Source organism: Frankia sp. Hr75.2, from assembly GCF_949319125.1.
In the GTDB taxonomy this organism is placed as follows: domain Bacteria; phylum Actinomycetota; class Actinomycetes; order Frankiales; family Frankiaceae; genus Parafrankia; species Parafrankia soli.
Map to the genome: position 1 here is coordinate 57011 of NZ_CASGGV010000066.1, position 57671 is coordinate 114681.

47 protein-coding genes and 1 pseudogene (2 of these 48 running past the window's edge) are annotated in these 57671 nt (G+C 73.2%); 21 read left to right on the forward strand and 27 right to left on the reverse strand.

All coding sequences use genetic code 11. From position 1 onward, the window contains the following. Both AC559T_RS06925 and AC559T_RS06930 read left to right on the forward strand, forming a co-directional pair. Nucleotides 1-388, forward strand: the end of a protein-coding gene (locus tag AC559T_RS06925; RefSeq protein WP_498868156.1) for an aminotransferase class V-fold PLP-dependent enzyme. It extends 1214 nt beyond the left edge of the window; the window shows 388 of its 1602 coding nt (coding positions 1215-1602); its start codon lies off the left edge, out of view; it ends in the stop codon at nt 386-388. A gap of 124 nt (nt 389-512) precedes the next feature. Beyond that, nucleotides 513-1280, forward strand: a complete 768-nt coding sequence (locus tag AC559T_RS06930; RefSeq protein WP_498868179.1) for a helix-turn-helix domain-containing protein — start codon at nt 513-515, stop codon at nt 1278-1280. Nucleotides 1281-1373: 93 nt separating this feature from the next. On the opposite strand, the pseudogene AC559T_RS06935 reads toward AC559T_RS06930, so the two are convergent. From AC559T_RS06935 to AC559T_RS06950, 4 genes and pseudogenes are all read right to left on the reverse strand, one after another. Next, a pseudogene (locus AC559T_RS06935) lies at nt 1374-1691 on the reverse strand (ATP-dependent Clp protease proteolytic subunit); the annotation flags it as partial. Between the two features lie 14 nt (nt 1692-1705). Then, on the reverse strand, nt 1706-2428 hold the full coding sequence (locus AC559T_RS06940) for an ATP-dependent Clp protease proteolytic subunit (protein ID WP_368952132.1): 723 nt from the start codon (nt 2426-2428) through the stop codon (nt 1706-1708). A 245-nt stretch (nt 2429-2673) separates the two neighbouring features. Beyond that, nucleotides 2674-3132, reverse strand: a complete 459-nt coding sequence (locus AC559T_RS06945; protein ID WP_020462400.1) for a MerR family transcriptional regulator — start codon at nt 3130-3132, stop codon at nt 2674-2676. Between the two features lie 189 nt (nt 3133-3321). Then, on the reverse strand, nt 3322-3786 hold the full coding sequence (locus AC559T_RS06950; RefSeq protein WP_373693988.1) for a MerR family transcriptional regulator: 465 nt from the start codon (nt 3784-3786) through the stop codon (nt 3322-3324). 579 nt (nt 3787-4365) lie between these two features. On the opposite strand from AC559T_RS06950, the gene AC559T_RS06955 reads away from it, so the two are divergent. Together AC559T_RS06955 and AC559T_RS06960 are read left to right on the forward strand one after the other, a co-directional pair. Beyond that, nucleotides 4366-5232, forward strand: coding sequence for an NUDIX hydrolase (locus AC559T_RS06955; RefSeq protein WP_498868157.1), 867 nt, complete (start codon nt 4366-4368; stop codon nt 5230-5232). Nucleotides 5233-5476: 244 nt separating this feature from the next. Then, entirely contained in the window at nt 5477-7282 is a 1806-nt protein-coding gene (locus tag AC559T_RS06960) for a serine/threonine-protein kinase (protein WP_498868158.1), read from the forward strand. Here AC559T_RS06960 and AC559T_RS06965 read toward each other — a convergent pair. Then, nucleotides 7269-7871 carry an XRE family transcriptional regulator gene (locus AC559T_RS06965; protein WP_368672077.1) on the reverse strand — a complete coding sequence of 201 codons (603 nt, stop codon included), beginning with the start codon at nt 7869-7871 and terminating at the stop codon, nt 7269-7271. The two genes, AC559T_RS06960 and AC559T_RS06965, sit on opposite strands and share 14 nt — an antisense overlap. A gap of 438 nt (nt 7872-8309) precedes the next feature. Between AC559T_RS06965 and AC559T_RS06970 the strand changes: the two genes are divergently transcribed. Beyond that, the gene (locus tag AC559T_RS06970) at nt 8310-9305 is read left to right on the forward strand and encodes a DEDDh family exonuclease (protein ID WP_498868159.1); all 996 of its coding nucleotides are present in this window, start codon (nt 8310-8312) and stop codon (nt 9303-9305) included. 64 nt (nt 9306-9369) lie between these two features. On the opposite strand, the gene AC559T_RS06975 is transcribed toward AC559T_RS06970, so the two are convergent. From AC559T_RS06975 to AC559T_RS06990, 4 genes are all read right to left on the reverse strand, one after another. Beyond that, a complete protein-coding gene (locus AC559T_RS06975; RefSeq protein ID WP_112106580.1) occupies nt 9370-9633 on the reverse strand; it encodes a GlsB/YeaQ/YmgE family stress response membrane protein in 264 nt (87 codons plus the stop codon). Nucleotides 9634-9960: 327 nt separating this feature from the next. Beyond that, complete coding sequence (locus AC559T_RS06980; protein ID WP_498868160.1) at nt 9961-10563, reverse strand: DUF309 domain-containing protein; 603 nt, start codon at nt 10561-10563, stop codon at nt 9961-9963. Beyond that, on the reverse strand, nt 10560-12254 hold the full coding sequence (locus AC559T_RS06985) for a protein kinase domain-containing protein (protein ID WP_498868161.1): 1695 nt from the start codon (nt 12252-12254) through the stop codon (nt 10560-10562). The genes AC559T_RS06980 and AC559T_RS06985 overlap by 4 nt, the downstream gene beginning before the upstream one ends. Nucleotides 12255-12639: 385 nt before the next feature. Continuing rightward, nucleotides 12640-13176: a hypothetical protein gene (locus AC559T_RS06990; RefSeq protein WP_498868162.1), complete on the reverse strand. Its 537-nt coding sequence runs from the start codon at nt 13174-13176 to the stop codon at nt 12640-12642. A 452-nt stretch (nt 13177-13628) separates the two neighbouring features. On the opposite strand from AC559T_RS06990, the gene AC559T_RS06995 reads away from it, so the two are divergent. Together AC559T_RS06995 and AC559T_RS07000 are read left to right on the forward strand one after the other, a co-directional pair. Further along, nucleotides 13629-15284 (forward strand): ABC-F family ATP-binding cassette domain-containing protein, encoded by a 1656-nt coding sequence (locus AC559T_RS06995; RefSeq protein ID WP_071063596.1) that lies wholly within the window; start codon nt 13629-13631, stop codon nt 15282-15284. Nucleotides 15285-15399: 115 nt separating this feature from the next. Beyond that, on the forward strand, nt 15400-15885 hold the full coding sequence (locus AC559T_RS07000) for a DUF456 domain-containing protein (RefSeq protein ID WP_112106561.1): 486 nt from the start codon (nt 15400-15402) through the stop codon (nt 15883-15885). A 189-nt stretch (nt 15886-16074) separates the two neighbouring features. Here AC559T_RS07000 and AC559T_RS07005 read toward each other — a convergent pair whose 3' ends face one another. Further along, nucleotides 16075-16398, reverse strand: a complete 324-nt coding sequence (locus AC559T_RS07005) for a hypothetical protein (RefSeq protein WP_498868163.1) — start codon at nt 16396-16398, stop codon at nt 16075-16077. 401 nt (nt 16399-16799) lie between these two features. Between AC559T_RS07005 and AC559T_RS07010 the strand changes: the two genes are divergently transcribed. Continuing rightward, the gene (locus AC559T_RS07010; RefSeq protein WP_498868164.1) at nt 16800-17828 is read left to right on the forward strand and encodes a sulfite exporter TauE/SafE family protein; all 1029 of its coding nucleotides are present in this window, start codon (nt 16800-16802) and stop codon (nt 17826-17828) included. A 13-nt stretch (nt 17829-17841) separates the two neighbouring features. On the opposite strand, the gene AC559T_RS07015 is transcribed toward AC559T_RS07010, so the two are convergent. The 4 genes from AC559T_RS07015 to AC559T_RS07030 form a co-directional block, all read right to left on the reverse strand. Then, entirely contained in the window at nt 17842-18819 is a 978-nt protein-coding gene (locus AC559T_RS07015) for an LLM class flavin-dependent oxidoreductase (protein ID WP_112106563.1), read from the reverse strand. 63 nt (nt 18820-18882) lie between these two features. After that, the gene (locus AC559T_RS07020; protein WP_071063592.1) at nt 18883-19305 is read right to left on the reverse strand and encodes a DUF2752 domain-containing protein; all 423 of its coding nucleotides are present in this window, start codon (nt 19303-19305) and stop codon (nt 18883-18885) included. Between the two features lie 47 nt (nt 19306-19352). Further along, complete coding sequence (locus AC559T_RS07025) at nt 19353-19883, reverse strand: TM2 domain-containing protein (RefSeq protein WP_071063590.1); 531 nt, start codon at nt 19881-19883, stop codon at nt 19353-19355. Nucleotides 19884-20115: 232 nt separating this feature from the next. After that, nucleotides 20116-20376 carry a hypothetical protein gene (locus AC559T_RS07030; protein ID WP_071063588.1) on the reverse strand — a complete coding sequence of 87 codons (261 nt, stop codon included), beginning with the start codon at nt 20374-20376 and terminating at the stop codon, nt 20116-20118. 119 nt (nt 20377-20495) lie between these two features. Here AC559T_RS07030 and AC559T_RS07035 point away from each other — a divergent pair, with 119 nt between their 5' ends. After that, a complete protein-coding gene (locus tag AC559T_RS07035) occupies nt 20496-21884 on the forward strand; it encodes a M20/M25/M40 family metallo-hydrolase (RefSeq protein ID WP_498868165.1) in 1389 nt (462 codons plus the stop codon). A 193-nt stretch (nt 21885-22077) separates the two neighbouring features. Here the strand turns inward: AC559T_RS07035 and AC559T_RS07040 are convergent, their stop codons facing one another. From AC559T_RS07040 to AC559T_RS07060, 5 genes are all read right to left on the reverse strand, one after another. After that, nucleotides 22078-23592 carry an NAD(P)/FAD-dependent oxidoreductase gene (locus AC559T_RS07040; protein WP_020462384.1) on the reverse strand — a complete coding sequence of 505 codons (1515 nt, stop codon included), beginning with the start codon at nt 23590-23592 and terminating at the stop codon, nt 22078-22080. Between the two features lie 227 nt (nt 23593-23819). Next, entirely contained in the window at nt 23820-24023 is a 204-nt protein-coding gene (locus AC559T_RS07045) for a DUF5703 family protein (protein ID WP_018499906.1), read from the reverse strand. Nucleotides 24024-24298: 275 nt separating this feature from the next. Continuing rightward, nucleotides 24299-26440, reverse strand: coding sequence for a mannosyltransferase family protein (locus AC559T_RS07050; RefSeq protein WP_498868166.1), 2142 nt, complete (start codon nt 26438-26440; stop codon nt 24299-24301). Beyond that, a complete protein-coding gene (locus tag AC559T_RS07055) occupies nt 26437-28197 on the reverse strand; it encodes a glycosyltransferase family 39 protein (protein ID WP_498868167.1) in 1761 nt (586 codons plus the stop codon). The genes AC559T_RS07050 and AC559T_RS07055 overlap by 4 nt, the downstream gene beginning before the upstream one ends. A 405-nt stretch (nt 28198-28602) precedes the next feature. Next, nucleotides 28603-30087 carry an NAD(P)/FAD-dependent oxidoreductase gene (locus AC559T_RS07060; protein ID WP_112106567.1) on the reverse strand — a complete coding sequence of 495 codons (1485 nt, stop codon included), beginning with the start codon at nt 30085-30087 and terminating at the stop codon, nt 28603-28605. Between the two features lie 300 nt (nt 30088-30387). Here AC559T_RS07060 and AC559T_RS07065 point away from each other — a divergent pair, with 300 nt between their 5' ends. Then, a complete protein-coding gene (locus AC559T_RS07065) occupies nt 30388-32061 on the forward strand; it encodes a glycosyltransferase (protein WP_498868168.1) in 1674 nt (557 codons plus the stop codon). Here AC559T_RS07065 and AC559T_RS07070 read toward each other — a convergent pair. Further along, a complete protein-coding gene (locus AC559T_RS07070) occupies nt 32019-33917 on the reverse strand; it encodes a glycosyltransferase family 39 protein (protein WP_498868180.1) in 1899 nt (632 codons plus the stop codon). The genes AC559T_RS07065 and AC559T_RS07070 overlap by 43 nt on opposite strands. An 81-nt stretch (nt 33918-33998) precedes the next feature. Further along, on the reverse strand, nt 33999-36320 hold the full coding sequence (locus tag AC559T_RS07075; RefSeq protein WP_498868169.1) for an AAA family ATPase: 2322 nt from the start codon (nt 36318-36320) through the stop codon (nt 33999-34001). Between the two features lie 270 nt (nt 36321-36590). Between AC559T_RS07075 and AC559T_RS07080 the strand changes: the two genes are divergently transcribed. The 4 genes from AC559T_RS07080 to AC559T_RS07095 all read left to right on the forward strand — a co-directional run bounded on the left by AC559T_RS07080 (nt 36591) and on the right by AC559T_RS07095 (nt 41039). Then, nucleotides 36591-37415, forward strand: a complete 825-nt coding sequence (locus AC559T_RS07080; protein WP_131626907.1) for a histidine phosphatase family protein — start codon at nt 36591-36593, stop codon at nt 37413-37415. Next, nucleotides 37412-38191, forward strand: coding sequence for an SCO1664 family protein (locus AC559T_RS07085; protein ID WP_498868170.1), 780 nt, complete (start codon nt 37412-37414; stop codon nt 38189-38191). The genes AC559T_RS07080 and AC559T_RS07085 overlap by 4 nt, the downstream gene beginning before the upstream one ends. Nucleotides 38192-38315: 124 nt before the next feature. Next, nucleotides 38316-39578 (forward strand): cysteine--1-D-myo-inosityl 2-amino-2-deoxy-alpha-D-glucopyranoside ligase, encoded by a 1263-nt coding sequence (gene mshC / locus AC559T_RS07090; protein ID WP_498868171.1) that lies wholly within the window; start codon nt 38316-38318, stop codon nt 39576-39578. A gap of 3 nt (nt 39579-39581) precedes the next feature. Beyond that, a complete protein-coding gene (locus tag AC559T_RS07095; RefSeq protein WP_498868172.1) occupies nt 39582-41039 on the forward strand; it encodes a DivIVA domain-containing protein in 1458 nt (485 codons plus the stop codon). Between the two features lie 19 nt (nt 41040-41058). Here the strand turns inward: AC559T_RS07095 and AC559T_RS07100 are convergent, their stop codons facing one another. Beyond that, entirely contained in the window at nt 41059-41901 is an 843-nt protein-coding gene (locus tag AC559T_RS07100) for a PAC2 family protein (protein WP_020462373.1), read from the reverse strand. A gap of 502 nt (nt 41902-42403) precedes the next feature. Here AC559T_RS07100 and AC559T_RS07105 point away from each other — a divergent pair. Further along, on the forward strand, nt 42404-43105 hold the full coding sequence (locus AC559T_RS07105; RefSeq protein ID WP_498868173.1) for an HAD family hydrolase: 702 nt from the start codon (nt 42404-42406) through the stop codon (nt 43103-43105). 60 nt (nt 43106-43165) lie between these two features. On the opposite strand, the gene AC559T_RS07110 is transcribed toward AC559T_RS07105, so the two are convergent. The 3 genes from AC559T_RS07110 to AC559T_RS07120 all read right to left on the reverse strand — a co-directional run bounded on the left by AC559T_RS07110 (nt 43166) and on the right by AC559T_RS07120 (nt 48406). Beyond that, nucleotides 43166-45694, reverse strand: coding sequence for an ABC transporter permease (locus tag AC559T_RS07110; RefSeq protein WP_498868174.1), 2529 nt, complete (start codon nt 45692-45694; stop codon nt 43166-43168). A 3-nt stretch (nt 45695-45697) separates the two neighbouring features. After that, a complete protein-coding gene (locus tag AC559T_RS07115) occupies nt 45698-47065 on the reverse strand; it encodes an ABC transporter ATP-binding protein (protein ID WP_498868175.1) in 1368 nt (455 codons plus the stop codon). 336 nt (nt 47066-47401) lie between these two features. Then, nucleotides 47402-48406 carry a RecB family exonuclease gene (locus tag AC559T_RS07120; protein WP_071063566.1) on the reverse strand — a complete coding sequence of 335 codons (1005 nt, stop codon included), beginning with the start codon at nt 48404-48406 and terminating at the stop codon, nt 47402-47404. A gap of 551 nt (nt 48407-48957) precedes the next feature. Between AC559T_RS07120 and AC559T_RS07125 the strand changes: the two genes are divergently transcribed. Beyond that, complete coding sequence (locus tag AC559T_RS07125) at nt 48958-50151, forward strand: site-2 protease family protein (protein WP_498868176.1); 1194 nt, start codon at nt 48958-48960, stop codon at nt 50149-50151. A 259-nt stretch (nt 50152-50410) separates the two neighbouring features. Further along, nucleotides 50411-51487: a tRNA (adenine-N1)-methyltransferase gene (locus AC559T_RS07130; protein ID WP_498868177.1), complete on the forward strand. Its 1077-nt coding sequence runs from the start codon at nt 50411-50413 to the stop codon at nt 51485-51487. Nucleotides 51488-51529: 42 nt separating this feature from the next. On the opposite strand, the gene AC559T_RS07135 is transcribed toward AC559T_RS07130, so the two are convergent. Both AC559T_RS07135 and AC559T_RS07140 read right to left on the reverse strand, forming a co-directional pair. Beyond that, entirely contained in the window at nt 51530-51691 is a 162-nt protein-coding gene (locus tag AC559T_RS07135) for a hypothetical protein (protein WP_498868178.1), read from the reverse strand. Next, complete coding sequence (locus tag AC559T_RS07140; protein ID WP_020462366.1) at nt 51688-52011, reverse strand: ferredoxin; 324 nt, start codon at nt 52009-52011, stop codon at nt 51688-51690. The genes AC559T_RS07135 and AC559T_RS07140 overlap by 4 nt, the downstream gene beginning before the upstream one ends. 119 nt (nt 52012-52130) lie before the next feature. Between AC559T_RS07140 and arc the strand changes: the two genes are divergently transcribed. The 4 genes from arc to prcB all read left to right on the forward strand — a co-directional run. Next, nucleotides 52131-53936: a proteasome ATPase gene (gene arc, locus AC559T_RS07145; protein ID WP_071063560.1), complete on the forward strand. Its 1806-nt coding sequence runs from the start codon at nt 52131-52133 to the stop codon at nt 53934-53936. A 490-nt stretch (nt 53937-54426) separates the two neighbouring features. After that, the gene (gene dop / locus AC559T_RS07150) at nt 54427-55944 is read left to right on the forward strand and encodes a depupylase/deamidase Dop (protein WP_368672109.1); all 1518 of its coding nucleotides are present in this window, start codon (nt 54427-54429) and stop codon (nt 55942-55944) included. 219 nt (nt 55945-56163) lie between these two features. Then, nucleotides 56164-56382 (forward strand): ubiquitin-like protein Pup, encoded by a 219-nt coding sequence (locus AC559T_RS07155; protein WP_018499886.1) that lies wholly within the window; start codon nt 56164-56166, stop codon nt 56380-56382. 526 nt (nt 56383-56908) lie between these two features. Continuing rightward, nucleotides 56909-57671 carry the 5' portion of a proteasome subunit beta gene (gene prcB, locus AC559T_RS07160; RefSeq protein WP_200835423.1) on the forward strand. The gene runs 62 nt beyond the window's last position, so only the first 763 of its 825 coding nucleotides appear in the window; the start codon lies at nt 56909-56911; the stop codon falls past the right edge of the window.

Here is a 57671-nt window from a genome sequence, read left to right on the forward strand (position 1 = left end):
CGCCGGGCGCGATCCCGGGTACGTCGTCGCCGTCCTCTCCGCCGAGCACGGCGTCGGGGTACGCGCCGGACGCTTCTGCGCGCATCCGCTGCTGGGGCGGCTCGGAGCCGAGGGCGGCGCGATCCGCGCGAGTGTCGGCATCAGCTCGACGAGTGCCGACGTCGACAGGCTGCTGGCCGGGCTGGCGGAGCTCGTCGGCCGCGGGCCGCGCCAGCAGTACCGCGACCTGGGTGACGGAGGCTGGGCTCCGGCAGCGGACGGTCGCGCGCTGCCGCCCTGGGTCGCCGAGCACATGGCGGCCGGTCACGTCCGCGGTCGTGTGCCCGCGCCGGGCCACGCGTACGACAGCGCCGGCCTGCCCCTGTACTCCAGCCCCTGCGGGACCTGAGCCGGCACGGGCGCGGATGTTCTCGTCACATGGTGCGGACTCGCGGATGTCCGTCGTCCGGGCCCGGCTGCCCGCGTACGCTTCGCACAGGGCACTGTCGCGCAGGGAGGTGGCGGGCTTGACGATGATCGCCGGAACGGCGGCCGCGGGTGGCGGTGTCGCTCCGACACGGGCTGCCGGCTACCGGCCCGAGAGCGCCGGCCCGCCTGTGGAGCCGGTCGCGCCGCCGCTGCGCAGGCTGATCGGTGGGGTGCTGCGTCGGCTCCGCCAGGCGCAGGGCCGCACGTTGCGGGACGTCGCCGAGGCCGCGCAGGTCTCCATGCCCTACCTCTCGGAGGTGGAACGCGGTCGCAAGGAGGCCTCCTCGGAGGTACTGGCCGCGATCTGCCGGGCGCTCAACATCAGACTGGTCGACCTCCTCGCCGAGGTGATGGCCGAGCTGGTCCGCTACGAGCCGCTGCCGCTGACGACCGCCACCCCCACCGCCTCTCCCGGGGCCCGGGGAGCGACGGCCGCGGCCGACCTGGATGTCGTCGCGGGAACGCCGGCCACGGCGCACGCGGCCACGGCGCACGTGATGACGGTCCATCCGTCCGCGACGCTCGGTTCCGTGGCGCTCGGCGGGCCGGATGCCGGAGTCGGTGCGGTGCGCGCCTCGGTGAGCGTCCATCTCGTTGTCGCCCGGCGTGGCCGGGCGGTCCGCCGGGTTCCGGGCCACCGCCGTCGAGGGGCCACGATCCGGCTCGCCGCCCGACCGGGTCCGGGGCGTCCGCCGGCCCACCCGGGTGCTCTCGCGCGCCGCCGTTCGTGCTGGGCCGTCCAGTCGGTCGGTGCGCTTCCCACGACGCACGGGGCGGTGGGGACGACGGCGCACGCTCAGCGCGTCCGCTGACCTGAGCCCGCCGCGGCTCTCCGCGCCGACGATCGCCCCGCCGCGTGGCTCCGCCCCGGCGTCCACCCGACTGCCCCGCGGTGCCGGGCTGGCTCAGGCCGGCACGCGGCGGACCTTTCGGCTGGCGACGACCTCGTCCACGATCCCGTACTGCCGCGCCTGCTCGGCGGTGAGGATCGTGTCGCGTTCGACGTCCCGTCGGATCTCGTGTTCGGCCCGCCCGGTGTGCTCGGCGAGTATCCGCTCCATCAACGCGCGCAGCCGCAGCACCTCCCGGGCCTGGATCTCCAGGTCGCTCGACTGGCCCTCGCCCTGCGCCGAGGGCTGGTGGATCAGGATCCGGCTGTTCGGCAGCGCGACGCGCTTCCCCGGAGCGCCCGCGGCGAGCAGGATCGCCGCCGCGGACGCGGCCATCGGGGCCGGGGTCATCGGAGGGCCACCCGGCTGTCACCGCCGCCGGCTGCCCGGCTGTTCGCGTCCGGGGTGACCTGGTCGACCCGAGCGATCACCCGGTCGACCAGGCCGTAGTCCCGGGCCTCCTCGGCGGTGAACCAGCGGTCACGGTCGGAATCCGCCTCGATCCGCTCGACGGGCTGTCCGGTGTGCTCGGCGATGCGTTCCTGGATCAGCCGCTTGGTGAACAGGAGCTGCTCCGCCTGGATCGCGATGTCGGTCGCGGTCCCGCCGATCCCACCGGACGGCTGGTGCATCATCACCCGGGAATGGGGCAGTGCGAACCGCTTTCCGGGCGCCCCGGAGGAGAGCAGGAACTGACCCATCGACCCGGCGAATCCCAGCGCGACGGTCGCCACGTCGTTCGCGATGTACTGCATCGTGTCGTAGATGGCCATTCCCGCGCTGACCGACCCACCCGGCGAATTGATGTACAGGTGAATGTCCGCGGACGGATCGTCACTGGCGAGAAGGAGCAGCTTCGCGCAGATCGCGTTGGCGACGGTGTCCTCGACCACCGAGCCGAGGAAGACGATCCGGTTCTGGAGGAGCCGGTGGAACACCTGGTCCTCGAACGGGCCGGCCGCCGTCCCCGGGGCCTCGCCGTACTGGCCGGTGCCGATGCCGGTGCCGATGTCGGTACCGGCGCGTGGGCGGTGTGGCCGGCTGTGTCGCGGCTGATACAGGGCATTCATGGTGCGCGTGACCTCCCGCCGGCCCGACGGGGTGTGGGGATCGAACGAAGTGGCCGGCCAGGCCAGCGTCGCCGAGAAACGGGCCGTCGGACGGCCGGTCTGCCCGTGGCAGATCTGCCCACGGCAGAGCGCCGGAGCGGGCGCCGGGGATCCGACGCGCCCGTCCCCGGCGGCCGCCCGCTACCGGGCAAAGGTGCTCCGGGAGCACTCGATCGCAGGACGCCCGATCGCCGGGACGGCCCTGCCTAGAAGGCGTCCGGATCGATGTCGAAGCGCAGCCGGGCCCGGGCGGTGTCGTCGTGCAGCGTGACCATGAAGTCCTCGGCGACACGGACCTGCTCCTGCAGCGAGGCCAGCTTCTCCTCGGCGAGGCTGACCCAGGTCGCCAGCCGCTCCTGGAGCTCCTCGCGCCGCTCGCGGGCGAGGCCCTCCCGGTCGATCTCCTCGCGCAGGCCGAGCAGCGCCCGCATCTCCTCGAGGGTGAAACCCAGCGGCTTCATCTTCTTGATGAGAAGGAAACGATCCAGAGCGTCGTCGTCGTAGAGCGGATAGCCACCGGGGCTCTCCCCGACGGCCACGAGCAGGCCAGCTTCCTCGTAGAAGCGGACCGTCCGCAGGGAGAGCGCGACCAGGGTGGCGACCTCTCCGATCTCGTAGACGCCGCGGCGGGCTGAGGAAGAGGTGATGTTGCCTGTCGTGGACAATTCGACCCTTACGTCGGTATCACGGGCGAGGTGACGGTGGCGCGAGCGGAACCGTGTCGGCTGGGCGGATCTCGGCGCGACACTCCCGTAGGCGGGTTCGTGACCAGCATATTGCGGACGGGCGGCGGCCCGCGTACGCGGCGGCGTTCGCGGTGGTCCGCGTACGGCGTGGCTCAGCGCCGGGGCGGTTCACCGCTCCGGGTGATCGGTCCGCTCCTCCGAGCGTGACCGTTCGACGTCGCCGTGCAGGCCGACGACGAAGTCCTCGGCGACGCCGGCCTGCTCACGCAGCGTCGCCAGTTTCTCTTCGGCCAGGGCGACCCAGGTCCGCAGCCGCTCGCGCAGCTCGGCCCGCCGCTCGGGGGTCAGTTCCGGGTCGGCCAGCTCGTCGCGGACGGCGAGCAGCGACCGCATCTCGTCCAGGGTGAAACCGAGCGGCTTCATCTTCCGGATGACGAGGAGCCGGCTGACGGCGTCATCGTTATAAAGACGGAATCCGCCGGGCGTCCGGCCGGCCGGTACCAGAAGCCCGGCCTCCTCGTAGTAGCGCACCGTTCGCAGCGACAATCCCACCCGCTCGGCCACCTCTCCGATCTGGAGGGTGTTGCGTCGGATCAGGCTGGGGAGGGATTCGTCCCTGCGCATCGTCGACAAAGCTACCCTTACGTCAGGGTCGGGAACCGTGGGCCGCGGCGCGAACCGGTGGCCGAACGGGGTGACTCCCGAACACGTCTGCATAGACTGTGCCATTGGTACGGAGCACTGTACGACGTCGCAGACCGGGGCGGAAATCGGCCCGACAGGCGATGTCCGCGCCCGGCGCCGGTGTCGGGGGAGGGTCTACCCGCGCTGCAGGGTCATCGCTCCTATGCGGATCGTGACGGTCCGGTGTCCGTGCGGGCGGGCCGGGTGGCTCCTGAGTAAAGGCGCGCCGGCGCCCCACCGGTCGATTGCCAGGTGATCGCCGGCTCATTGTCGGGTTAAGTCGCTTTACCGTCGGGTCATACCGGTGATTGTCGTCCTGCCGACATCGGACGCACGCTGACGATGTGGCGGGCATGACGCACTGGGATGTACACGTGGGTGTCGGCACCCGAACGCGCGCGCGATCGGTCAGACTCGACATGTCGGTGCCGGGGGTCTCCACGGCGCCGTCACCGCGCGGACGGCCCGACCGGCGGCGGCCGGCGCGGCGCGCCCGCCGTCGGCGACGAGTGGAGGTAGGCGGCGGCCGTGAGCATCACCAACGAGGCGGTCGGGCGGGTTCTCGCGGCGTACCTGACCGCCCATCCCGGTGACCGCGAGCGGTTGGGACCGCTCGTCCGTGCGTCGGCGGCCCCGGCCCGGGGTTCGGCCCGGCTGACCTCGCGCCGGACGCTGCCCGGCCACGTGACCTGCTCGACGGTCGCGGTGAACGACGAAGGCCGCATTCTGCAGATCCATCACCGGGCGTCGGGCCTCTGGCTCCAGCCGGGAGGCCACATAGAGGACCGCGACGGCTCGCTGTTCGGCGCGGCGCTGCGGGAGCTGGCCGAGGAGACCGGGATCGGCCGCCGCCGCGTCAGCGCGATCAGCGAGCAGCCGGTGGACGTCGACATCCACTGGGTGTCCGCGAGTGCCGCCCGCGGCGAGCCGGAGCACCTGCACTACGACTTCCGCTTCCTGGTCGAGATCCGCGGCTCCGGGCTCGCGCCGGTCGAGACGGGCCTCGATCCCGATGATCCGGAGACGACGCGGCCGCTGTCCGTCCCTCCGCCCGCTGTCCCTCCGCCCGCCGTGCCCGTGGCCACAGACGGCCCCGCCGGGCGGACGGCCTCGTCCCCCGGGGTGGGCGCGTCCGGGCCCGTGCCGCCGGGGGTGGCGGGGACGAAGGTGCCGGGGCCGTCGGCGGCCCCGCCGGGTGCCCACGGAGCGGCTGGGGCAGCATGCACGCCGATGCCGGGCACGGCGCAGGGAACGGCGGCCGGAGTGCCGGTGGGGGTGATTCTGCAGGTTGAGGAGGTCGCCGGCGCCCGCTGGGCCGAGGTGCCGGCGCTCGGCGGCCGGCTGGCGCGCCGCGTGGCGGCCGCGCTGGTCGACCCGGGCGCCAGATGCCGATGATCGTTGCCGTGCGGGCCGTTCGTCCCGAACGGGTGTAAGCACCGGCACGGTCCGGCCCCGCGCTTCGCCGTTCCTCCGATCCCGGGGCACGATCTTCTCAGACCGGCGGTCGGGCCCTGCCCAGGCGGGACGAAGCCCAGGGGTGAACACTTGGACGCGCGACGTCGCGTGCATGACCCCGGACGGCGTCGCACGGTGCCGGTCGAGGCGCACGGTGCCGGTCGAAACGGGGGGAGTCGGGCGGATGGAGATTCCGCGGAGGTTGGGGCCGTTCCTGCTCACCCACCGCATCGGGGCCGGTGGCATGGGCACGGTCTACTACGGAACGCTCGACGGGCCCGCCGGCCGGCCCGCGGCGGTGAAGGTCATCCGCGCGGAGTACGCCGATGACCCTGAGTTCCGCGCGCGTTTCCGACGGGAGATCGAGGTCGTCTCCCGGGTCGCCGGCGCGTGCACCGCGCGCGTCCTGGCCGCCGACCCGGACGGCGACCCGCCCTACCTCGCCACCGAGTACCTCGCCGGCCCGAACCTGGCAGAGTACGTCCGCCAGCACGGCCCGCTCGTCGGGGAGACGCTGCGGACCCTGGCCGTCGGGCTGGCCGAGGCGCTCGTCGCGATCCACGACGCCGGTGTCGTCCATCGCGATCTGAAGCCGTCGAACGTGCTGCTCACCCGGGAAGGGCCGCGGGTGGTCGACTTCGGGATCGCCCAGGCCGCCGACACCGTGTCGCTCACCGGCGCCGGCTCCTCCGTCGGCAGCCCCGCCTACATGAGCCCGGAGCAGATCAGGGGCGGGGGCAGCGATCCGGCGATGGACGTGTTCGCCTGGGGCTGCACGGTCGCGTACGCGGCCACCGGGCGTTCGCCGTTCGGCGGCGGCCCGGCCGACGCGGTGCTGTTCCGGGTACGGCACGATCCGGCCAACCTGGACGGGGTCCCGGGCCGGCTGTACGCGCTGCTCGCCCGGTCGCTGGCGAAGAACGCCAAGGCGCGGCCGGACATCCACACGCTGTTCCGGGAGATCCTCGCCCTGTCGGACGTCGGCGCCGCGGTCAGCAGCGAGGCGCAGGACACCGACCTGACGGCGTTGGTCAACCAGGTGATCGCCGAGGGCTGGCTGTCCGTCGAGCATCTGGACCCCCGGATCCTCGACCTGGATGTGCGGGACGTGAACCCGTTGCCGATCGTCAGGGCGGCGGCCGGCGGCTACGCCGCCTACGCCCGCTCGGATGCCGGCGGGCCCCGCAATCTGTCCGGTGCCCGTGACCCAGTTGGGTCAGGCAACTCTCCTGGGCCCAACAACTCAGTTCGGCCCGGCAGCCCACCTCGGCCCGCCAGCCCAGTTCGGCCCGGCAGCCCACCTCGGCCCGGCCATCCGGCTGGAGTCGGCGGTCCGGCGGTGCCGGTTGCTCCGGGGACGTCGGCCGCGCATGTCGTGCCGTTGCCGCGAGCGGAGTCCCCGACCCTGCACCGGTCCGGACCCGTGCGCCCCGGGCCCGGTCCGGCCGGGCCCCGGCGAGGTCCGGGGCAGCCGAGCGCGCCCAATCAGCAGAGTGGGCCCAACGAGCGGAGCACGCCCAATCAGCCGAGTACGGCCGGGCGACAGGCGCCGTCCGGGCAGCAGTGGGCGGCCGGGCAGCGCGGCGCGGCCGGAAGGCGGATTCCTTCCAACTATCCCGTTTCCCCTGCCGCACCCGCTCCGGCTGCGCCGCCGGGCCCACCGGAGCCAACCGCGGCACGGGGGCCGGTCGGGGCGGGCTCGGGGGAGACCCCGCGGCGGGTTCCGGCGCACCCCGCGACTGCTGTGACGCGGTCGCGTCGGTACCAGGCGCCCGACCCGCCGGCGGCGCATGGGCCCGTCCATCCGCCGTCCTCGGCCGGCGTGCCGGCCGTCTCCCGCCGGGAACGCCGTCGGCGGGAGCGGGAGCGGGAACGGAGGGCGTCGATCCGACGGGCCGCGGCCTGGGTCTGCGACCCGCGCTGGATCGTCGTCCTCGCCGTCCTGGCGGCGCTGGTGCTGGTCGGTATCGCGATGGTCAACATTCGTTGATCCCGATGCCCTCGCCCGGCGGACGGGCGCTGGTCACCGGGCCCCGGCTCGCCGGCCGCCGCGCCGGGTATCGCTCACCCGGGTTCCAGGAGCCCGGCGAGGCCCAGCTGGCCGGGCGTCGCTCCGCCGGCTCGGGCCGGCCGGCGTTCGCGGGCGCCGGCCGCTGGTCGGCGGGATGCGTCGGCCCGCTCCGCCGCGCGCCGCGGACCATGGCGGTGCGCACCGCGGCGCCGCGCATCTGGACCGTGCCGAGCACCATCTCGTCCACGGGGACGGTGAGACCCTGCTCGACCAGGGCCGATGCCGTCGCGCTGTCGCCCGCGCGCAGCACGTCCCGCACCCGCTCGAGGATTCCGCGCAGGGTCGCGATCTGCTGGGCGCAGCTGGGTGCCCCGAGCTCGGGAAGCCACTCCGGCCACGGATGAGCTGTAATCTCGTCGTCGGGCACGCCCAGTTCGCGTGCGAGCGCGAGCTGTGAGATCCGGTCGGGGGTTACGCCTCGATTCTCCCAGCGCCAGATCTTCTGCCGCTGAGCGGCCATGCTCGCGACGCCGAGCTCGCGGGCACGGACGGCGACGATGCGTGCCACAGCTTCGTAGGACCAGCCGTGTAGGGCGCGAAGCCGCCGCAGGGGGTGACTGGGCTGGGCCGTCGATTCCGTGAGGGAAAGGGGATGTTCGGTCGGTATGACGAACAATCGTCTCACCTTTTCTTCTGTGCCCCCGCCCTCCCATCGCGCTACGCGGTGCGCTGCCGCCGCTGAACTGCCGCACCTGGTCGTCCCCGACAAACGACAGGTGCGCGGCGGGCCGCGGTCGACGGCACCGGCCGGGCCCAGACAGGAATCGCCCCGGTGGCCGTCGACGAGCGACTTAAAACAACGGACACACAATACCATCCGCGATCACGGCCGGATTCGTTGTTTCCCTCGCGTTGCCCTCCACCCGCACCAGGTTCGCTCCGTCCCCGCACTGCTCCGGGCAGCGCGGCGCCGGACCGTCGGGGGTCTGCGCCATCATCTGCGGCTGTGAGCGCTGAGGTTCTTGCCCCGCCCGGCTTCGCCGCACGTTTTCGTCGGCCGTACGCGGTGGTGGACGTCGAGACCACGGGTCTGTCTCCGACGAGGGACAGGGTGCTGTCGATAGCGGTCGTCCTGACCGCCGCCGACGGCACCGTCGAACACCGCTGGTCAACCCTCCTGGATCCCGGATGTGATCCCGGCCCCGTCCATATTCACGGTCTGACCAGGCAGCGCCTGGCCGGGAGCCCGACGTTCGCCGCCGTCGCCGACGAGGTCGCCGGCCTGCTCGCCGGGCGGGTGCTCGTCGCGCACAACGCGGCCTTCGACTGGCGGATGCTAGCCGGCGAGGCCATGCGGATCGGGACGACGCTCCCGGTCGAGTGGCGGCTGTGCACGCTGACGTTGGCCAGTCGGCTCGGCCTGGAGCTGCCGAGCCTGCGCCTGGCCTCGCTCGCCGCCTACTGGGGCGTCGTCCAGCGGCGGGCCCATGACGCGCAGGACGACGCCGAGGTGCTGGCGGCCTTGTTGCCCCGGATCCTGCAACGTGCCGCCGACCAGTACCTGGAGCTGCCGCTCACGCGCTGCGGCGTCGACCGCGACGGCGTCACGGTGCGTCCGCCGCGCTTCGCCGCCGCGGGCCGCACGCCGCCGTGCCGTTATCGAAACCCCGGGCGGCTCGATCCCGGTGCGGCGCTGGTCCAGGGAATGTGCGTCGCTTTCAGCGGCCCCACGCGGACGGAACGCGGCGAGCTCGTCGGCCGGGCGGTCGCTGCAGGCCTGCATGTGACGGAAACCGTGAGTCGGCGCACAAGTCTTCTGGTGACCAATGACGCTCGCAGCGTGACACGGAAGGCCCGCACCGCCGCGTTGTTGAACACACCCGTACGAGGAGAGGAAGATTTTCTGGAATTGCTCGCGGCCGTTCGCCCAGGAATTCTCGTCCCGGCTGCCCCACCCGTTCGTCGTGACCGCCGGCCGCGGCGCCCGACCCCGGACGCGTGACGGCCGGGCGAGTCCGTGGACTCGCCCGGCCGTCACCGCGGGGCTGCTCGGTCGGCGGTGAAGGTCAGTGCCGAACGGAGGTGTGGCCCCGGCTGTGCACCGCACGCCAGACCAGCAGGGCGACGATGGCGCCGATGATCGAACCGATGATCCCGGACGGCTGCAGCGCACCCTCGCTCAGGTCATGCCCGAACAGCACGTAGCCGAGGAGACCACCGATGAAAGACCCGACAATGCCGAGCAGAACGGTTCCCGGGATTCCCATCGGGTCGCGCCCGGGGACGACCAGCCTCGCCACGGCGCCCGCGATGAGACCGAGAACGATCATGCTGATGATGAACCAGAGCACGTTGACCGCCTTCGTTGTGAGGTGAAACCCGTTACCGGGGTGCCGTCGCGCACATTTCTGGCGTGAAGTGCATCCGTCGAGAAGTGCGTCCGGGTGATTTGCCGACCGGAGGTGCTTTTTCGCCCCGCGCCGTCAAAAGTCTGGTACCCGGCGCCCTGGGCGACAAACACGCGCTAACACGCGAATGTGATCCTCGCCCGACATGGCCGCCCTGCCGGGGGTGGGAAAGCCTGGCGGGACGCCGGCTGCGTCCGCCGGCGGACGTCGTCCGCCGGGCCGGGCGTCCGCCAGACGCTCGGCGGGGATTCAGTCGTGTCCCTGGGTGACGAGGCGCGGGGGCGGTGGAACTCCGCCGGCCTGCGCTCCCGGCTTCTCGAGCCGGCGGAGCAGGTCCTCGGCCCACCGCACGACACCCGGCAGGTTCACGCCGTGGGCCCGCCAGCCGTCCGGCGTGGGCTGCCGGTCACCGGTGGGGGAGTCCAGGGCTTCCCGTCGCGCGTGGCCGGGGCATGGGCCGTCACCGGCCAGGCCCCCGTCCGCGGTGGGTTCGCACAGGTGGGGAACCAGCTCGGTCAGCCCGCGTCGCAGCAGGGCCGTCGCCCCGCGGGTGTTGCCGCGGGCCGCGTGGACCAGCCCGACCACGACCTGTGTCAGGCCTCGCCACAGGCCTCGCTCGGCCGCCGGAGCGGCCTTCCACGCTTGTTCGAGGACCTCGTGTGCCTGGAAGTACAGACCGGCGTCCAGCAGGTCCTGTGCGGCTCTCAGCGCCGCGCGCGGTGACGCGGGGAGGTCGTCCGGCAACGGTGGGACCCCGGCGGCTCCGTGGGGGAGAGGCCGGCCGAGCGCGTCGCGGGGCCGCGCCGTCGGCCGGAGGCGCCGCGCCGCGCCGCGGGGCGGGCCGGCTGTCATCCCGGCATCGCGATCAGGACGGCGATCAGCACCGCCAGTACCAGCGCCAGCACGGCGAGGGCCCAGACCCGGGCCGGCGGAAGACCGGCTCGCCAGCGCGGATCCGATCCGCTGGCACTGTCGGCGCGGACGTCGCCGCCGGTGCCGTCACCGGCGTCGCCTGTGGTGCGGACCGCGCCGGCGGTGTCGACGGCACCGCCGGTACTGCCTGGGCCGGGAGTGCTGACCGGGTCTGTGGGGCCGGCGGGGCCGGCGGTGCTGACTGGGCTGGTGACGGGACTGAGGTCGGCGGCGGCGGTGTCCTGATCTTTGGTGAGGACGTCGGTGGACGCCTCGCCGGCGACCGTGCCGGCCATCGGGGGACCGGCCGCTGCCGGGTCGGTACCGCCGTCCTTACTGGCCTCCGGATCCGCCGCGGTGCCGCCGGCGCGGTTTGTGTTCGCCGCCGGCGCTCCCGCCGTGAGATGGCCCGCCCGAGGCTGGACCGTCGTGGGCTGGTCCAGGGTCCGCTGGTCGTCGGCGTGATCACCGGGCCCGTCACCGGCCACCGTCGGTGACGGGCTGTCCAGGATGACCTCGAGGCCGTGATCGTCGCCGGTTGGGTCGGGGCGCCGGTTCGTCCCGGAGGTCCGGGACGGCGTGCTCGGGCCGGTGGCCGCCGCTTGGACCTCGTCGTCGAGGAACGTCGGGATGCCGGCCCGGGTGAGCCAGCCGGGGCCGCGGGCGCGGGCCATCGCCCCGGCCAGGCTGAGCGCGAACGAGCGGGCGGTCTGCGGCCGGCGGTCCGGATCCTTGGCGAGTGCCTGCTCGACGACCCGGGCGACGGGCTCGGGGATCCCGGCCAGCGGGCGTGGCGTGACGGTGAGGTGGTGGCGGGCCCACGCGTCGCTGGTCGCGGGCCGGACGAGGAAGAGCGGTCGGCGGGCCAGTAGCTCGTACAGGACGACCCCGAGCCCGTAGACGTCGGTCGCGGGGCTCAGTGAGCTCAGCGTGAACTGTTCGGGAGCCATGTAGCGCGGGGTGCCGATCGCCGAGCCCGGCGGACCGCCCGGACCATTGACACCGCCCAGCCCGCCGACGCTGCCCAGCCCCCCCGTACCACCCGGAGCACCTGTACCGCCCAGAGCACCCACACCCCACAGGGCACCGGGACCCGGTGCCCTCGGTGTCACCCGCAGCGTGTGGGCGATGCCGAAGTCCGTCAGCTTCGGCACTCCCAGCGCGGTGAACAGGATGTTCTCGGGCTTGATGTCGCGATGGAGGATGTCCCGGGCGTGCACGTGCTCCAGGGCCGCCGCGGTGACGAGCGCCATGGCGCAGGCGGCCTCCAGCGAGAGGCCGGTGGTCGCCCGCACCCGCAGGCTGCCCCCGTCGAGGAGTTCCATGACGATCAGGGCCAGGTCCGCGTGGGCAATGTAGCGGTACACGCGGACGAGGTGCGGATGGTCCAGGCCGGCCAGAAGGAGCGCCTCGGACTCGGCGTCGAGCGCGACGGCTGAGGCGGGCCGCAGGACGCCGGTCACGCCGAAGGTGGCGTCCTCGTCGACAGCGAGCGGCATGACCTTCACCGCGACGCGGCGGTGTGCGTCGTCCTGGGCGGCCAGCACGACGCCGGAGGAGCCGCGGCCGAGCTCCGCCGCGAGAGCATAGCCGGGCAGGGCCGCCGCGACGACGTCCCGGTCGACGATCATCTCGCCGCCCCGCTCGGCGCCGCCGTGTTCCGCGTGGCCCCGCTTCGCGTCGCCCGGTCCCGTGCCGTCCCGTTCCGCGTGACCCGTGCGAACTGGTTCCGCGTGGTCCCTTTCTGCGTCGTCTCTTTCCGCGCGGCCCGGTTCGGCGTGCTGTCCCCGCACGGGCCGTTCCAGGCCGCTGCCCGCCTTCTGGTCACCGGTGTGGGCCTCCCCCGAGGAATACGGGCCCGCGCGCCGCTCGGCTGGCGCCGCCTGCCCCGGCGTGTGCGCGGGCGCGCGGCGGGGCAGTGGCCGTCGCAGTGGCCGGGATCGGGCGATACTAGGCCTGATCAGCCTATTCTGCGTGTGTTCGGGCAGTGGCGGCACCCGCGGTGCGGCGGCTGTCCTAAATGCCCGACACCGCGCGTGGGTCGTGGTTCGACATGTGATCCAGGTCACCTGGCAGGGTCGGGCCGCCGACGACCGTGTCCCGGTTGGACGGGTCTGGCGGCGGCTCCTCCGGCCCCCGGACACCGGGCGGAGGCGACCTGCCGAGGGGGGACACGTGAGGCGGTGCGCCCAGCCGACCGGGCGCGGACGGCCGGGCCGACTCCGGCCGGTCGGGGCCGTCGCACCGCAGGCCCGCGAAGCCGGCGCCCGCCGGGATCAGGTACAGCATGGTCGCGGGCGTCAGCCTGGGGATCGGCCCGCTGTGGTTGAACACGATGTCCCGGCCGATCGCGCCGGAGGCCACGCCGAGGGACAGCACCATCGCGCCGGCCAGCAGCCTCCATGCCCGCTCGGCGCCGCGCTCGCGCATCCCGGCCCACACGCAGGCAGCCCCGCCGACCATCAGGCAGCCGGTTTCGACGACACGGACGAGCAGGAGCTCGGGGCGTCCGTGCAGGATCGACATCGCGAACACGGTCGCGGCGATGATCACAAAGGCGGTGATCGTGGCGCTTCGGAACGCCTGGTCGCCCCCCTGTCCGGCGCTGTACGCCCAGCCCGAACGGATCCGGGCCTCGCCCTCTGAACGGGCCCGAGTCCGGCCCTCCGAACGGGTGGGAGTCTCACCCTGAGGTGCGCCGTCCATAGCTGGACCGTCCGAACGCTCGCGCGGGGATCCGGAGGAACCCGGGGGTGGGCGAACCTCCGATCGCGCTGAACCGGCGTCCAGCCCGACCGGGGGTGATCCGGCGCCGGTCCGACCCATTGCGGGGCCATGGTATGTCCAGCTAACCTAAAGGGCATGTTCAACTACTTTAGATAAGTGATTTGTCGCGGAGTCCAGTGGATGTCACCGGTTGCCGATAGGTCGGCGGCTCCTGGTCACGACGGTGTGGGCGGTGAACGGCCGCGCGGGACGCATTCCCGGCCAGGGACACTGGACACATGTCCGCCACTCTCGTCGCCACCGATCTGACCGTGCTGCGGGGCGGCACCGTCGTCCTCGAAGGGGTGTCCCTGACCGTCGCCCCCGGTGATCGCCTCGGTGTGGTCGGGCCGAACGGCGTCGGCAAGTCGACGCTGCTGCGGGCCCTGGCCGGCCTGGTACGGCTCGACGGTGGACGGGTCGAGCTCTCGCCGCCCACCGCCCTGGTCGGGCTGCTGCCCCAGGAGCCCGACCGGCGCCACGACGAGACGCTGCGCGAGTACCTCGCCCGGCGCACCGGCGTCGCGGCGGCCCAGCAGGCGCTGGACGCCGCGACCGAGGACCTGACGGTCGGCGTCGCCGGCGCGGACGACGGATACAGCCTGGCGCTGGAGCGGTGGCTGGCGATCGGCGCCGCCGACCTGGACGTCCGCGCCGAGCAGGTCATCGCCGATCTCGGGCTGCCCGCCGCGGCACTGGACCGCCCGACGGCGACGCTGTCCGGCGGCCAGGCCGCGCGCGGCTCGCTCGCGAGCATCCTGCTGTCCCGCTTCGACATCACCCTGCTCGACGAGCCGACCAACGACCTGGACTTCGACGGTCTGGAGCGGCTCGAGCGGTACGTCGAGCAGATGTCGGGCGCGCTGGTGGTGGTCAGCCACGACCGGGAGTTCCTCGACCGGTCCATCGACGCCGTCGCAGAGATCGACCAGCATCAGCACGGCGTCACCCGTTACGCCGGCGGCTGGGACGCCTACCTGGAGGCGCGGGGCCTGGCCCGGCGCCAGGCCCGGGAGCGCTTCGAGCGGTACGCCGACCGGCGGGCCGGGCTGGTGGAGCAGGTCCAGCGCCAGCGTGAGCAGTCGGTGCGGGGGGCCGTCCGGGCGAAGCGGCGCTCGCCGGACTCAGACCGCTCGGCGCGCGGCGCGCGGATCGAGGCCGCCACCAAGAGCGCCGGACGGGTCCGCACGCTGCAGACCCAGCTCGACCGGATGGAGCGCGGCGACGAGGCGGTGGCCGAGCCGCGCAAGGAATGGCAGCTGCGCATGTCGATCGCCGCCGCCCCCCGGTCGGGCGATGTGGTGGCCACGCTGGACGGCGCCGTCGTCGAGCGGCCCGGCTTCCAGCTCGGCCCGGTCGACCTCACGGTCGCCTGGGCGGACCGGATCGTGATCACCGGCCGCAACGGCGGCGGGAAGAGCACGCTGCTGGCCGCGCTGCTCGGCCGCCAGCCGCTGACCGCCGGCCGGCACTCGCTCGGCTCCGGCGTGCTCCTCGGCGAGGTCGACCAGGCGCGCACCCACTTCCGCGGCGAGTCGACGGCGGCCGACGTCGCCGAGGCGGCGACCGGTTCCTCCCCGGCCGACGTCCGGACGCTGTTCGCGAAGTTCGGGCTGGGCCCGGACCAGATGACCAGGCCCGCGTCGTCCCTGTCGCCCGGCGAGCGGACCAGGGCGGCGCTCGCGCTCCTGCAGGGCGCCGGAGTGAACTGCCTGGTCCTCGACGAACCGACGAACCACCTCGACCTGCCCGCGATCGAGCAGCTTGAGCAGGCCGTCGAGGGGTTCGAGGGGACGCTGCTGCTGGTCACCCACGATCGGCGGCTGCTGGAGGCCGTGCGGGTGACCCGGCGCCTGAGCGTGGATGCCGGGCAGGTCACCGAGGCCCCCGCGTGACACCGGCGGGGCGGGTATTTTCGGGCGGAGCACGCCAGCCGCACAAGCCGGGCATCATGCCGCCGGGCATAAGGATGTCGGGCATAAGGATGTCGGGTACCGGGAGGTCGTCGCCATGAGCGGTGTCGAGCTGCTCGCCGTGGCGCTGGTGATGGCGGTCGGTGTCGTCGGTGTGGTCGTGCCGGTGATGCCCGGCCTGCTCCTCGTCTGGGGCGCCGGCGTGTGGTGGACGATCGCGGACGGCGGCGGCGCGGGCCGCTGGGCGGTGCTCGCGGTCATGAGCGCACTGTTCGTCGCCGGCGCGCTGGCCAAGTACGTGCTGCCGGGCCGGGCCGCGTCGGCCGCCGGCGCGCCGTTCTCGACGATGCTCATCGGCGCGGTCTGCGCCGTCATCGGCTTCTTCGTGGTGCCGGTTCTCGGCCTGCTCGTCGGCGGGCTCGCGGGCATCTACCTCGCGGAGCTCACCCGCCTGCGCGACGCCCGGCGAGCCACCGCCTCGACCTGGGCCGCTGTCGTCGCCTTCGGTGTCGGGCTGCTCGTCGAGCTCGGTGCGGCCGTCGCGATGGCCGCGACCTGGGGCGTCGGCGAGCTCGTCAGCTGAACCCGTAGTCATCCGGGCCGGGTGCGCGGCGTGGGGAAGCCCGGCGCCGGAGAAAAGGGAGGCGCGCCGGGGAACTGTGGTTCGCGATGGCCGAAAGTGGCGTGTCGCGATTCATTCTATTCCCCGGCGCTGTCGTCCGATGGTCGTGTGAAGCGACCGGATAAGTGGTTCAGTCGGCGGTTCGTCTGATCACCAGTCCCAGTCCCAGTCCCAGTCATCCTTCTTCCGGTGGTCCTTATCCCATCCGTCCTTCTCCCACTTGTCGTCCTTTCGCCACTCGTCCTTATCCCACCCGTCCTTATCCCACCCGTCCTTCTCCCACTTGTCGTCCTTCCAGCAGTCCTTCTTCCCCCAGTCCTTGCCGTCCCAGCGCTGCTCGTGGTGGCATCCCTTGTCGTCCCAGTCGGTGAAGGCCTGCGCGGCGCCGGCACCCGGGCCGAGGCCCAGGGTCACGGCGGCGGCGCCGGTGGCGACCAACGCGAGGATCCTACGTGGCGCGGACTTTCCCATCATTCCCCCATCGCGGTATCGGTGTGCGGCTGCCCCGCACCCAAAAAAGGGTCTCGCCACCCGGCGATCCTCCTAAACAAAGAATCTAGGTGCCATGAAATTATGGAGATTTGACCACGGCTGATTCCGGGTCGTGTCGGTGGCGGTGGAATTAGTCGCCGTGTTGCCGCGAATGGGTTTTCGTGGCGGTGGTCGGCATTCCGGCGGGCGTTGTCGGGCAGCCGGGTGTGTCGGGTCGGGTGCGGCTCTGGTAGCGCGCTATCGATCACCACCGGTGCCCGCCGCCGGGGGGCCGATCTCGCCCCGCGCGACGGTTACCGGGCTGTGGCCGCCCGGGTCGGGGCCGGAGTCACTCGACCCACCAAGCCGACGATGCCTATCGTGCCTGTCGGGAAGGTGGTCTGATGGACGTTGATCCGCTGGTGACGCTGGCCGGGTTGCTCGTGGGGTTCGTGGTGGGGCTGACCGGCATGGGCGGCGGCGCGCTGATGACGCCGATCCTGGTGCTGCTGTTCGGCGTGCAGCCGCTGGCCGCAGTCTCGAGCGATCTCGTCGCCTCGGCGGTGATGAAGCCCGTGGGCGCGACGGTGCACCTGCGCCGGGGCACCGTCCACCGCGGGCTGGTCGGATGGCTCGTGCTCGGCTCGGTGCCCGCCGGGTTCTGCGGTGTGCTGGTGCTGCGCGCGCTGGGCGACGGGGCCGCTGTGCAGGACAGGATCAAGGTCACGATGGGGGCCATCCTGATCGTCGCCGCGCTGGCGATGCTGGCGAAGGCGGAGATCGACCGCCGCCGGGGGCCCGGCAGCGCGGATGCCGCCGTGATCATCGTCCGGCCGCTGCCGACCCTGGCCATCGGCGTGGTCGGCGGCCTGGTCGTCGGCATGACCTCGGTCGGCTCGGGCTCGCTGATCATCGTGCTGCTGCTCTGGCTGTACCCGTCCATCCGGGGCTCCCAGCTCGTCGGCACCGATCTCGCCCAGGCGGTCCCGCTGGTGGCCGCGGCGTCGCTCGGGCACCTGATCTTCGGTGACTTCCAGCTCGGGCTGACCGGCTCACTGCTCCTGGGCTCCCTGCCCGGGGTCTACCTCGGCGCCCGGATCTCGGCGGGGACGTCCACCAGCCGGGTCATCCGCCCGGCGGTCGTCGTGGTGGTGTCCCTCAGTGGCCTCAAGCTGGTTGGGCTGCCCACGGAGGCGCTGGGCGCCGTCCTGGCGCTGGTGGCGGTCGGCGTCGCGGGGTGGGCCGTGCGCCGCCGCGCAGCGGTGCCCGACGTCGCGGCAGACATCGAGGCGGGCGCCGAGGTGGGCATCGCGGCAGGCGCCGTGCCCGGCGTCGCGGCGGGTGAGGCGCCCGGCGCAGATGAGCCCGTCCCGACCGGGCTCGCGGGCGGGGCCGACGGCCCGTATCCGGCTCTGTCCCGGGGTCAGCCCTGACGGGCGACGCCGGTCAGCCGCGGGCGGTCGTCGCGACCTGGCGCACGGCGGGCAGGACGTCGCGGGCGAACGCCTCGATCGTCTCGGGCGTCGCGAAGTCGGTGAACTGCAGGTAGAAACGCTCGACGCCAAGGGCCGCCAGCTCACCGAAGTGCTCGGCGAGCGTGTCCGGGGTCCCGACTACCAGCCCGCCCCAGTTCCCGAAACGCTTCCGGGCCACCGCCGTGACGTCGTCCAGCTCCGCGCCGCTCGCCGCGAAACCGACCGGGTGCTGGGTCGACAGCCGCGCGCCGCCGGCGAGGGGACGCAGCTCGGCGAGGTCGCGCAGCCCGTAGGTCGGGCAGTTCCACCAGTCGGCGTGCCGGGCGACCATGGGCATTGTCAGCTTCCGGCCGGCACCGCCCAGCAGCAGCGGGATCCGTCCGTTGACCGGCACCGGGTGCTGCAACGCCCCGCGCAGGGTGAAGAAGCGGCCCTCGTGCGTCACCTCCTCGCCGCCGAACAGGGCGCCGAGCACCTCCAGGTACTCGGCGAGCCGGGCGGCGCGGGTCGGGTTGTCCTCGACCGGCAGGCCGAACCGCTCGAGCTCGGCCGGCGTGGAACCCCAGCCCAGGCCCAGCTCGAAGCGTCCGCCGGAGAGATGGTCCAGGCTGACGGCCTCCTTCGCGAGCACCGCCGGATGGCGGAACGACGCGCACAGCACCAGATGGCCGACGCGCAGCCGGCTGGTGGCCGCCAGCGCGGCCGTCGCGGTCGTCATCGCGTCGAAGCTGTCGCCGGCGGGCAGCCCCGGCGGGGCCAGGTGATCCATGAACGCGACGCCGTCGAACCCGGCCGCCTCCGCCGCCCGCACCCGGTCCAGCAGCCGGGGGAAGTCCATCCGCAGCTGGGGGAGGAACAGCCAGGCCTCGGGCAGCCCCCGGGCCGGGGCCGTTGGGGCCGGGACTGTCGACGTCGATGCCGCCGGGGCGGTCGGGTCACCGGAGACCATGGGTAACAACCTGGCAGAACGTGGCGCGACTCACCACCGGAGCCCCACACCGGGGATCCGGGCTCAGACCGAGGTCGGGCTGAGCGGCCATCCGGGCAGGTTGCGCACCGCCATCCAGGCCAGCGCCGCGCCGGCGAGCCCGTACGCCAGCGGACGCGGCAGCGGCGCGGGGTGACCACGGTCGAACGCGCGGGCCTGCCGGACGACGAGGGCGACCAGCAGCGGCGAGCACACCAGGAGGAACAGGTTGTCGCGGGCGGCCGCGGCCGGCATGCCGTGCAGCAGGTCGTAGGTGAGGCGCAGCCCACCGCAGGCCGGGCAGTCCAGTCCGGTGACCGCCCGGACCGGGCACCGCGGCATCACGGACGACGGGTCGTGCGGGTCGGTGCCGGCCAGGTAGCCGAGCCCGGCGAGCAGGCAGCAGCCGGCACCCGCCAGCACCAGCCGCCGCCGGACGCGGGAGGCCCACGGTCCGGTCGTGGCCATGCCGTTCCCTCTCGCCTCCGGTCGGCGGGCGCCGGCCCGCGCGGCGGTCAGTCCCGCAGCGGACGGCCGTACTGGTCGCGGACGTTGCCCGTGAGTATCATCACGCCGTCCACCAGCGCCCAGACGCCCAGGCCGCCGCAGGTGAGGAGCTGGGCCACCGCGATGCCCGTGCTGCCGAGGTAGAAGCGTCCGACACCGAAACAGCCGGCGAAGATCTGTAGCAGGCCGGCGACGATCTTCTGCTTGTCCGAGTAGGGCTCACCGGTGATCGGGTGCCGGCCGAAGGGCGCGGACTGGTCGAAACCACCCGGCCCGTAGCCGCCGGGGTACCCGGGCGGCGGCCCGTACCCGGGCGCGTAGCCCGGCGGGGGCGGGTATCCCGGCGGCGGGCCGTAGCCGGGTTCCGGCTGGCCAGAGGGGAACCCGCCGGTCGGGGGCCCGTAGCCGGGGTCGGGCTGGCCGGGCGGGTATCCGCCGGGTGGCGGTCCGTAGCCGGCGTTCTTCGAGAGGTCCGGACCGGGTTGGCCCTGGCCGGGATAGCCCTCGCCGTAGCTGGGCGGCTGTCCTGGCGTGGTCATCGGCGTTCTCCATCCGGATACCGGCGCTCGGGTTGGCGCGCCCGGGCGATGTTGTGGCTTCCGGAAGATACAGCTCGGCGGAATCGCCGGACCGGCCAGCCTTGCGTCGGATGGCGGACATCCCGCCCGCCGCATCGTGCCGCTCGGCGCGCCGACACCGGTCCAACGCCTGTCCGGTACCGGCCGAACGCCGGTGCGATGCTGGCCGTTGCGCCCGTCCCACCGCTGCTGGCTAGCCGCTCGTGCGGGCGCCTCCACGCCGGCCGGCCGAGCCCGCCCGCGCCGGCGGGCCGCCGTGGTCCGCCCGCCCACCGGGCACCCGGCGCTCCGCCTTCGGCCCGACGGGCAGCACCGTCACACGGCTCAGGCTCGACGTCAGCCGCCACACCCGCCCGTACCCGTGCCGCGCGCGGAGGTGGTGGTCGAGGTCGCCGGTGGTTGGGAAGACGGCGGTGCACCCCAGGTCGTCGCGTGGGCACTGGTACAGCGTCATGGCTGGTCCTCCTACCGGGTGATCGGTCGTTGTTGGACCTGAAACCGGCCGGCAACGCGCAGCTTCGACGCTACGTCCCCGCCCCGGCGACCGCATGCCGCGCGGGGCAGACTGGAGACATGGCAAACGCGCCCCATGATCCCACTGACGCCCTCGCCGCCGCGGCCGTGGGGGACCCACTCGCGGCGAGGACGGGGCGGCCGGCCGCCCCGTCCGCCGCCGAGTCCGAGGTCGTGGATCTGTGTCGGGACCTGCTGCGCTTCGAGTCGGTGAACCGCGGGAACGGCGACGGCCACGAGCGGCCCATCGCCGAGTACGTGGCCACCAGACTGGCCGAGGTCGGGCTGGAGCCGGTGCTGCTCGAGTCCGCGCCCGGCCGCACGAGCGTCGTGACCAGGGTGGAGGGCGCCGATCCGTCCCGCTCCCCGCTGCTCATCCACGGCCACCTGGACGTCGTGCCCGCCGACCCGTCCGAGTGGCGCGTGCATCCCTTCTCGGGCGAGGAGGCCGACGGCTGCCTGTGGGGGCGCGGCGCCATCGACATGAAGGACATGGACGCGATGACGCTCGCCGTCGTGCGCGACATGGTCCGGTCGGGCCGGCGTCCGCCCCGTGATCTCGTCGTCGCCTTCGTCGCGGACGAGGAGGCCGGCGGCACCCTCGGCGCGCGGTGGCTGGTGGACAACCATCCCGACCACTTCGCCGACTGCACCGAGGCGATCAGCGAGGTCGGCGGGTTCTCCTACACCGTCTCGGACGACCTGCGACTGTATCTGATCGAGACGGCGCAGAAGGGCATCGCCTGGATGAAGCTGACCGTCGCCGGCCGGGCCGGCCACGGGTCGATGATCAGCGAGGACAATGCGGTGACCAAGCTGTGCGAGGCGGTCGCCCGGCTCGGTCGGCACCAGTTCCCGATCGTGGTGACCCCGACCGTGCGCGTCTTTCTCGACTCGATCGGCGAGGCGCTGGGCATCGAGCTCCCCGCGGACGACCTGGAGACCACGATCGCGAAGCTCGGCCCGATCGCGCGCATGATCGGGGCGACGATCCGCAACACGGCGAACCCCACGCAGCTCGCCGCCGGACACAAGGTCAACGTGATCCCCGGCGAGGCCGTGGCCTACGTCGACGGGCGCTACCTGCCCGGGCAGGAGGAGGAGTTCCTGCGCCAGGTCGACGAGCTGCTCGGGCCGGAGGTCCGGCGTGAGTGGGTGGTGAACGACCAGGCGCTGGAGACCGGGTTCGACGGCCCACTGGTGGACGCGATGGCCTCGGCGCTGCGCGCGGAGGACCCGGCCGCCCGGGCCGTCCCGTACATGCTCTCGGGCGGTACCGACGCGAAGTCGTTCTCCCGGCTCGGCATCCGCTGCTTCGGGTTCTCCCCGCTGCTGCTCCCGCCGGACCTCGACTTCGCCGGCATGTTCCACGGCGTGGACGAGCGGGTGCCCGTCGACGCCCTGCGGTTCGGGGTCCGCGTCCTGGACCGTTTCCTCGCCGCCTCCTGATGGGAGCTGACCCGCGCCGGCGTGCGAACCGCTCTGCCAGGCGAACCGGCCCGGCTGGCGAACCGGCCTGACGCGCGAACCGGCCCGGACCTGATGGTCCGGGCCGGTTCGTGGGCCGCGCGCACGGGCCGGGAGGTCAGGCGGTGCGGACGGGGGATGCGGACGGGCCGTGCGGTCGGGGTGGACCCCGGGATCAGGCGGTGCCGGTGGAGGCGCTGCCCGACGCGGCGCCGTCCGGACCGAGATGGGCCGACTCGGCGCCCGGCGCCGGGTTGCCGGCCGGCGCCTTGCGGGCCTTCGGAACGGCGCCAGGCTGCCCCGCCGGCCGGGTCGCCGCCGAGGGGCCTCGGGAGGCCCAGTCGTCGGGCAGCGTCGGCATGAAGCCCTCGCCCAGCCGTTGCAGTGCTGACCGGGCGAAGATCTGCTGCGTGGTCACCGTCCGCTCGGAGCGGCCCCGGCCGATGAAGCTGACCGTCCAGTGCAGCAGGGTCGTCACCCGGTGCTTGAACCCGATGATGTAGACGAGGTGCACGGCGAGCCACATCAGCCAGGCGACGAACCCGCTGAGCTGGACGCCCTTGATGCTGGCCACGGCGCTGAAGCGCGAGATCGTGGCCATGCTGCCCTTGTCCTTGTACTCGAAGTTCCGCATCGGCGGGCCACCGCGCAGCCGGGTGCTGATCGTCTTCGCGGCGTACTTGCCGCCCTGGATCGCGACCTGGGCCACACCGGGCAGCCGGTCGAGGGTGGCCATGTCACCGACGACGAACACCTCGGGGTGCCCGGGCAGCGTCAGGTCGGGCTGCACCTGGATGCGGCCCGCCCGGTCGAGGACCGCGCCGGACTGCTCGGCGAGCTGCTTGCCGAGCGGGCTGGCCGCGACCCCGGCGGCCCAGATCTTGCAGACCGACTCGATCCGGCGGCGCGTGCCGTCGGAGTCCTCGACGTCGATGCCGCGGGAGTCGACGTTGACGACCCTGGCCCCGAGCTGGATCTCGACGCCGAGCTTCTCCAGCTTGGAAGTGGCCTTGGCGGCCAGCTTCTCGCCGAACGTGCCGAGCACCGACGGGGCGGCGTCGAGGAGGATGATCCGCGCCTTCGTCGTGTCGATGCGCCGGAAATCCTGCCGAAGCGTGCGGTGCGACAACTCGGCGATCTGCCCGGCCATCTCCACACCGGTCGGCCCGGCGCCGACGACCACGAACGTCATGTAACGCGCGGCGTCGGCCGGATCGGGTGTCGTCTCGGCCACCTCGAACGCGCCGAAGATGCGCCCGCGCAGCTCCAGCGCGTCATCGATGCTCTTCATACCGGGTGCGTGCTCGGCGAAGTGGTCGTTGCCGAAATAGGACTGACCGGCGCCGGCCGCGACGATGAGACTGTCATAGTGCTGTACGTCCGTGCGCCCGAGCAGGTTGGACGTCACGGACTTCGTCGCGAGGTCAATGGACACGACCTCGCCGAGTTCCACCTTCACGTTCTCCTGGCGGCGCAGTACCTCACGCGTGGTCGGGGCGATCTCCCCCTCGGACAGGATGCCCGTCGCGACCTGGTACAGCAGCGGTTGGAACAGGTGATGTGTGGTCTTCGCGACGACAGTCACCTCGACGGGCTCGCGCCGCAGGGCCTGCGCGGCGAACAACCCGCCGAAACCCGAGCCGATGATCACGACCCGGTGCTTTTGGTGTTCGTCGCTCGTAGCGGTCACAATCGCTCCCCACGTGCCGATGGGTGTCTGACGGAAGTGGTGCACGGTCCGTCCGCCTCTCCATCTTCCGCCGTGAAGCCGGGGGGAGATCGTGTTGATACTCACGTCACGACGCGCGGCCTTCCGGACGGCCGGCGGCACACTCGTCCTGAAGTGTTGTGTCTATCCGGGCCGGGCTGGTGGCCGACGGCGTCAGGCAGGCCTTTCCGGACAGCCAACGGCGAGCATCAGGTCGGGAGATATCCCGGCAGACCGCCCGGACGGCGCCGCCGGCGTAGCACCACTCGGCGGGTCCCATCGGGGTAGATGCGGGAGCGTTCGAGCTCCCAGTCCCCGAACTCGGCGTGCAGGGTGAGGATCGCGACCGCGGTCCGGCGGTCGGTGCCCGGCGGCATCGTCAGCCGCTGGTACTCGAGCTCCCTGTCGGCCAAGGCACATGCACCTCCTGGTCGCCGGCCCGGTGTGCCGGCCGCCCTGCCGCCCCCGCGCGGCTTCGTCCGGCGGCCGTCATCCGGTCGCCAGCCGGCTCGCGCGGGCGCGGACCTGTTCCGCGAACCCGCGCCCACCTTGACGAACGACGGGTGTCCCGTGGGAAAACCTTGGCGTAACGGCTCATCGAGCACAAGCCATCATCAGCCGCGGGCCCGGCTTGGACGAGGCGGAACCGGTCAGCGAACGCGGGAACGGTCAGCGAACGCGGGAACGGTCAGGGAACATAGGACAGCGTGAACGCCAGTGTCGCGTACACGGTCATCGCCGCGGTCGAGACGGTGATCACCAGCATCCACACCTCGCGCCGTGCCGTCACCAGCGCGGCGACGAGCAGGAACGGAAAAGCCCCGTACAGGTATCGCTCCGACGAGTCGAGGTTGCTGCCCGTCAGCACCGCGGCGAGCACCAGGGCCGACCACACGGAGTAGGACACCGGCAGGGCACGGGCCATGACGACCAGCGCGACGAGCGCCAGCAGCAGCCAGGGAACGTGCAGCGCGGTGCCGAGCTCGCCGTGCAGGGCGCCCTTCGCCGCGTCGATGACGGTCAGCAGCGGATTGGCCGTGCTGCCGTGGCGGGCCGCGTCCCGCTGCATGGTCAACGGAGCGAGGCCGTCGCCGTGGATGGCCGCCGACCACAGCAGGTAGATCCCCGCCCCGGCCACGGGCGCGGCGACCGCGCACAGCCGCGCGAGCGCCTCCCGTGCGGCGGCGCGCGGTGCCGACGGACCGCCTCGGTCCGGCTGCGGGGCACCGAGGCGGTCCGGCGGTGGGGCGCCGAGGCGGTTCGGCGGTGGGGCGCCGAGACGCCGGGCCAGGGGTAGCGGCAGCCCCCGCGCGGCCTCGATCGCGACGGGGACGGCGAGAAGCAGGCCCAGCGGCCGGCACAGGCCGCCGAGCAGGCCGGCGACCACCGCCAGCTCCCAGCGCCGCGTCCGCGCGCCCAGGAACGCCGTGACGGCCAGCAGCCCCGCCAGGGCCTCCGCGTAGCCCATCACCAGGACGAACGCCGGGGGGGCCAGCGCGGAGATCCAGATCACCCGTCGCACCGTGTCGTCGTCGAACCCCTCGACCCGCGCGATGCCGACCAGAGCGAGGGCGAACACGACAGCGATCAGGTTCACCAGGACGAGCAGCACCTGGCCGCCGTGGCCGCCCAGGCCGGGCAGGGCGGTGAAGAGCCGGACCAGCAGGGGGAGCAGCGGGAAGAAGCGGCGGCTCTCGGCGCCGGCCGCGTCGTAGCCGTTGTCGGCGATGTTGAGGTACCAGCCGGCGTCCCAGCCGAGCAGGTCGGTGGTGTCCAGCGTGGCCCCGTTGTCACCGGCGACGGTGTCCGCGACGAACCTGGTCAGCGCCAGCGCCGCGCCCACCACGGCCCGTGCCGCGATCCAGGCGATGAGCACGTCCCGCAGGTACCAGCGCTGCGCCCAGGCCATGGCCGCCTGGGCTCGGGTCGGCGTGCCCGTGGATGTCGCCGGCCGGCCGGCGGTGGCGCCGTCCGGGCCGCGCGCGGACCTGCGCCGGCTGCCGCGGGCGTAGAGGCGTTCCTGGAGCGGGCCGGTCCGCCCGACCGGATCGAGGGCCGGCCCCGTAGCAGTCTCGAGCGGTTCCGGGGCTGCTGTTGCCGGTGCCGGTGCCGGTGTCGGTGTCGGTGTCGGCGGTATCGGAGCCGACGGCTCGGACGGCTCCGACGGCCGCGGGGACCACCGGTCAGGCGTCCACCGGTCAGGGGCCCATGAGTCCGGTACCCATGCCGTCGCCTGTGGGTCCGGTCCTAGCGGGTCCAGTGCCTGCGGGTGTGGTGCCGGCGGAGCTGCCGCCCACGGACTCGCTGTCCACGGACTCGCCGCTGGCTCGTCCGCGATCGGCGGTCCCGCGGACGCCGGCTCCGGCGACTGGCCCGGCTCCGGCGAGGCGGGGGTCGGCGTCGACGGGGTGGGCAGGTGCAGCGCCGGGTAGCTGGGACGTCCCGGCTCGAACCAGGAACTCCCGGAGGTCGGCGCGTCCGCCCGGTGCGCCGCCGGCGCCGCCGGCGGGACGGAGTACGCGGGCGGTACGGGGTGCGTGGGTGGCGCGGTGGGCTCGGCGGGCCGTGTGGGTTCCGCCGCGCCCGACGAGGCCTCGTACGCCGGCCCGGCGAGGTAGACTGGGCCGATGCGGGGGCCGTCACCGCTCCCGGCGGCCCCGGCCGGCCCCGGTGGGGGCACCGCCGGCCCTGGCGGGAGCACGGCGGGCAACGCCGCCGGGCCCCCCTCCGGGCGCGGCGGGCCAGCGGCGTCCGCCTCGCCCGGAGCGGGCTCGCGCCGGCCCGGATCCGGCCGACGTCCGCCCGGGTGCCAGCCGCGCGGGGTGGTCACGACGCCCGGAACCGCAGCAGGGCGTAGTTCTCGTAGACCCGTGCCGGCAGACCCTGCTCCATCACCTCGTCGGCCACCGGCCGCTGCGTCTGCAGTGTCGCCCGGACCTGGGTGCACAGCTCCTCGTAGGTCCGGTAGGCGCCGGAGCCGGCCATGAACACGGTGTTCGTCCCGGCCTCCGCGATCGCCCGCTGGGCGATCGCCACGCCGTTGGCGGACTCGTTGCGCTCCTCGTAGTCGACCCAGTCGACCCGGTCCGGGGCGGCGTAGGTCGGCACCACGTACACCTTGAGCCAGGACGGCACGGTGCGCGCGAGGCCCGGCCCCAGCTGGTCCGGGCACACCAGCAGGATGTCGCCCGGCCTGGACAGCCGGGTGAGGACGTCCGCGGCCTCGCCGGCCTGGGACCGTTCCCGCCGGACGTCGCTCGTCCCGGCGATGACACCGACGAGCGCCGCGACCGCGACCACGCCGTGGAACACCCGGCGGTCGGCCAGCATCGTCGCGCCCAGTCCCACCACGAGCAGGAACGGGACGAACGCCGTCGCGGTGTACCGGTCGGCCCACGCGTTGCCCACCAGCTTGCCGGCCGCCACGGCGATGATCAGCGTCCCGGTGGCCAGGAGGAACAGCGTGCGGCCCGGCTCGAGGCCCTTCAGGTCGAGCAGGACGAACCGCCCGCCCAGCGGACGGCCGGCGATCCCGGCGGCGACCAGGCCGGTGATCAGGAACAGCAACAGCCGGCCGAGGGTGGTCGGCCCACCGGCCCACTGCCCGTACGCGTGGCTGACGGCGGCGAAGCTCGCCGGCTCGCCCCAGGGCGTCCCGGTGTGGGCGAGCTGGGAGCGGAAGTTCGGCAGCCACGGAGCGAACACCAGGCCGCCGGCGATGATCCCGATGATTCCGGCGAGCGGGCCGCGGGGGTGCCAGGTGGGCACGGCCCGCCGCGCGCCGCCGGCGGCGTCGGCGAGCAGCTCGGGCGCGGCCGGGGGCTGCTCGGCCGCGCCCGCCGGCGCCGGCGCCGGCGGACGGCGCCCGCCACGCGAGTGTGCCCCGGACCGCCCGGCGCGGCCGCGGCGGGCGGCCCGCGCCGCCGCCACCCGGGGCCGGACGACGACGAGCCCGACCAGCCACGCACCCATGGTCACCAGCAGGTAGAGACACCAGTAGTGGGTCAGGGCCAGGCATCCCGACGCCACGGCCAGCAGCACCATGTTCTTCACCGACGGCACCCGCAGCACCCGCTCCAGGGCCAGCCCGCCGAGCGCCGTGAGCAGCACGATCAGGCTGTACATCCGGGTCTCGGTGCCGAAGTACAGTGCGAACGGCGAGGTGAGGTACAGCACCACCGCGACCTTCGCGCCGCGGTCACCGACGAGCCGGCGTCCGAGATAGAACACCGGCACCGCGGAGCCCAGGTTGATGACGGCGGACATCCCGCGCACCGACGCGGTGCCCTCGCCGAAGACGCTGATCCACAGGTGCAGCAGGATGTAGTAAAGGGGCGGCGAGCCGTCCTGGAGGAGCCCGTCCCACATGGTGGGCGCCGCACCGGACAGCGGCAGGCGGGCGATCGCCACGCTCTGTGCCTCGTCGAGCCACAGCGGCTGGCGTGCGATGAAACGCACCACCACCGCCGCGGCGATGATCAGCACCAGCGCGCCCCGGAAGATCCGGTGCTCGCGGTCGGGTCGAGCTCCGACCCTGTCGACCGGCTCGGGGGTGTGTTCCGCCGGCCGCACCGCGACGTCGGTCACGGTCAGTCCCTTCGGTACCGGGGGCACGACTGCGACGGCGAGGTCCGCGGGTGCGGACGCCCGGCGCGTGTTCGCGCCCGTTGCTGCAGGTGAACGCGGACACGTCCACGGGTGAAGCCTGGTCTTGACCGGTCCCGCGGCGGCCGCGCCGGCCGGGCCGGGACCACGCGCTCCAGGACGCTCGGGGGACGGAGCGCTGTCGGGACGGCATGTTCCTGGAACAGTGCACTGTCTGGGACGACCCGCTCCGGATCCGTGGAGTCGGGGACCGCGCGGCCACTGCCCCCGCCGCCCGCCCGTCCCGCGCCGGGTGGGCGTGGGACGGGGCGGACGGGGCGGAGGGTCGTGACGCGGAGCGGGAGAGGGCGGTGGACGGCGGGTGTCAGGGCCGGGAGGCCGGCCCCGCTACGACCGGCCCGGGGAGGAGACCTCCTCGTGGTAGTCCTCCTCGACGTTGACCTCCCACACGTCGTGGCTCTTCCCGTCGATGATGTTCTCGACGGTGAGCATCGCGGTGAGCATCGAGTGGTCCTGGTTGTTGTAGCGGTGCATTCCGTTACGGCCGACGGGGTGGACGTTGGGAGCGTAGTCCTCGAGCCAGCCGCGGATGATGTCGACGTTCTTCTTGTAGTCCATGTCGTAGTACGGGTACGCCTTGGGCATCCGCACGACATAGCCGCGCTCGACCTGGTCCGCCTGGACGAGGCCCAGCTTGGCCAGCTCCTTGGTGCCGAGCGCGATCAGCTCCTCGTCCGAGGAGTTCCACATCTCGTCGCCCTCGAAGACGAAGTACTCCAGGCCGAGACAGGTCCGGCCGTCCTTCACCAGGAACGGCGACCAGGACGCGAAGTTCTGGATGCGGCCGACCTTGACGTCCGGCGCGTGGATGTAGATCCAGTTGTCCGGGAATCCGGCCGATTTGGGAACGACCAGCGCGACGGTGAGGAAGTCGCGGTACTTCAGGGCGTTCGCGGCGGCCAGGACGCGCGCCGGGACCGGCGGGTCCATCACGCGCACCAGCGACGAGAACGACATCGAGGAGATGAAGTGGTCGCCGGTGTACTGGTACTCGGTGCCGAGGTCATCCCGGGACGACTCCGGCGCGCCGGCGCCCGGCCCGTAGCCGCCGGTGACCACTGTCGTGACACCGGTCGCGCGGCCGTTCTCGTGATGGATCTTGCGGACCTTCTCCTCGAAGACGATCCGGCCGCCCTGCTTGACGATCTTGTCCGCGGCCGTCTCCCACATCATTCCCGGCCCGAACTTCGGGTACTGGAACTCCTCGATGAGAGAGGTGATGTCCTTCTGGTTCCGCTTGGGCAGCACCGCGTTGGTGATGGCGTTCATCAGCGAGAGGCTCTTGATCCGCTGGGCCGCCCAGTCGGACGGCATATCGCTGACCTTCACACCCCAGAGCTTCTCGGTGTAGGTCTTGAAGAAGGTGCGGTAGAGTCGCCAGCCGAACCGGGCGACCAGCCAGTTCTCGTAGTTCGACTGGTCCTTCGGCGGGCGCAGCTTCGCCAGCGCGTACGAGCCGATGCAGCGTGCCGCCTCGGCGACCCCGAGCCCGCCGAGGGCGTTACCGGCCTTCAGCGGGTAGTCGAAGAACTTGCCGTTGTAGTAGATGCGGCTCGACCGCGGCCGGAGCAGGAAGTCCTCGTCCGGCAGGATCTCGTGCCACAGCTTCTCGACCTCGGGGACCTTGGTGAAGAAACGGTGGCCCCCGATGTCGAAACGCCATCCGTCCCGCTGGGCCGTACGGCTGATTCCGCCGACCACCGAGTCACCCTCGATAATCGTCACGGGGATCTCCCGCTTCATCAGCTCCCAGCCGGCGGAGAGACCGGCCGGCCCGGCTCCGATGACGACTACCTCTGGCTTTTCGGTCACTGTGCCGGACCTCTCCTCAACGACAACGTCCGTGGTCTGTAGGGGGGTGTGCGCGCGGCGAGATTTCGCGCCCGCGACTGGCAGGACCCCTCCCGGTGCCGGAACCTTCGCATCCGGCCTCGGGGGGCAGTCTCGCATGACAGTTACCGTCGCTTCACCGGACCCCCCGGCGCGGACGCCGCGCCGGGTTCGGCGTATGGCGTCCCGTCACCGTGACCGCATGTGGCCCGTTGGCGCCGACCTGGCCGCCGGCGGGGTGCGCGCGGGCCGGCGTGACGGCCGCTCTGGCATCGTGCGGGCATGTCCTGCGCCCTACCCGACTCCCCGGAGTCGAAGTCGGCCGAGCCGGGCCGGTCGCGCGACCACCCTCCCGGGGGGACCGCCGCGCCGGCCCGTGCATCAGGCGCCGGGGGCGTGGCGGGGGCCTCGCCCGGCACGGTGGCGCTCCTGCTGGGCTGGTGTGGGGTCGCCGTGGGGATCAGCCTCTCCGACGGCCGGTACAGCCCGCTCGCCCTGGTCATGGTGCTCCTGGGGTGTCTCGCGGTGGCCGTCGCCGTCGCCGTGCCGAGCGGCTGGGGTGGCCGGGGTGGCCGGGGCGGCCCGCGGGCCCGGGCCGGCCGCGGCCGCCCGCGGGGCCTTCCGCTGCGGACCGCGGGCGTTCGGCTGGCCTGCGCGTCGTGCGGGATCGTGGTCGCCGCCGGGCCGATCCTGCGGCACCCGCGCTACTACGCCCACGGCCCGGCCGCGACCGCCGCGGACGCGCTGGCCGCCGCCGCCGGTCTGCTCGCCGGCCTGACGCTCCTGCGCTGCGCCGTGCCACCCGGCGGACGGTGGGCGTACGGGCCCGCACACGGGCGGGCGGCGGGCGGCCGGGTGTTCTGGGCCGTGCTCGGCCTCGCGCTCGCGGCGGGTGTCGCGACTGTCGCGGCCGCCCCGCAGCCGCGGATCGACGTGTTCCATCTCCTCCAGGTCTCCACCTCCGGGCTGGCCCGGGGCACGAACATGTACCGCCAGCAGTGGGCGCCGGATCGGGCCGGCTACACCGCCGGCGGGCTGTTCGACGTCTACCCGTACCTGCCGGGGACGTCCCTGCTGCTCGCGCCGTTCCGGTGGGTGCTGGGGGACGTCCGCTACGGGCTGCTGGCCGCGCTTGCCCTGGCGGCGGTGGCCGGCCGCGCGCTCGTGCGGCGGCGGGACGTCGCCAGGGTCGACGCGGTGGCCGGCCACGGCTCCGGCGTCGAACCCGACAGGGGCGTCGAACCCGACACCGACCCGGATCTCCGCGTCGGCGATCCCGGCTTCGGTGTCGGGGGGCATGGCGGGGCGGCGGTCGCCGCCGGTCTGCTCCCACTGCTCGTCGTCGTGTTACCGGAGTCCATGTACGCGCTGCAGCAGTCCTGGACCGAGCCGCTGCTGGTCGCGCTGCTCGCGGTGATGGTCTGGGCGGTCGCCGCGGGCCGGACGGCGCCGGCTGTCGTCGCGTTCGCGCTGGCCCTCGCGAGCAAGCAGCACGTGGCGTTGCTGGTCCCGCTCGCGGCCTGCTGGCCGGCGTTCGGCCCGCGCCGCACCCTGGCTGCCGCCGGTCTGGGGGTGGCCGTCGTCGCGCCCTGGGTCATCGCGGCTCCGGGCGACTTCGTCGACGACGCCGTGCGCACCAACCTCGGCTACGAGGTGCTGAACCACTCGCTGTCCATACCCGGCTGGGCGCACCATTTCGGGATCACCCTCGGCTTCGGCGCGACCGCCGTCGTGCTGGGCGCGGCCTACCTGCTGGCCTGGCGAGCCCGCGGCGGGGCGGCCGGGTTCTGCGCGGGGTCTGCGCTGGTCCTCCTCGCTCTCGACGTCATGAACAAGCAGACCTTCTTCAACCACTACACGCTGCCGATGGGGCTGCTCGTGCTGGCGGTGGCCGCGGGCGCGGCGGCCCCGCCTCAGCGCAGGGTGGAGAACCGCTCGAGGGAGGCACCCTCGTAAAGATCGCGCTTCTCGACCTGCAACGCCCGGTCCCGCAGGGACGCCAGCTGGTCGGAGAGCACCGCACACGCGCCCTCCAGAAAGCGGTACCCGTCCGCCCGGACGAGCAGGACGGCGTGATCGGGCCCGGCCAGGTCGTTGACCTCGGCCGCGAAGGCCGCCCCGTTCGCGCGCTTCATCCGGTCGGCGTAGTCGACCCAGTCGACCAGCGCCGGCCCGGCCTCGTCGGCGTAGACGATCTCCCGGATGTCGATGTCGCCCCGGCGCTGGATCGCCCGGTGCACGGCCGGGCCGAGCTGGTCCGGGCAGTAGGCGACGACGTCCCCCGGCCGGGCGAGGTCGGCGATCCGGTTGGCGATCTCGCCCGCCTGGGTCCGCTCCGTCCGGGCGAGCTGGTACCCACCGAGCAGGCCGCTGATCGAGGCGACCACGACCACCGCCACGAACGCCCGGTGCACCGGCAGCTGCGCTATCCCGAGCGCCGCGAGCAGCAGGCAGGCGGGCAGCGCGATCCCGGTGTAGCGCTCCGCGTAGGCGCTGCCGCCGAACATGTTGACGAAGTACGCCAGCACCAGCGGCGCGAGCCAGATCGCGGCGAGGTACCTGCCCGGCGCCCGCCCGGAGATCTTGACGTGCAGCTCCCCGCCGAGCGGACGGGCCGTCAGCCCGATCAGCGCCCCGCCGAGCAGGATGATGCCCAGCAGCGCGCCGGTCGACTGCGGGCCGGCCCAGTCGAAGACCGTGTCGAGCAGCACCTGGGCCTGCACCCGGGGCGCCCAGGGTGTCCCCGTGTGCAGCATCTGGAAGAGGAACACCGGCATCCAGGGCGCGAACAGCACCGCCGAGGCGGCCATCGCGACGAACGCCCGCAGCGCCGGGCGGCGGTAGTGCTCCCGCCGCCGCGCCTGCAGGAGCAGGAACGCCGCCACGGTGAACACCACCAGGAACGTCCAGTAGTGCGTGTAGACCAGGGCGGCCGTCGCCAGCGTCAGCGCGGCGAGCCGTGGCAGGTCCGGCCGGTTCAGCGCCCGGACGGCGGCGAAGCCGAACACCAGCACGAGCAGGACGACCAGCGAGTACATCCGCGTCTCGCTGCCGTAGCGGATCGCGTACGGCGAGCAGGCGAACAGCAGGAGCGCGGCGAGCCCGACCCGCTGCTCGGCCGACGGCCCGCCGTTGCCGAGGGCGGTCGCCGCCCGGCCCACGTACCGCCCGGCGAGCCAGGCCAGCGGGAGTGTGGCGAGGGAGAGCACGCCCGACAGCGCCCGGACGGCGATGTCCCCGTCACCGAACACGCTGATCCAGACGTGCAGGAGCAGGTAGTACAGCGGGGGTGACCCGTCGTGACGCAGCGCCTGCAGCAGGTCCGGCACCGGCCGGGACGCGATGCCGACGGTGAGCGACTCGTCGAGCCACAGGTGGCTCGGGGTGGCGAACCGCAGCACGGCACCGGCGGCGACGGCCAGGAGTGTCCCGGCCAGGAAGAACTGGTACGAGGCCGCGACGGTCCAGTCCCGGGCCCGGCGGAACCGGACGATCAGCCGCGCCGGCTCGGCCCGCGATGGGTAATCGGTCCGCTGGGCGGGCACGGTCTGCTCACCCGGCTCCGCCTCCGCGGCGGGCGGCGCCTCCGCGCTCGGCTCGGTCTCCGCAGCGGTCATGGTCTGCGCGTCCGGCTGGGTCTCCGCGGGCAGCCCGGTGCGCGGGAGCCGGCCGGTCAGCACCGCATGGTCGTTCGGTGGGTCCTGCGCCGACCGCGGCCGAGGCGCCACAGCCGCGGCTCCCGGCCCCGCGGCTGCCGGCTCCGCGGTAGTGCCCGTGACCTGGCCGGTCGGCAGGTCGTCTGCGCTCACCATCCGCACGCTACCCATCCGCACGCTACCCATCCGCACGACGCACGATCTTGCCGTGGTGTCGTGTGCGGGTTGTCAAGGGGGTCATGGTCTGACCGGTTCCTTCGTGGCCGGCGCGAGAACGGCCGCCCCGGCGGTGGCACCGTCAGCGAGGCCGGCGCCGAAGCCGGCCTCGCCGGGTTGGTCGTCGGTGTCGTCCATCGGCCCGAATGGCTCCGCGGACTCGCCGGCCAGCAGCGCCGGGAGGAGGGTCGCCCGCCGCCGGCCACCCGCGTCGCGGACCGCGGCCCGCAGCGCCGGGCCGTTCACCGACACGACCGACAGGTGGCTGCGTGCCCGCGTCATCGCCGTGTAGATCAGCGGCCGGGTAAGCATCCGGCCGGCCTCCGGTGGGAAGACGCCGACCACGGCGGCCCACTCGCTGCCCTGGGCGCGGTGCACCGTGACGGCCCACCCGTGGCGCAGGTCCACGACGCCGTGCGAGGGGACGTCGAGCTCGCCGCCGGGGAAGGCGACCCGCAGGCCGCCCCGTTCGCCGAGCGCGACGACCACGCCGATCTCACCGTTGGCGAACCCCAGGTCAAGGTGGTTCGCGGTGGCCACCACCCGGTCGCCGACGTCGAAGCCGGAGACCTCGCCGCGGCCCGGGTTGAGCGCGTTCTTCAACGCCGCGTTGAGCGCGCCGGTGCCGGCCGGCCCGCCGTGCACGGGCGTCACCACCTGCACGTCCTCGGTGGGTATGCCCAGGGCCCGCGGAATCGAGTCGGTGACGAGCTGGACGACGCGGTGCGCGGCCTCGCCGGAGGAGCGCGCCGCCACGACGACGACCTCACGGCCCGAACCGGGTGGCGGCAGCTCACCGCGGCGGACCGCCGCGGCCATCGTGGCGATCGCGCCGCCGTCGGCCTGCCGGTAGAGCCGGGTCAGCTCGGTGACCGGCGCGACCTCCGCCTCCAGCAGGTCGGCCAGGACCTGACCCGGTCCGATGCTGGGGAGCTGCGCAGGGTCGCCGACGAGGAGCAGGTGGGTGCCGTCGGCGCAGGCGTCCAGCAGGGCGGCGGCGAGTTCGGCGTCCAGCATGGACGTCTCGTCGACGACGACCAGGTCGGCCTCGATGGGGTTGTGCTCGTCGCGGGCGAACCCGCCGCCGCGGCCCTGCGCGCCGAGCAGCCGGTGCAGGGTGCTGGCCGGCGCGCCACACAGCTCCTCGAGTCGTTTCGCCGCCCGGCCGGTCGGCGCGGCGAGCGCCACCTCGACGCCGGCGGCCTCGGCGAGCCGGACGACCGCGGCGACGGTGCGGCTCTTGCCCGTGCCGGGACCACCCGTCAGCACGCTCACGCCGACCTCGAGCGCGGTGCGGGCGGCTTGGAGCTGGACCTCGTCCAGCCCGGCCACGGCGCGGTCGGCCGCCGCGCCCGGTTCGGCGCCGCCGGGGACCGTGCCCGCGCCGCCGCCAGCCGCATCGGACCCAGCCGCGTCGTAGGCGGAGCCGGCCGCGTCGTTGCCGGGCGGCTCGTCGTCCGGTGCGTGGTCGTCCGGTACGTCGTCGTCGAACATCGACGTCGGCGCCGGCGGTTCGGGTGGCGTGGCGACTGCCGGCCGCTCCTCGCCCAGTCCGCTGCCGGCGCGCCGCCGGGCCCGCCGCCCACCGGCCTCGGGCCGGAACGGTTCGGCGGTCGCGAGCAGGCGCTCCACCCCGTCCGAGATCGCCTGCTCGGCCATCGCGTACCGCTCGAGGGCGAGACGGTCGTCGACCTGGATCACCCGGCCGGAGTCGAGCGCGGCGGACAGCGCGTCGAGGGGTTCGGTGACCCCCTCGCGGACCGCGGCCCGGGTCACCTCGGCGACCGGGGCGGCGGTGTCGCCGGCGCGGCTCGCCGCGCGACCGAGCAGGTGGATGAGGACCGCCGGCCCGCGGCGGGGGTCCGCCCTGTCCAGCCCGAGGTGGCGGGCGAAGCGATCGGCGTCGCCGAGTTCGGCCTCGCCTCCCTCGAGCAGCGACCAGGGGTCCGCGCGCAGCGCCTTGGCCACCGTGGGGCCGAGTGCGTCGGCCAGGCCGCGGGCAAGCCGCGCCGGCAGGCGCGCCGCGACCAGCATCTCCACCGCGGCGTAGGTGGGTTCCGCCGCGCGGAACGTGTCGAGCAGGCGGCGAGCCCGCGGCCCGGAGACACCCGGCACCGAGGAAAGGCGGTGCAGGTCGACGTGTTCGCGGTGTTCGATGCCGGCCTCCTCCAGCCGGCCCGCCGTCGTCCGGCCCAGGCCCGGCCACAGGCCGGCGCCGCAGAAGGCATTGAAGACTACGGCGTCGTCCGGGGTTGGTCCCGGGCCGGACGACGGCGGGCCGGCGGCGCGGTCCTCGACCGCGGCGGCGGTCCGAAACGGGGAGTCGGCGGCGTCTTCGGGCATGGCGGAAGCGTAACGACGCCGGCCGCCGCCCCTAGCCCGCCCGCTCGGTAGCGTGGTGGGGCGGGTGGTCCGTGGGTAGTCCGATCGCGCATTTCGGTGCCAGCCGCCGAACGATCGAATCCAGGCGTTCGGCCAGGTCAGCGGGCCTGGCCCGGCCGGGTCGACCGGGCCGCGCGCGCCCGGCACCCCACTTGCGGGCTGGCTGGTGTCGCCTGGTGGTACGCACCCGCAGGCCGGCCTGCCGCCACACCACGAAGGGAAGGTCCGAAGTTGACCACCGTCCTGCTGGTCCGGCACGGCCTCACCGCGGTCACCGGCAAGATCCTGCTCGGCTGGACCCCGGGCGTCGGGCTCGACGAGCGGGGCCGCCTGCAGGCCGAGGCGCTGGCCGGGCGGCTCGCCGGCATCCCGCTCGCCGCGATCGTGTCCAGCCCGCTCGACCGCTGCCAGCAGACGGCCGCGGAGATCGCCCGGCGCCGCCCGGAGGGCCCGTCCGCGCCCGCCGGGGTGCAGAAGATCGACACCGACGAGCGGATAGGGGAGTGCCACTACGGCGACTGGACGGGGCAGGAACTCGCGACCCTGGCGAAGGAACCGCTGTGGAAGGTGGTGCAGGCCCAGCCGAGCGCGGTGACGTTCCCCGGCGGGGAGGCGCTGCGTGACACCCAGTCCCGCGGCGTCACGGCGGTGCGCGAGTGGAACGAGCGCCTCGGCCCGGACGCGACCTGGCTGCTGTGCTCGCACGGCGACGTGATCCGGACCGTCCTCGCCGACGCCCTCGGCATGCACCTGGACATGTACCACCGGATCACCGTCGACCCGTGCTCGCTCACGGTCGTCCGCTACGGCGACCACCGGCCGTTCGTGCGCCGCGTCAACGATGTCGGCGGAGCCGTCGCCGACCTGCTGCCCGTACCGCCGTCGCCGGCGGGCGACGGGAAGCGTCCCCGCGAGGACGAGGTCGTGGGAGGTGGCGCCGGCGCCGAGCCGCCCGTGGACGGTGCCCGGCCGGGCACGGTCTCCGAGGCGGCCGTGCCCGGATCGGGCGGGGCCACATCCCCGGTCGCGCCGCCGACGTCCAAACTGGAACCGTGAGCCTCTCCGCGGCCGGTGCCGACCCTGGGCGGCGTGCGCCGCTGGACCCGCTCGACAGCGGCGGGCTGGGCGTGAGCGAGGCGTTGGCGCTCCTGCGCACCGGCGAGCTGGAGATCACCGGGCGGCTGGTCGACGCCAGCAACGCCACGCTGCTGTGCGAGATCCGGGCCGACGAGCTCTGTGGGCGGTGCGTGTACAAGCCGGTGCGCGGCGAACGCGCCCTGTGGGACTTCCCGGACGGGACGCTGGCGGCCCGTGAGCTGGCCGCCTACGAGGTCGCCGAGGCGATGGACCCGGGCATCGTCCCACCGACCGTCATGCGGGACGGCCCGTTCGGCGCGGGGATGGTCCAGCTCTGGATCGACGTCGACACGACCGTCGACCTCGTCGCGCTGACCCGGTCGGACGACCCGCAGCTGCGGCGTATCGCGCTGTTCGACGCCGTCATCAACAACGCCGACCGGAAGGGTGGCCACCTGCTCCCGGCGCCGTCCGGGCGGGTGCACGGCATTGACCACGGCGTGACGTTCCACACGGACGACAAGCTGCGCACGCTGCTGTGGACCTGGCGGGGCCAGCGGCTGGACGCGGCGGAGACCATGCTCCTGCAGGGTGTGCGCGACGCGCTGGGCGCGGATCTGGGGGAGCGGCTCGAGCCGCTGCTCACCACGACCGAGCTACGGGCACTGGGAGCCCGGGTCGACCGGCTCCTGGCCGAGGGCCGTTTCCCGTTGCCCTCCGGGGACTGGCCGGCCATTCCCTGGCCGCCGTTCTGAGCCGGCGGACGCGGCCCGACGGGGCCGCCGGCCGCGACACGCCCGGGCGGGGGTTGTGCCCTGCTCGTCGCCGGCCTGCCCGGCTTGTCCCGCGGCCGGCCCGGCCCCGGTTACCCTGACACGCATGCAGGCGTGGCCCTTTCCTCAGCTCCCCAAGCTTCCCGGACAGGGTCGCAACCTCCGCGTTCTCGACACGGCGCACGGCGGAGTGCGGACTCTGGACCTCGGGCCGACGGTCCGGCTCTACGCCTGCGGGATCACCCCGTACGACGCCACCCACCTCGGGCACGCCTTCACGTACCTCACCTACGACCTCGTCCAACGCGTGCTGCGGGACGCCGGCCACGAGGTGCGGTACGTGCAGAACGTCACCGACGTCGACGATCCGCTGCTCGAGCGGGCCACCCGTGACGGCATCGACTGGCGCGACCTCGCCCGCCGCGAGATCGACCTGTTCCGGGCCGACATGACGGCGCTGCGCATCCTGCCTCCCGACCACTACGTCGGCGTCGTCGAGGCCGTCGGGCTCATCGTCGACATGGTCTCCCAGCTCGTCGAGCGCGGCGCCGCGTACTCCGTCGACGGCGATCTCTACTTCTCCGTCGCCGCGGCGCCGGACTTCGGCCAGGTGGCCCACCTCGACCCCGCGCAGATGCTGGTGTCCTGCGCCGAGCACGGCGGTGATCCCGGCCGGCCGGGCAAGAAGGACCCGCTCGACCCGCTGCTGTGGCGCGCGGAGCGGCCGGGGGAGCCGTCCTGGCCGTCGCCGTTCGGCCCGGGGCGGCCGGGCTGGCACGTGGAGTGCTCCGCGATCGCCCGGCACTATCTCGGCGCCACGATCGACATCCAGGGCGGCGGGAGCGATCTCGCCTTCCCGCACCACGAGTGCAGCGCCGCGCACGCCGAGGTCGCGAACGGCGCCCGGCCGTTCGCCCGCGCCTACGTCCACACCGCGCTGGTCAGCCTGGACGGCCACAAGATGTCGAAGTCGCGGGGGAACCTCGAGTTCGTCTCGAGGCTGCTCGCGCGCGGAGCGGACCCGGCCGCGATCAGGCTTGCCCTGTTGCAGCATCATCACACCGTGGAGTGGGAGTGGACCGCGGCCGCCATGCAGGCGGCAGTCGAGCGGCTCGACCGGTGGCGCGCCGCCGTCGCGCTGCCGTCCGGCCCCGACTTCCGGCCGGTGCTGGCCGAGGTCCGGGACCGGCTCGCCGACGACCTCGACGCGCCTGGAGCGCTCGCCGCGGTCGACGCGTGGGCGGCGGCCGCACTGGCCGCTGGCAGCGGCAGCGGCGAGGCGGACGATCAGGCGCCGGCCACCGTCCGCGACACCGTCGACGCACTGCTCGGTGTCGACCTTGGGCCTGTCCTACCGAGAGGAACCTAGCCGATGGGGGCGCACCACCGCCGGGAGTCCCCCGGCGCCGCCATGGACCGGCCGACCTTTGATGAGGCACCGCAGGGATACGACCCCCGGCAGGTCGACGAGTACCTCGGGGTCCTGTGGCGGTACGCGAGCGAGGTGACCTCCCGGGCGGCCGCGGCCGAGGCGGCGCTGCGCCACGAGCGCGACCGTCGGGAGGCCGAGGCCCGCCTCGCCGAGGGCCTGCCCGCCCAGGCCGGTGGGCGCATCGGGCTGATGCTCGAGATCGCGCAGCGCGAGGCCGAGGACATCATCGCGGGCGCCCGCCACCTCGCCGAGTCGGCGCTGGAGGAGGCGGTCGCGCAGGCGGGGGCGAACCATCCGATCGTCCGGGAGGCCCGGGAACAGGCCGAGAAGCTGATCCTCGACGCGGTTGAGGAGAGCCGGCGGCTCGCGCTGACCCGGCACGAGGACCTCGAGGCCGAGATCGTGCGCGGGACGCACTCGCTCGAGGCACTGCGGCGCCAGCAGGGCGAGATCATCGGCGCCGTTCTGCGGTTGCGCCGGCTGCTCGGCGGGGACGAGATCGACCGGGCGGTGACCGACCTCGCCCGCGCGGGCGTGTCACCCGATGGCGTCGCCGCCGACAGCGGCCTGGACGGCCGGCGCGGCGGCCGGGCCGACGCCGGTGCTCCGGCGGGCCCGAACCTGGCCGGAGCGCCGTCGGTGGATCCGTCGGCGGCCCCGTTCACGCCGGGCCGGCCGGCGGCGGGTCCGGGCCACCCGGCCGCGCCGGAACAGCCGGGTCCACCAGGGCAGCCCGGCTCGCAGCCGCAGCCGGGCGGGGCGGCGTCGAGCCTGCACTTCCCGGCTTCAGACCACGCCGGTCACACCGGGGGCGTCGACAGCACGGGTGACCCCTTGCGTGGTCCGGGCGGCACGGGCCACGCCGGCACCGGTCAGGCCGGTGGCGTGGGGCCGGGCGGCAGCGCCTACGCCGCGGCCGAGTACGCGGCGGGGCACGCCGCGGCGAGCCCCGCCGGCACCGGTCACCTCGGCACTGGTCACGCCAGCGCTGGGCACGCCGGTACCGGACACACGGGCACGAGCCACCTCGGCGCCGGGTCCGTGGGCGCCGGGCATGTGGGAGCGAGCCGCGCCGGGGCGACGAGCTCCGGGGGGAGCACCGGTGGAACATGGGCCGCCTCGTCCCGGCTTACCGCCGAGACGGGTCCGGCGGCGCCCTCGGCCGCCGCAACCGTGGGCTCCGCGACCGTGGGTGCGCGGCGCGGCCCGGGGCGCCATCGCCAGCAGCAGCGGGACGTCCCCGAAGCCGAGCCCTACCCGACCGACCTGGCCGGCGGCTTCGTCCCCGGCGGGCCGGCCGCCGGGGGAGCCGGAACCGGCCCGGTACGCATGCCCGCCGCGGGCTACCGCCCCGCCGCCGAGGAGGACATCCTCGACGCGGAGATCGTCGAGGAGTAGACCTCGCGCGCGGGCGCGGTCACTCCCCCCGGCGGCGCAGGTAGCGCTCGAACTCCCGGGCGATGGCGTCGCCGCTGGCCTCGGGCAGCGCCGTCTCCGGTTCGCGCGACTCCAGCGAGCGGACGTACTCGGCGACCTCGGTGTCCCCGGCGGCGAGCTCGTCGACCTGCCGCTCCCACGCCTTGGCCTTGTCCGGCAGCTCGCCGAGCGGGATCTCCATGTCGAGAAGATCCTCGACCCGGCGGAGCAGCGCGAGGGTGGCCTTCGGGCACGGCGGGTTGGCGACGTAGTGCGGCACGGCGGCCCAGAACGACACCGAGGCCAGCTCCGCCCGCGAGCAGGCGTCCGCGAACACGCCCACGATGCCCGTCGGCCCCTCGTAGCGGGAGGCCTCGAGGCCCAGCCGCGCGGCGGTGGCCGGATCCCCGGCGGTACCGCTGATCGGGACGGGGCGGGTGTGCGGCGAATCCGCCAGCAGCGCCCCGAGCGTGATGACCATGTCGCTACCGAGTGCGTGGACGGCCTCGATGAGCTCGTCGGTGAATCCCCGCCAGCGCATGTTCGGTTCCAGGCCCCGCACGAGCACCAGGTCGGATTCGGACTTCGCTGGCCGCGCCACCGAGAGCCGCGTGGTCGGCCAGGCGATCTTGCGTGACGCGCCGTCCGCACCGCTGACCGTCGGCCGGTTGACCTGGAAGTCGTAGTAGTCGTCCGGGTCGATCGCGCCGATGACGCGAGCACCGAAGACGTTCTCCAGGTGTTCGACGGCCGCCGACGACGCGTCGGCGGCGTCGTTCCACCCCTCGAAGGCGGCCACGACCACCGGCGACCGCAGCTGGCCGACGCCGGAGAACTCGATCACCTACCACCTCCTGCCGCCCCGCGGCGGCCCCCTGCCCCCGTGACAGTGCAACCGTACGTCCTCCCGATCCGGGAGAACGCCCGCTGTCCAGTCTGCCGCGTGATCGCAACCTCCGCCTCAAGGGCATCGACGCCCCCCGTCCGTGACCGGTAGGCGGGCGGGGATCGATCCATCGTGTCCATCCCGTCGCAGAGGTTATGTCGGGCGGGACCTGTCAGGTCGATATCGGGTATGTGCCGCGTTCCACCGACGGCGGAACCGGGGTGCCCGCGCCCGTTGCGACCACCACCGCCGGAGGTCGCCGCGTCCGGCCCGGACCCCGGCCGCCGGCCCGCCCCGGCGCCCGCGGAGGGCCTTCCGTCCCACCCCGGTACCCTTTCAGGGTGCGTCCCCAGCTGCTCCCTGCCCCGGCCGAGCGGGCCCCCGCGGCCGTTGGCGCCGTGGGCGCGGTGTGGCCGTCCGCGGGCCGCTCCCCGATTGGTTCCCCGGAGGACGACACACTGTGAGCGACCTGCCGGCGGCGGTCCTGTTCGACATGGACGGGCTGCTCGTCGACACCGAACCGCTGTGGACGATCGCGGAGAACGAGGCCGCGGCGCGCCTGGGCGGGCGGTTCACGCCCGAGATGAAGCTTGCCATGATCGGCCACGGTATCGACACCGCCGTCCCGATCATGGTTTCGATGCTGGGGCGCCCCGTCTCGGACGAGCCCGCGACCACCGAGTTCCTGCTGCGCCGCTCCGCGGAACTGTTCCGGGAACCGGGTGCGGTCGTCACGCAGCCCGGGGCGCTGGAGCTGTTGGGCGCCGTCACGGCGGCCGGGGTGTCGACCGCCCTGGTCTCCTCGTCCTACCGTGCGCTGGTCGACGCGGTGGTCGCCGTGCTGGGCGCGCACCACTTCACCGTGACGGTGGCCGGCGACGAGGTCGCCCGGCGCAAGCCGTTCCCGGATCCCTACCTCGCCGCGATCCGCCTGCTCGGCGCCGATCCCGCCGCCTGCGTGGTCCTGGAGGACAGCCTCACCGGGGCCGCGGCGGGCATCGCGGCCGGCTGTGCGACGGTCCTCGTCCCGTCGATGCCGATCGCGGCGGCCGATTTGCCCGGCCAGGTCGCGGCCCGGGTCGACAGCCTGCACGCGGTCGACCTGGCCACGCTCGCCGGGCTCGTCCACCGTCCGGACCCGGCCCGCGCCGACTCCGGCTGAGACCGGGCCGGCGCCGACCCCGGCTGAGGTCCGGCCCGCGTCCGGCGGCGGGCTCGCGGGTCAGGTCGTGGCGATCGCCCGCAGGATGTCCATCCTGGCGGCTCGACGCGCCGGGAAGACCGCGGCGAGCACGCCCATGATGGCGCCGGCGATCATCACGGCGATGATCGTTCCGACGGGATAGGCGAAGGTCGTCACCCCCTGGCTCTTCAGCGCCCCGGTCAGCGCCCAGCCGAAGAAGCTGCCGACCAGCACACCGAGCACCGCACCGAAGACCGAGATGATCATCGACTCGACGATGACCATCATCCGCATCTGTTGCCGGGTCATGCCGATAGCCCGGAGCATCCCGATCTCCCGGGTGCGTTCGATCACCGAGAGTGCGAGGGTGTTCACGATGCCGAACAGGGCGATCACCACCGCCAGGGCCAGCAGGACGTACACGAACCCGAGCAGCTGGTCGACCTGTTCCTCCTGCTGGGCCACGAACTCCGACTGGTCGCGGACCTTGACGCTGCCGAACGGCTTGATCACCTTGTCGATCTCGGCCCGGACCGCGGCCGGGTCGGCGCCGTCGGCCAGCTTGAGCATCACGAACAGGTCGAGGTTGTTGTTCGAGTGCTTCTCGAACTCGCTGGTCGCGATCATCGCGGGACCGGCGATCGCGCTCTTCTCGTAGGTGCCCACCAGGGTCAGCTCGGTCGGGCCGTCCGCGAACGTGACCGGGACGGGCGCGCCGACCCGCAGCCCCCGCTCGGCCGCCGTCACCTCGTCGACCAGGAGGGAACCCGCGCCGAGCGCGTTGACGTCGCCGTCCACCTGCTTGATGGAGAGGACCTGCAGCAGGCCAACCGGATCGCCCGCGAGGACCGACGAGTTTGTGTCGCCGATCTTGACCACCCCGCCCCGGATGCCGGTGGCGACCGCCACGCCTGGCTTGCCCTGGAGCCCCGCGGCCACCTGTGGGCTGAAGGGGGCCAAGTTGGATGTGGCGATGTAGAAGTCGGCACCCAGGCTCTCCGACACCGTCTCGCGTACCGACTCCTTGATGGACTGGCCGAGCACGGCGAACGCGCTCACCAGGGCCAGGCCGATCATCAGCGCCGACGCGGTGGAGGCGGTGCGCCGCGGGTTGCGGATGGCGTTCTCCTGGCCGAGCCGGCCGGTCGTCCCGAACATCGCGCGCAGCGGAATCCCCACGACCTGGGTGATCGGCGGGGCCAGCAGCGGCGAGAGGGTGGCGATGCCGAGGAAGACGAACGCCGCGCCGGCGCCGACCATGCTCGTGTTCGGATTCTCCCCGCGGGCCAGGCCCGCCACCAGGCAGATCACTCCCAGCACGGTCAGCGCGCCGCCGCCGAGCGCCCGGGTGCGCAGCGACCTGGTGGGCAGCACGTACGTCTCGCGCATCGCCGCCACCGGCGGCACCGACGCCGCCTTGCGGGCCGGCACGAACGCCGCGAGACCGGTGATGACCAGGCCGACGCCGTAGGCGAGCAGGAAGGTCCGAGGCTGGAAGACCAGCGGGCCGGACGGCAGCGAGATCCCGAACGCGCCGACGGCCGCCCGCAGCCCCATCGCCAGCAGGGCGCCCAGAGCGAGACCGACCGTGGCGCCGATGAAGCCGACGATCAGGGCCTCGATCTGGACCGAGAGCTGCACCTGGGCCCGGCTCGCGCCGATCGCGCGCAGCAGCGCCAGCTCACGGACGCGTTGCGCGACCAGCATCGTGAACGTGTTGAAGATGATGAAGGCGCCGACGAACACCGCTATGCCGGCGAAGACCAGCAGGAAGGTCGAGAACCCGCTGACGGCGTCCTGGATCGCGCTCGCGCTCTCCTCGGCGAGCTGGGTGCCGGTGATCGCCTCGACCCTGGTGGGGAGCACCGCGGCGACCCTGTCCCGCAGCTGCTCCTGCGAGACGCCGTTGGCGGCGGCGAGGCTGATCGAGGTGAACTGGTCGGGCGCGAGCAGCAGCCGCTGCGCCGTCGCCGTGTCGAACGTGGTGACGGCGGCGCCGCCGAGGCTGTCCTGCCCGCCGATGCGGAAGGTGCCGACGAGGGTGAACTCCTCGGGCTGGAGGCGGGTCTGCACCGAGATCCGCTGGCCGAGCGTGAGGTGGTGTTTGTCCGCGGTCGACTTGTCGACCGCGATCTCCTGGCCGTTCGGTGGCCGACCGTCGGCGATCTCCTCCGACCCCGTCGCGGTGCCACCGGTCCAGTTCGTTCCGATGCCCGGTGCGCCGCCGCTGTTGAGCGGGTCGCCCGACGCGGGGTCGATCAGGACCGCCTGGCCCCGGACCATCCCGGTCGCCGCGGTGACTCCGTCCACCTTGGCGACGGTGGGGACCAGGGTGGCGGGCACCGGCAGCCGGTCGGCCTGGTCGCCCGTGCCGACCGCGTTGACGGTCCGCACGGAGACGCTGACGTTCTTGTTGATGTCGGTGAACAGGGTGTCGAACGTCCGGTTCAGCGTGTCGGTGAGGACCAGGGTGCCGGTGACGAAGCTGACACCCACGACGACCGCGAGCGCGGACAGGACAAGCCGTACCTTGCGGGCCAGCAGGCTCCGCAGTGTGGCGCGCAGCATCCGTCAGGCCCACCCGGTCGGATTCGCCCGGCCCGCGCCCCGGCCGGTGCCCCGCTCGTAGCCCCGGGTGCCACCGTGCCCGGACGCGTCGTAGGGCGAGCGGTCGTGGTCGTCCGGAGCCCGGTACCCGCCTCCGTGGCCGCGAGTGCCCGTGTGCCGCCCGGCGGAGCCGTACCGGTCATGGCCGAACGGGCCGGTGTCCGCCGGATCCGTGTACCGGCCGCGGGCGTCGATCTGGCTGGCGTCAAACCGGCCGGTATCGGACTGGCTGGCCTCGAAGTGACTGGCGTAGCCGCCGGTGCGGGGGTCGCCCCGGTGCGGCCCGGGGCTCGGGTACTCCCCGGTGTGCGGCCCGCCGCCCGGGTAGCCCCCCGCGCCGTAGCCCGTGGACTGGCGCTCGTCCGCCGGCCCGGCGTAGTCCTCGTTGTGGTATCCGGCCGGTGGGTAGTGGTCGGCCGGGTAGCCGCCCGTCGGGTAGCCGCCGGTGGCGTAGCCGCGGTCGTCGTACTCGGGGCCGCGCGGCTCGGGCGGCTCCGGCGGCAGGTCGTCGTAGTCCGCTTCGGGCTCCGGTACGGCCTCGCCGCGCACGAGCGCGTCCAGGTTCTTCATCCGGTCCAGGACGGCGTCCGGTGTGGGCTCGGCCATCGCGTCGACCAGCCGGCCGTCGGCGAGGAAGATCACCTCGTCGGAGTACGAGGCGGCCGTCGGATCGTGGGTGACCATCACGATGGTCTGGCCCAGCTCGCGGACCGAGTCGCGCAGGAACGACAGCACCTCCGCGCCCGACCGCGAGTCGAGGTTCCCGGTCGGCTCGTCGGCGAAGACGATCTCTGGGCGGGTGACCAGGGCCCGGGCACAGGCGACCCGCTGCTGCTGGCCGCCGGACAACTCGGGCGGGCGGTGGTTCAGCCGGGGCGCGAGGCCCACGGCGTCGACGACCATCCGCATCCACTTCTGGTCGGGCTTGCGGCCGGCGATGTCCAGCGGCAGCGTGATGTTCTCGGCCGCGGTGAGCGTCGGCAGCAGGTTGAACTGCTGGAAGATGAAGCCGATCCGGTCCCGGCGGAGCTGGGTGAGCTGCCGGTCGTTGAGCCGGGACAGGTCGACGTCGCCGATGAAGACCCGCCCCGTGGTCGCGGGGTCCAGCCCGGCGAGGCAGTGCATCAGGGTCGACTTGCCTGAGCCGGAGGGGCCCATGATCGCGGTGAACCGGCCGTAGGGGAAGGTCAGGTCGATGCCCCGCAGCGCGGTGACGGCGGTGTCACCCGAGCCGTAGACCTTGGTGAGTCTGGAGGCCCGCGCGGCGGACCCCCGGCCGCGCCGTGGACCGCCGCGGGCACCGTCGCGGTCCGATGCGGTGCGTCGGGCCATGCGTTCCTCCAACTGTCGCGAACTACCTCACCGATCGGCGGCCGGCTCCCGCGGAGCGCCGGGATCCAGGCCCCGAAGGGACAACGCCGGAGAGGTGATCCGCATCCTCCCGCCGCCCACGTCCGCCGCCGACGGTAACCGCCCCCGACACCACCCGGGACGCCGGATCTTCCCCACCGGTGACCGCCCGGGCACGCCGATGCCGGGCCCGCCCGCGGGGCCGCCGTCCGAAGGTGCCCTCGGGTACCCGAACGGGTACCCCCACGTCTGGTGCGCCACGTTGCCGGTGGCCAGGTCGGGACCCATGCGCCGCGATTCGATGGACGGTCGGGCGGCTCAGCCGTCCGCCTCGCAGACGGTGGGGGCGGCGTCGTCGACGGGCAGCTCCGCGCGGTTCTCCGGCAGCGGGGGAGGGGTGCCGCCGAATGCCGGGCACCTCGACTTGTGATCGCACCAGTCACACAGCCGGCCCGGCGTGGCCCGCCAGTCGCCCGTCCGGTGCGCCCGGGCGATGGCCGCCCACAGCGCCTCGATCCGGCGCTCGGTGGCGCGCAGCTCCGACTCCTCCGGCGTGGCACGCAGCCAGGTTCGGTCACTCAGGTAATACAGCCGGAGCTCGCGCGGGATGACGCCACGCGAACGCCACAGCACGAGCGCGTAGAACCGCATCTGGAACATGGCCGCGCCCTCGAACGCCGGGCCGGGGGAGCGGCCCGTCTTGTAGTCGATGACGCGCAGCGCGGTGCCCTGGGGGGTCTCGGCCGAGTCGAGGCGGTCCACGTAGCCGCGCAGCCGCAGCCCGGAGGCCAGGACGTGCTCGACGTAGAGCTCCCGGGCGGCCGGGGCCAGCCTGGTCGGGTCCTCGAGGGTGAAGTAGCCGGCGAGAAGGTCACGCGCGCTGTCCAGCCAGGAGCGCAGGGCGCCGTCGTCGTCGAACAGGCCACCGAGCGCCGGGTCGCGGGCGAGCAGGTCGGCCCAGACCGGCTCGACGAGCTCGGTCGCGGCCGGCTGGGTCCGGCCCGGGGCGGGCAGGTCGAACAGCCGCTCGAGCACGCCGTGCACCACCGTGCCCCGCGTCGCCGCCTCGCTCGGCGCTTCCGGCAGCCGGTCGACCACGCGGAAGCGGTAGCGCAGCGGGCAGTTGACGAAGTCGGCGGCCCGGGAGGGGGATAACGACGCCGTTATCGGCGGCGCCTGTGGCGCCGCGGCCGGTGGCGTCGGCGGCGAGGCCGGGGCCGCCGCGGGGTCGCGGCCCTCATGCCAGCCGGGCCCGACCTGGACCGGCCCGGTCGGGCAACCTTCGGCGGCCGAGCCCGGGGCCTGGGCAGGCGTTGTGGTCATGGCGTCGACCCTAGAACCCGCCACCGACACGATCGGCGCCCGCCTCGGGGCACCCACGGTGTCCCGATGTGCCTCCCCCGCCGAGGGTCCGGGCTCCGCCCCGGGCGGATTTCCGCAGACCTGACCCCGGCCGTCGGCTCCGAGAACAATCATGGCGGCTGAGTGATCTCATAGACGCGCTCAGTCGCCACACATCGTCTCGGCCGGCCTGGCGGAGGCTGGCCTGGTTTCCGGATCCGGGTTCTCGGGGGTTCGACCTCTGGAGCCGGGCCCCTGAGGCCCGGGGGGCGGGGCCCGTTCCTGAGGTGGAGTCCTACAAGCCTGATCCCAGCCGGTGACCCCCAGCGCAACCGTGGCGGCGTGACGGGCCTCGAGCCGCGGGCCGCCCTGGCCGCCTCCTCGGGCCGTGGGCCCTGGCCGCGTCCTGGGGCCGTGGCCGGGCCTCCGTGGCCCCCGAACAAGCCCGCTGCCGGCCAGATGACAGCGCAATCCGTAGCGGGAGCGCTATCCGCGGCGGACACCACGGAGGATGGTCCGTAGCATCTACACCTATGGAGGATCAGCCCGGCGCGGCGCGACACGGCGTCCCCGGCGGAGTGGAGCCGCCGGGGCGGCGGCCGGCGCCGCGTCCGCCGGGTATGCGGGTCGGGCACGTCCGCGGCGCCCCGATCTTCGTCTCGCCGCTGGCCGTCGTCTTCGCGGCGTTGGTCGCGTCCCTGCTCATCGACCCGATCCGGGACCATCTGACGATCGCCGCGACCGACGGGCATGTGCTCGTACTGTCCCTGCTCGTCTCGGCGGGGTTCCTCCTGTCGCTGCTCGCGCACGAGATCGGGCACGCGCTGACCGCGCAGCGGTTCGGGCTGCACGTCCGGTCGGTGACCCTGCACGGCTTCGCCGGTTTCACCGAGTTCGAGCCCGAGCCGGCCACCGCCGCCCGCGAGTTCCTGATCGCCTTCGTCGGGCCCGCCGTCAACGGCGTGATCGGGGGGCTGTGCTTCCTGGGCCTGCTGGCCGTGCCGGATCACGGCAGCGTCGGGGCAGTGCTCTTCTTCATCGGCTTCACCAACGCCGCGCTGTTCGTGTTCAACCTGGCGCCGGGTCTGCCTCTCGACGGCGGGCGGGTCGTCGTCGCGGCGGTGTGGGCCATCGGGCACGACAAGCTGCGCGGGCTGCGGGCCGGCGCCTACGGCGGCTTCGTCGTGGCCGGTGCGCTGGTGGTCTGGGGCGCGACGAAGAACTCCGATGGTTTCGGCGCGCTCTACTCCTACGTCCTGGCCGGGTTCGTCGCCTTCGGCGCCTACCAGTCGCTGCGGTCGGCCAAGGTCCGCGAGCGGCTGCCCGGGCTGTCGGCGGGCCGACTCGCCCGCCGTACGCTGCCGGTGGAGGCTGCGGTCCCGCTCGGTGAGGCGCTGCGCCGGGCCCAGGAGGTGGGCGCCACGGCCGTCGCGGTGATCGACCGGGACGGCACCCCTGTCAAGATCATGAACGGCGCCTCCGTCGACGCCCTGCCGGAGCACCGCCGGCCGTGGATGGCGGTGGACGAGGTCAGCCGGAGCATCGGCCCGGGGATGACCCTGCAGGCCGAGCTCGAGGGCGAGGACCTGCTGGCGGCCGTCCAGCGGGCCCCGGCCGCGGAGTACCTCGTGGTCCAGCGCGGCCGGCCGGTCGGCGTGCTGGCCATGGTCGATCTCGTGGCCAGGATCGATCCGGCGGCCGCGGCCCGTATGGTCTCCCATCGGTGACGTTCGTTCGCCGCTGACGGCCGCCGGGCCCGGCCCGGCCCTGACGCACCCGGCACGCGTCACCCGCACGCCCCCGTGCGACCAGCTTCCAGCGGACAGGGCGCGCGCCGGCCGTGGACGGCCTCGGGGCGCGCGCCGAGAGGACGACGAGATCAGTACTGACCCGACCACGCCGGACGCGGTCGCGTCCCGCCCGCCCCTGCCGGACCTCGCGGAGCTTCCGCCCCTGCCGGACCCCGCGGACCCCGAGGCACCGGAGATGCCCGAGGCGCCGGAGATGTCCGAGGTGTCCGAGGTGCCGCGGCCGACCGGCGCGGCGCGGCGCCGCGGGACGTTCACCAAGGGCGACCGCGTCCAGCTGACCGACCCCAAGGGCCGACGGCACACGGTCGTCCTCGAGCCGGGCCGGCAGTTCCACACCCACCGGGGGGCGATTCCGCACGACGACCTGCTCGGCCGGCCCGAAGGCGTCGTCGTGAGCAGCACCGGGGGCACCGACTACCTGGCACTGCGGCCGCTGCTGGCCGACTTCGTGCTGTCGATGCCGCGCGGCGCGACCGTCGTCTACCCGAAGGACGCGGCGCAGATCGTCATGTACGCCGACGTCTTCCCCGGCGCGCAGGTGCTGGAGGCCGGTGCCGGTTCCGGCGCGCTGTCCTGCGCCCTGCTGCGGGCCGTGGGCGACGGCGGCCGTCTGGTCTCCTACGAGCGGCGTCCCGACTTCGCGGAGGTCGCCCGGCGCAACATCGAGACCTTTTTCGGCGGACCACATCCGGCTCATACACTGCATGTCGGTGATCTGGCCGAGTCGGCCGAGCGGGGCATGGACCGGGTGATCCTCGACATGCTCGCCCCGTGGGACGTGCTGCCCGCGGCCGCGGCGGCGCTCGTCCCCGGCGGCGTGCTGTGCGCGTACGTTGCGACGACCACCCAGCTCTCCCGGACGGTCGAGGCGCTGCGCGAGTTCGGCTGCTTCGCGGAGCCCGCGGCGTGGGAGACGATGATGCGCGACTGGCACGTCGAGGGCCTCGCCGTGCGCCCCGGTCACCGCATGGTCGGGCACACCGGTTTCCTGGTGACAGCGCGCCGGCTGGCGGACGGCGTCACTGCTCCACCGAGGCGGCGGCGCCCGGCCAAGGGCTCCTATCCGGAGCCGGCGACCGCTCCGGAGCCGGCATCCGCCGACCGCCCGGCCGAGCAGGGTCAGCCGGCGGGAGCGGACAGCTTGCCGGGCCTGTACGGCCAGCCCGATCGCCAGGTCATCGCGGAGCTTCAGGCCGAGCCGGAGCCTCAGGCCGAGCCGGAGCCTCGAGTCGACGCCGGCTCCGACGGCTGACGCGATGCCGGGCGCGGCCGGGCGATCCGCGGGGGCGCCCGCTCAGGCGAGCCCGCCGGCGGCTCCCCGGCTGTGCCGGGTGGCCGCCACCGCTGTGGGGCGGGCCCGCCCCACCCGGGGCAGGACGGCGCCCGCGCGGCGGGCCCGGGCGCCGGACCCCACGGGTGGGGGCACGGCGGGGGCGCCGGGGTGGGTGGTTCTCACTCCTGTGGGCCGCCGACCTCCAGCGTCCCGTCCGGGTGCTCGACGTAGATGCAGGTGCCGGGGCACTGCTCGGCGGCGTCGCGGATCTCGGTGAGCAGCGGCAGCGGAACCGGCACGTGGGTCCCCGGTGTGGTCTGAAGCTCACCGTCGGAGTTCTTCACGTAGGCGAGCCCGTCGATGTCGAACTCGAACACCGAGGGTGCATACTGGACGCACAGACCGTCGCCGGTGCAGGAGTCCTGGTCGATGCGGACCCGGAGTCCGGGCGAATCGCCCGGCTTCGTTGGTGTTGCCACAGGGCTCCGATCTTCTGTCACCATGGCACCGTAACCCGCTGTTTACGGCAAACCTGGGTCGTCCTCGCGCGACCGGCCTGCCAGCGGCGGTCACAACGGTAGTGTGGGTGCGTCCCGGTCAGCACGGGGGAGGTGGAGGCGCGGTGTCCGGTCCCCGTTCGGGCTCTGGCTCCGGTGGGAGCACGGGTCGTCCTGGTGACGCCGATTCTCAACGGTCGGCGTACGAGAAGGAAGTACACGAACTCACGACTCAGGTCACCTTCCTGGAGGAAGAAGTGGCCATGCTGCGGCGGAGGCTGTCTGAATCGCCCCGACAGGTACGTGTCCTGGAGGAGCGACTAGCCCAGGTACAGGTGGAGCTACAGACCGCCACTGGGCAAAACGACAAGCTCGTCGCCACCCTTCGGGAGGCACGTGACCAGATCATCTCGTTGAAGGAGGAGGTCGACCGGCTCGCGCAACCGCCGAGCGGGTACGGCGTCTTCATCCGTGGCTACGACGACGGCACGGTCGACGTGTTCACGCAGGGCAGAAAGCTCCGCGTGACGGTGTCGCCGAACGTCGAAGCCGACGTCCTGCAGCCCGGTCAGGAGGTCATGCTCAACGAGGCGCTCAACGTCGTGGAGGTTCGCGCGTTCGAGCGGCAGGGCGAGATCGTCCTGCTCAAGGAGGTCCTCGAGAGCGGTGACCGGGCGCTGGTGATCGGTCACACCGACGAGGAACGGGTCGTCATGCTGGCCCAGCCACTCCTCGACGGCCCGATCCGAGCCGGCGACTCGCTCCTCATCGAGCCACGGTCGGGGTATGCCTTCGAGCGGATCCCCAAGTCCGAGGTCGAGGAGCTGGTCCTCGAAGAGGTCCCAGACATCGGCTACGAGCAGATCGGCGGCCTGAAGGGCCAGATCGAGTCGATCCGCGACGCGGTCGAGCTGCCGTTCCTCTACAAGGAACTGTTCCTGGAGCACAAGCTCAAGCCACCGAAGGGCGTGCTGCTCTACGGCCCGCCCGGGTGTGGCAAGACGCTGATCGCCAAGGCCGTGGCGAACTCCCTGGCCAAGAAGGTCGAGGCACAGACAGGCCAGGGCTCCGGCCGGGCCTTCTTCCTCAACATCAAGGGCCCGGAGCTGCTCAACAAGTACGTAGGCGAGACCGAGCGGCAGATCCGGCTGGTGTTCCAGCGGGCGCGCGAGAAGGCGTCCGAGGGCATGCCGGTGATCGTGTTCTTCGACGAGATGGACTCGATCTTCCGGACCCGTGGCTCGGGTGTCTCCTCGGACGTGGAGAACACGATCGTCCCGCAGCTGCTCAGCGAGATCGACGGCGTCGAGCAGCTCGAGAACGTGATCGTGATCGGCGCGTCCAACCGAGAGGACATGATCGACCCGGCGATCCTGCGGCCGGGCCGGCTCGACGTCAAGATCAAGGTCGAGCGTCCGGACGCCGAGGCGGCCAAGGACATCTTCGCCAAGTACGTCATTCCCGAGCTCCCGCTGCACGCCGACGACCTCGCCGAGCACGGAGGCAACCGGGAGGCGACCTGCCAGGGCATGATCCAGCGGGTCGTCGAGCGGATGTACGCCGAGAGCGAGGAGAACCGCTTCCTCGAGGTCACCTACGCCAACGGTGACAAGGAGGTCCTGTACTTCAAGGACTTCAACTCGGGCGCGATGATCGAGAACATCGTGGCCCGGGCGAAGAAGATGGCGGTGAAGGACCTCATCGAGAGCAAAGTCCGCGGCCTGCGCATGCAGCACCTGCTGTCGGCGTGCCTGGACGAGTTCAAGGAGAACGAGGACCTGCCGAACACCACGAACCCGGACGACTGGGCCCGGATCTCCGGCAAGAAGGGTGAGCGGATCGTCTACATCCGCACACTCGTCACCGGAACCAAGGGCACCGAGGCCGGGCGGTCGATCGACACCATCGCGAACACCGGCCAGTACCTCTAGGCCGTTCGCGGGGCGGGGGCCAGCCGCCCGCCGTGGTCGCCACGCGGCGGCCGTCTCGTTGACGAGGCGGCCGCCGCGTCGTGGTTCCACGGGCCCGGTGACCCCCGGCCGTGCCCACCGGCTGCCCGCCAGCCGGTCCGCGAGCCGTGCCCGCCGGCTGGAGCCGCCGGTCGAGTGGCCGTGCCGTCGGGTGTCGCACTGCCCAAGATAGTCAACGATGTTGACGCCCATCCTTGATCGTTTTGATCTTCAAACGGGCTTGTGGTGGTCTCCTGCCGTCGCTGTGAGAAGACGGACACGCAGCCCAGTGGCCGTCGAACAGGCTGACGGGCCGCCACGTCGCCGATCACCCGAATGCCGGCACCCGCGGGGCTGTCGGCGTGGCGGGGGAGGTCTCCGGGCGTTCCCGAAGCTTCCCGGCAAGAGGTTCGGAACGACCAAGGGCGGCGTCCGGCCGACCCGGCGGCCCGCCAGCACCTACGCTTGCAGAGTGAGCGTGCGCCGGATCATGGGGACCGAGACCGAATACGGCGTGTCCGTGCCCGGTCAACCCAACACAAACCAGATGCTGGCTTCGTCGTTGGTCGTGAACTCTTACGCCAACAGGGCCGCCACCGGGGGCAGTCGAGCTCGGTGGGACTTCGAGGAGGAGTCCCCCCTGCGAGACGCCCGCGGCTTCGAGCTGCCCAGAGAGCCGGTGGTCGATCCTGGCGCGCCCGCGAACGAGGACGACCTCGGGCTGGCCAACGTCATCCTGACCAACGGCGCGCGCTTCTACGTCGATCATGCGCACCCCGAGTTCTCGACCCCCGAGGTGACGAACCCGCGCGACATCGTCCTCTGGGACAAGGCGGGGGAGCGGGTGATGGCAGAGGCGGCCCGCCGTGCGCTGACTGTCCCCGGCACGATGCCCGTGCACCTGTACAAGAACAACACCGACAACAAGGGTGTCTCCTACGGCTGCCATGAGAACTACCTCATGGCGCGGGCGACCCCGTTCGGGGAGATCGTGCGGCACCTGACGCCGTTCTTCGTCTCCCGCCAGGTGATATGCGGCGCCGGCCGGGTCGGCATCGGCGTGGACGGGCGTGAGTCCGGGTTCCAGATCAGCCAGCGCTCGGACTTCTTCGAGGTCGAGGTCGGACTGGAGACCACCCTCAAGCGCCCCATCATCAACACCCGGGACGAGCCCCACGCCGACCCGGAGAAGTACCGGCGTCTGCACGTGATCATCGGTGACGCCAACATGAGCGAGATCGCCACCTACCTCAAGGTGGGGATGACCTCGCTCGTCCTGGCCATGATCGAGGAGGGCTGGCTCCAGGTCGACCTGTCGGTGGACGCGCCGGTCGCGACGCTGCGGGCGATCTCCCACGACCCCTCGCTGCGGTATCTGCTCACCCTGCGCGACGGCCGGAAGATGACCGCCGTGCAGCTCCAGATGGAGTACTTCGAGCAGGCCCGCAAGTTCGTCGAGGACAGGCTCGGCACGGACGTCGACCCGCAGACGGCCGACGTGCTCTCCCGGTGGGAGTCGGTGCTCGGCCGCCTCGAGGTCGACCCGATGACCTGTTCCCGGGAGCTCGACTGGGTGGCCAAGCTGTCGATCCTCGAGGGCTACCGCTCCCGCGACGCCCTGGCGTGGGACTCGCCGCGGCTGCAGCTCGTCGACCTCCAGTACCACGACGTTCGGCCGGAGAAGGGCCTCTACAACCGCCTGGTGGCCCGTGGCCGCTTCGACCTCCTGCTGAGTGAGGAGGAGGTCACCAGGGCGATGACGGAGCCTCCGGAGGACACCAGGGCGTACTTCCGGGGACGCTGCCTGGAGCTCTACCCGCAGCAGGTGGCGGCCGCGTCCTGGGACTCGGTCATCTTCGACATCGGGCGGGACTCGCTGCAGCGGGTGCCGACCCTTGAGCCGCTGCGTGGCACCAAGGCGCACGTGGGCGAGCTGCTCGCCCGCTGCCCCACCGCCGCCGACCTGGTGGACGCCCTGTCGGGTAACTGACAGCCGGCGGGGTCTCGCGGTGGTCTCCCGAGACTTCACGCCGGTACGGCGTGAAGTCTCGGTGCGCCGGTGGTACCACCATCGACCAGCACATTTTGCGCCCTCGGCGGACGAGGCGACGTCGTCGGGTGTTCGTGATGGAGTGGACCTCGTACCGATCCACCGGAAGCAGTCGGCGGAGCGGGATAGTGTCGCCCCAGGCGATCGAAGGAGGCTCCCATGGCCCAGAGGGACACCGGTGGCGGGCAGCAGCGCACCGGCCGCCGTGATGACGAGACCGCCGAGGCCGAGGTTGAGGAATCGGGCGCCTCGGATCTCAAGGAAAGGCACGAGAAGCTCTCGGAGGACGTCGACTCCCTGCTCGACGAAATCGACGACGTTCTCGAGGAGAACGCCGAGGAGTTCGTGAAGGGATACGTCCAGAAGGGCGGTCAGTAGGGTCTGACTCCCCGCGGCCGGTTCGGCCGGACGAGCCACATGCGCCCGTTCGGCCGGTCGCCGGGGGAGCCAACGCGGCGACCGGTGCTGCGGGAGGCCCCGCTGCCCGACGCGTCCCGGGGCCGTGCCCTGGATCGCGATGCCCGCGCCCGGGCGTGCCCGATGCCCAGGGTGTGCCCGATGGCGGTGGGCGTCGTGTGTGTGCGTCGGCACGTGGATCGCTCAGCTGTCCTGGTGTCTCCCGCCGCGAGCGAGGTCGGTGCCTGGGGGCGTCCGTGCGGGCCGTCCAGGCGCCGTGCCGCCCGCGGGGCTTCACAGGGGCCTACCGAGGGGCTCACAGGCCCGCTGAGGCCGCCGAGTGCCACCGCGGCGGTGCGCCCGGGACCGCGACTTGGGACGGAGCGGGACCACGGCCACCCTGCCGGCCCGGCACGTGGCATGTTGTGCATCACCCGGAGCCTTGGGCTGGGCCGCCTCGGACCATCCTGGGCCGCCGGCTCACGATCGACTATCTGAAGGGGGATGCGTGCCCGATCCAACGGGTGTCGCCGGGCGTCTACCGGCTGTGTTCATGACACCGGGAACGTCGTCGTTCACCGATTTCCTGTCCGTCGCGGCTCCGGACCTGCTTCCGGGCGCCCGGGGCCCGCTGCCCGCTCCGGTGACCGATGCGGCTCACGGCACCACCATCGTGGCCGTGACGTTCCCCGGTGGCGTGATCATGGCCGGCGACCGCCGCGCGACGCAGGGGCACATGATCGCCCAGCGTGACGTCGAGAAGGTCCACCACGCGGACGAGTTCTCCTGCGTCGGCTACGCCGGCACGGCCGGTGTGGGCGCCGAGCTGATCCGTCTGTTCCAGGTCGAGCTCGAGCACTACGAGAAGATCGAGGGCTCTACGCTGAGCCTGGACGCGAAGGCCAACCGGCTCGCGTTCATGGTCAAGGGGAACCTGGGCATGGCGATGCAGGGCCTCGCGGTCATCCCGCTGTTCGCCGGCTTCGACACCGAGACCGGCGAGGGGCGGATCTTCTCCTACGACATCGCCGCGGCGAAGTCCGAGGAGCGCACCTACGAGTCGATCGGGTCGGGCTCGGTCTTCGCTCGCGGCTCGCTGAAGAAGCGCTATCGGGCCAACCACAGCCAGGACGACGCGGTCCGGATCAGCGTCGAGGCTCTCTACGACGCCGCCGACGACGACTCGGCGACCGGTGGGCCGGACCTCATCCGCAAGCTGTACCCGATCGTCGCCTCGGTGACCGCCGACGGATACCGTCGCCTCACCGATG

Excerpts from the sequence above, each read along its gene's own strand:
- AC559T_RS06930 (WP_498868179.1), top strand. The coding sequence starts at position 513 with ATGATCGCCGGAACGGCGGCCGCGGGTGGCGGTGTCGCTCCGACACGG.
- AC559T_RS06940 (WP_368952132.1), bottom strand. The coding sequence starts at position 2,428 with ATGAATGCCCTGTATCAGCCGCGACACAGCCGGCCACACCGCCCACGC.
- AC559T_RS06960 (WP_498868158.1), top strand. The coding sequence starts at position 5,477 with ATGGAGATTCCGCGGAGGTTGGGGCCGTTCCTGCTCACCCACCGCATC.
- AC559T_RS06975 (WP_112106580.1), bottom strand. The coding sequence starts at position 9,633 with ATGATCGTTCTCGGTCTCATCGCGGGCGCCGTGGCGAGGCTGGTCGTC.
- AC559T_RS06980 (WP_498868160.1), bottom strand. The coding sequence starts at position 10,563 with ATGACAGCCGGCCCGCCCCGCGGCGCGGCGCGGCGCCTCCGGCCGACG.
- AC559T_RS06985 (WP_498868161.1), bottom strand. The coding sequence starts at position 12,254 with ATGATCGTCGACCGGGACGTCGTCGCGGCGGCCCTGCCCGGCTATGCT.
- AC559T_RS06995 (WP_071063596.1), top strand. The coding sequence starts at position 13,629 with ATGTCCGCCACTCTCGTCGCCACCGATCTGACCGTGCTGCGGGGCGGC.
- AC559T_RS07000 (WP_112106561.1), top strand. The coding sequence starts at position 15,400 with ATGAGCGGTGTCGAGCTGCTCGCCGTGGCGCTGGTGATGGCGGTCGGT.
- AC559T_RS07005 (WP_498868163.1), bottom strand. The coding sequence starts at position 16,398 with ATGATGGGAAAGTCCGCGCCACGTAGGATCCTCGCGTTGGTCGCCACC.
- AC559T_RS07010 (WP_498868164.1), top strand. The coding sequence starts at position 16,800 with ATGGACGTTGATCCGCTGGTGACGCTGGCCGGGTTGCTCGTGGGGTTC.
- AC559T_RS07015 (WP_112106563.1), bottom strand. The coding sequence starts at position 18,819 with ATGGTCTCCGGTGACCCGACCGCCCCGGCGGCATCGACGTCGACAGTC.
- AC559T_RS07020 (WP_071063592.1), bottom strand. The coding sequence starts at position 19,305 with ATGGCCACGACCGGACCGTGGGCCTCCCGCGTCCGGCGGCGGCTGGTG.
- AC559T_RS07025 (WP_071063590.1), bottom strand. The coding sequence starts at position 19,883 with ATGACCACGCCAGGACAGCCGCCCAGCTACGGCGAGGGCTATCCCGGC.
- AC559T_RS07030 (WP_071063588.1), bottom strand. The coding sequence starts at position 20,376 with ATGACGCTGTACCAGTGCCCACGCGACGACCTGGGGTGCACCGCCGTC.
- AC559T_RS07035 (WP_498868165.1), top strand. The coding sequence starts at position 20,496 with ATGGCAAACGCGCCCCATGATCCCACTGACGCCCTCGCCGCCGCGGCC.
- AC559T_RS07065 (WP_498868168.1), top strand. The coding sequence starts at position 30,388 with ATGTCCTGCGCCCTACCCGACTCCCCGGAGTCGAAGTCGGCCGAGCCG.
- AC559T_RS07070 (WP_498868180.1), bottom strand. The coding sequence starts at position 33,917 with ATGGTGAGCGCAGACGACCTGCCGACCGGCCAGGTCACGGGCACTACC.
- AC559T_RS07075 (WP_498868169.1), bottom strand. The coding sequence starts at position 36,320 with ATGCCCGAAGACGCCGCCGACTCCCCGTTTCGGACCGCCGCCGCGGTC.
- mshC (WP_498868171.1), top strand. The coding sequence starts at position 38,316 with ATGCAGGCGTGGCCCTTTCCTCAGCTCCCCAAGCTTCCCGGACAGGGT.
- AC559T_RS07095 (WP_498868172.1), top strand. The coding sequence starts at position 39,582 with ATGGGGGCGCACCACCGCCGGGAGTCCCCCGGCGCCGCCATGGACCGG.
- AC559T_RS07110 (WP_498868174.1), bottom strand. The coding sequence starts at position 45,694 with ATGCTGCGCGCCACACTGCGGAGCCTGCTGGCCCGCAAGGTACGGCTT.
- AC559T_RS07115 (WP_498868175.1), bottom strand. The coding sequence starts at position 47,065 with ATGGCCCGACGCACCGCATCGGACCGCGACGGTGCCCGCGGCGGTCCA.
- AC559T_RS07120 (WP_071063566.1), bottom strand. The coding sequence starts at position 48,406 with ATGACCACAACGCCTGCCCAGGCCCCGGGCTCGGCCGCCGAAGGTTGC.
- AC559T_RS07125 (WP_498868176.1), top strand. The coding sequence starts at position 48,958 with ATGGAGGATCAGCCCGGCGCGGCGCGACACGGCGTCCCCGGCGGAGTG.
- AC559T_RS07130 (WP_498868177.1), top strand. The coding sequence starts at position 50,411 with ATGCCCGAGGCGCCGGAGATGTCCGAGGTGTCCGAGGTGCCGCGGCCG.
- AC559T_RS07140 (WP_020462366.1), bottom strand. The coding sequence starts at position 52,011 with ATGGTGACAGAAGATCGGAGCCCTGTGGCAACACCAACGAAGCCGGGC.
- AC559T_RS07155 (WP_018499886.1), top strand. The coding sequence starts at position 56,164 with ATGGCCCAGAGGGACACCGGTGGCGGGCAGCAGCGCACCGGCCGCCGT.